This is a genomic window from Streptococcus sp. HMSC074F05, from assembly GCF_001808725.1.
GTDB classification, from domain to species: Bacteria; Bacillota; Bacilli; order Lactobacillales; family Streptococcaceae; genus Streptococcus; species Streptococcus parasanguinis_I.
The window spans coordinates 228,400-286,070 of the sequence record NZ_KV794411.1 but is presented as its reverse complement, the minus strand read 5'-3'; the positions used below and the strand labels follow the sequence as shown (position 1 = coordinate 286,070).

Annotated in this window: 53 protein-coding genes, 1 tRNA gene and 1 other RNA gene (1 of these 55 running past the window's edge); 7 read left to right on the top strand and 48 right to left on the bottom strand. The window is 41.1% G+C overall.

What is annotated here, in order from left to right:
• The 14 genes from HMPREF2685_RS05100 to HMPREF2685_RS05030 form a co-directional block, all read right to left on the bottom strand.
• Positions 1 to 1,155, bottom strand: partial view of a rhamnan synthesis F family protein gene (locus HMPREF2685_RS05100; RefSeq protein ID WP_070465700.1) — the 5' portion only. Its footprint begins 594 nt before the window's first position; 1,155 of the gene's 1,749 nt are visible here — the first part of the coding sequence; its start codon is at positions 1,153 to 1,155; the stop codon falls past the left edge of the window.
• Between the two features lies 1 nt (position 1,156).
• Positions 1,157 to 2,158, bottom strand: a complete 1,002-nt coding sequence (locus HMPREF2685_RS05095; protein WP_070465697.1) for a glycosyltransferase — start codon at positions 2,156 to 2,158, stop codon at positions 1,157 to 1,159.
• A 9-nt stretch (positions 2,159 to 2,167) separates the two neighbouring features.
• Positions 2,168 to 3,379, bottom strand: coding sequence for an ABC transporter ATP-binding protein (locus HMPREF2685_RS05090; protein WP_070465694.1), 1,212 nt, complete (start codon positions 3,377 to 3,379; stop codon positions 2,168 to 2,170).
• A complete protein-coding gene (locus tag HMPREF2685_RS05085; protein ID WP_003003247.1) occupies positions 3,379 to 4,185 on the bottom strand; it encodes an ABC transporter permease in 807 nt (268 codons plus the stop codon). Before HMPREF2685_RS05085 ends, HMPREF2685_RS05090 begins: the two co-directional genes overlap by 1 nt.
• Complete coding sequence (locus tag HMPREF2685_RS05080; protein ID WP_070465692.1) at positions 4,185 to 5,126, bottom strand: glycosyltransferase family 2 protein; 942 nt, start codon at positions 5,124 to 5,126, stop codon at positions 4,185 to 4,187. Before HMPREF2685_RS05080 ends, HMPREF2685_RS05085 begins: the two co-directional genes overlap by 1 nt.
• Positions 5,123 to 6,271 (bottom strand): beta 1-4 rhamnosyltransferase Cps2T, encoded by a 1,149-nt coding sequence (gene cps2T / locus HMPREF2685_RS05075; protein ID WP_070465689.1) that lies wholly within the window; start codon positions 6,269 to 6,271, stop codon positions 5,123 to 5,125. Before cps2T ends, HMPREF2685_RS05080 begins: the two co-directional genes overlap by 4 nt.
• A 107-nt stretch (positions 6,272 to 6,378) precedes the next feature.
• Positions 6,379 to 7,230 carry a dTDP-4-dehydrorhamnose reductase gene (rfbD, locus tag HMPREF2685_RS05070; protein WP_070465686.1) on the bottom strand — a complete coding sequence of 284 codons (852 nt, stop codon included), beginning with the start codon at positions 7,228 to 7,230 and terminating at the stop codon, positions 6,379 to 6,381.
• Between the two features lie 64 nt (positions 7,231 to 7,294).
• Positions 7,295 to 8,221 carry a glycosyltransferase family 2 protein gene (locus HMPREF2685_RS05065; protein ID WP_070465683.1) on the bottom strand — a complete coding sequence of 309 codons (927 nt, stop codon included), beginning with the start codon at positions 8,219 to 8,221 and terminating at the stop codon, positions 7,295 to 7,297.
• Positions 8,222 to 8,301: 80 nt separating this feature from the next.
• Complete coding sequence (locus tag HMPREF2685_RS05060; protein WP_148130446.1) at positions 8,302 to 10,425, bottom strand: DUF7657 domain-containing protein; 2,124 nt, start codon at positions 10,423 to 10,425, stop codon at positions 8,302 to 8,304.
• Between the two features lie 74 nt (positions 10,426 to 10,499).
• Complete coding sequence (locus HMPREF2685_RS05050) at positions 10,500 to 11,492, bottom strand: glycosyltransferase family 2 protein (protein WP_261710249.1); 993 nt, start codon at positions 11,490 to 11,492, stop codon at positions 10,500 to 10,502.
• A 98-nt stretch (positions 11,493 to 11,590) separates the two neighbouring features.
• The gene (locus HMPREF2685_RS05045) at positions 11,591 to 12,373 is read right to left on the bottom strand and encodes a glycosyltransferase family 2 protein (RefSeq protein WP_049482506.1); all 783 of its coding nucleotides are present in this window, start codon (positions 12,371 to 12,373) and stop codon (positions 11,591 to 11,593) included.
• Complete coding sequence (locus tag HMPREF2685_RS05040; RefSeq protein ID WP_065426856.1) at positions 12,357 to 13,634, bottom strand: lipopolysaccharide biosynthesis protein; 1,278 nt, start codon at positions 13,632 to 13,634, stop codon at positions 12,357 to 12,359. Before HMPREF2685_RS05040 ends, HMPREF2685_RS05045 begins: the two co-directional genes overlap by 17 nt.
• Positions 13,624 to 13,959 carry a DUF2304 domain-containing protein gene (locus HMPREF2685_RS05035; RefSeq protein ID WP_049472006.1) on the bottom strand — a complete coding sequence of 112 codons (336 nt, stop codon included), beginning with the start codon at positions 13,957 to 13,959 and terminating at the stop codon, positions 13,624 to 13,626. Before HMPREF2685_RS05035 ends, HMPREF2685_RS05040 begins: the two co-directional genes overlap by 11 nt.
• A 1-nt stretch (position 13,960) precedes the next feature.
• Positions 13,961 to 14,671: a glycosyltransferase family 2 protein gene (locus HMPREF2685_RS05030; protein ID WP_049472007.1), complete on the bottom strand. Its 711-nt coding sequence runs from the start codon at positions 14,669 to 14,671 to the stop codon at positions 13,961 to 13,963.
• Between the two features lie 127 nt (positions 14,672 to 14,798).
• On the opposite strand from HMPREF2685_RS05030, the gene HMPREF2685_RS05025 reads away from it, so the two are divergent.
• Positions 14,799 to 15,779, top strand: a complete 981-nt coding sequence (locus tag HMPREF2685_RS05025) for a Gfo/Idh/MocA family protein (RefSeq protein WP_070465673.1) — start codon at positions 14,799 to 14,801, stop codon at positions 15,777 to 15,779.
• Positions 15,776 to 16,861 (top strand): DEAD/DEAH box helicase, encoded by a 1,086-nt coding sequence (locus tag HMPREF2685_RS05020; RefSeq protein WP_070465670.1) that lies wholly within the window; start codon positions 15,776 to 15,778, stop codon positions 16,859 to 16,861. The genes HMPREF2685_RS05025 and HMPREF2685_RS05020 overlap by 4 nt, the downstream gene beginning before the upstream one ends.
• Positions 16,862 to 16,903: 42 nt before the next feature.
• Here the strand turns inward: HMPREF2685_RS05020 and HMPREF2685_RS05015 are convergent, their stop codons facing one another.
• The 5 genes from HMPREF2685_RS05015 to HMPREF2685_RS04995 form a co-directional block, all read right to left on the bottom strand.
• Complete coding sequence (locus HMPREF2685_RS05015; protein ID WP_070465667.1) at positions 16,904 to 18,286, bottom strand: polysaccharide deacetylase family protein; 1,383 nt, start codon at positions 18,284 to 18,286, stop codon at positions 16,904 to 16,906.
• Between the two features lie 258 nt (positions 18,287 to 18,544).
• A complete protein-coding gene (locus HMPREF2685_RS05010; RefSeq protein ID WP_070465663.1) occupies positions 18,545 to 18,925 on the bottom strand; it encodes a lactoylglutathione lyase in 381 nt (126 codons plus the stop codon).
• Between the two features lie 29 nt (positions 18,926 to 18,954).
• Positions 18,955 to 20,316: a sensor histidine kinase gene (locus tag HMPREF2685_RS05005; protein WP_049490912.1), complete on the bottom strand. Its 1,362-nt coding sequence runs from the start codon at positions 20,314 to 20,316 to the stop codon at positions 18,955 to 18,957.
• A complete protein-coding gene (locus tag HMPREF2685_RS05000; protein ID WP_037607818.1) occupies positions 20,300 to 20,980 on the bottom strand; it encodes a response regulator transcription factor in 681 nt (226 codons plus the stop codon). The genes HMPREF2685_RS05005 and HMPREF2685_RS05000 overlap by 17 nt, the downstream gene beginning before the upstream one ends.
• 135 nt (positions 20,981 to 21,115) lie before the next feature.
• Positions 21,116 to 21,610, bottom strand: coding sequence for a hypothetical protein (locus HMPREF2685_RS04995; protein WP_070465659.1), 495 nt, complete (start codon positions 21,608 to 21,610; stop codon positions 21,116 to 21,118).
• Positions 21,611 to 21,816: 206 nt separating this feature from the next.
• Between HMPREF2685_RS04995 and HMPREF2685_RS04990 the strand changes: the two genes are divergently transcribed.
• Entirely contained in the window at positions 21,817 to 22,350 is a 534-nt protein-coding gene (locus tag HMPREF2685_RS04990; RefSeq protein ID WP_003006609.1) for a biotin transporter BioY, read from the top strand.
• A gap of 56 nt (positions 22,351 to 22,406) precedes the next feature.
• Here the strand turns inward: HMPREF2685_RS04990 and HMPREF2685_RS04985 are convergent, their stop codons facing one another.
• The 13 genes from HMPREF2685_RS04985 to truB all read right to left on the bottom strand — a co-directional run bounded on the left by HMPREF2685_RS04985 (position 22,407) and on the right by truB (position 35,027).
• Complete coding sequence (locus tag HMPREF2685_RS04985; protein WP_070465656.1) at positions 22,407 to 24,950, bottom strand: M1 family metallopeptidase; 2,544 nt, start codon at positions 24,948 to 24,950, stop codon at positions 22,407 to 22,409.
• A 130-nt stretch (positions 24,951 to 25,080) separates the two neighbouring features.
• Entirely contained in the window at positions 25,081 to 25,734 is a 654-nt protein-coding gene (gene phoU, locus HMPREF2685_RS04980) for a phosphate signaling complex protein PhoU (protein WP_031577047.1), read from the bottom strand.
• Positions 25,735 to 25,746: 12 nt separating this feature from the next.
• A complete protein-coding gene (gene pstB / locus HMPREF2685_RS04975; RefSeq protein WP_003003393.1) occupies positions 25,747 to 26,505 on the bottom strand; it encodes a phosphate ABC transporter ATP-binding protein PstB in 759 nt (252 codons plus the stop codon).
• Between the two features lie 29 nt (positions 26,506 to 26,534).
• On the bottom strand, positions 26,535 to 27,338 hold the full coding sequence (gene pstB, locus HMPREF2685_RS04970) for a phosphate ABC transporter ATP-binding protein PstB (RefSeq protein WP_003011874.1): 804 nt from the start codon (positions 27,336 to 27,338) through the stop codon (positions 26,535 to 26,537).
• Between the two features lie 10 nt (positions 27,339 to 27,348).
• Positions 27,349 to 28,233 carry a phosphate ABC transporter permease PstA gene (gene pstA, locus HMPREF2685_RS04965; protein WP_003006597.1) on the bottom strand — a complete coding sequence of 295 codons (885 nt, stop codon included), beginning with the start codon at positions 28,231 to 28,233 and terminating at the stop codon, positions 27,349 to 27,351.
• Positions 28,223 to 29,134, bottom strand: coding sequence for a phosphate ABC transporter permease subunit PstC (gene pstC / locus HMPREF2685_RS04960; RefSeq protein WP_003003307.1), 912 nt, complete (start codon positions 29,132 to 29,134; stop codon positions 28,223 to 28,225). The genes pstA and pstC overlap by 11 nt, the downstream gene beginning before the upstream one ends.
• A 16-nt stretch (positions 29,135 to 29,150) precedes the next feature.
• Entirely contained in the window at positions 29,151 to 30,017 is an 867-nt protein-coding gene (locus HMPREF2685_RS04955) for a phosphate ABC transporter substrate-binding protein PstS family protein (protein WP_049474794.1), read from the bottom strand.
• A gap of 106 nt (positions 30,018 to 30,123) precedes the next feature.
• On the bottom strand, positions 30,124 to 31,428 hold the full coding sequence (locus HMPREF2685_RS04950) for an RsmF rRNA methyltransferase first C-terminal domain-containing protein (RefSeq protein WP_049474795.1): 1,305 nt from the start codon (positions 31,426 to 31,428) through the stop codon (positions 30,124 to 30,126).
• Positions 31,429 to 32,199 (bottom strand): inositol monophosphatase family protein, encoded by a 771-nt coding sequence (locus tag HMPREF2685_RS04945; protein WP_049474796.1) that lies wholly within the window; start codon positions 32,197 to 32,199, stop codon positions 31,429 to 31,431.
• Positions 32,189 to 32,467, bottom strand: a complete 279-nt coding sequence (locus tag HMPREF2685_RS04940; protein ID WP_003003480.1) for a UPF0223 family protein — start codon at positions 32,465 to 32,467, stop codon at positions 32,189 to 32,191. Before HMPREF2685_RS04940 ends, HMPREF2685_RS04945 begins: the two co-directional genes overlap by 11 nt.
• A 12-nt stretch (positions 32,468 to 32,479) precedes the next feature.
• On the bottom strand, positions 32,480 to 32,881 hold the full coding sequence (locus HMPREF2685_RS04935; protein WP_009732658.1) for a Spx/MgsR family RNA polymerase-binding regulatory protein: 402 nt from the start codon (positions 32,879 to 32,881) through the stop codon (positions 32,480 to 32,482).
• Between the two features lie 300 nt (positions 32,882 to 33,181).
• Positions 33,182 to 34,126, bottom strand: a complete 945-nt coding sequence (locus HMPREF2685_RS04930; RefSeq protein WP_049522695.1) for a bifunctional riboflavin kinase/FAD synthetase — start codon at positions 34,124 to 34,126, stop codon at positions 33,182 to 33,184.
• A 4-nt stretch (positions 34,127 to 34,130) separates the two neighbouring features.
• Positions 34,131 to 35,027: a tRNA pseudouridine(55) synthase TruB gene (gene truB / locus HMPREF2685_RS04925; RefSeq protein WP_049472264.1), complete on the bottom strand. Its 897-nt coding sequence runs from the start codon at positions 35,025 to 35,027 to the stop codon at positions 34,131 to 34,133.
• Between the two features lie 181 nt (positions 35,028 to 35,208).
• Between truB and HMPREF2685_RS04920 the strand changes: the two genes are divergently transcribed.
• Positions 35,209 to 36,525, top strand: coding sequence for an FAD-containing oxidoreductase (locus HMPREF2685_RS04920; protein WP_070465654.1), 1,317 nt, complete (start codon positions 35,209 to 35,211; stop codon positions 36,523 to 36,525).
• Positions 36,526 to 36,560: 35 nt separating this feature from the next.
• On the opposite strand, the gene HMPREF2685_RS04915 is transcribed toward HMPREF2685_RS04920, so the two are convergent.
• The 4 genes from HMPREF2685_RS04915 to pcrA all read right to left on the bottom strand — a co-directional run bounded on the left by HMPREF2685_RS04915 (position 36,561) and on the right by pcrA (position 41,774).
• Positions 36,561 to 37,361, bottom strand: a complete 801-nt coding sequence (locus HMPREF2685_RS04915; protein ID WP_049474798.1) for an alpha/beta fold hydrolase — start codon at positions 37,359 to 37,361, stop codon at positions 36,561 to 36,563.
• Positions 37,362 to 37,391: 30 nt separating this feature from the next.
• Positions 37,392 to 37,835 carry a GNAT family N-acetyltransferase gene (locus HMPREF2685_RS04910; protein ID WP_049482313.1) on the bottom strand — a complete coding sequence of 148 codons (444 nt, stop codon included), beginning with the start codon at positions 37,833 to 37,835 and terminating at the stop codon, positions 37,392 to 37,394.
• A gap of 9 nt (positions 37,836 to 37,844) precedes the next feature.
• Positions 37,845 to 39,119 carry a DUF2130 domain-containing protein gene (locus HMPREF2685_RS04905; RefSeq protein ID WP_049474800.1) on the bottom strand — a complete coding sequence of 425 codons (1,275 nt, stop codon included), beginning with the start codon at positions 39,117 to 39,119 and terminating at the stop codon, positions 37,845 to 37,847.
• A 369-nt stretch (positions 39,120 to 39,488) separates the two neighbouring features.
• Positions 39,489 to 41,774, bottom strand: a complete 2,286-nt coding sequence (pcrA, locus tag HMPREF2685_RS04900) for a DNA helicase PcrA (RefSeq protein ID WP_049474801.1) — start codon at positions 41,772 to 41,774, stop codon at positions 39,489 to 39,491.
• Positions 41,775 to 41,972: 198 nt separating this feature from the next.
• Here pcrA and HMPREF2685_RS04895 point away from each other — a divergent pair, with 198 nt between their 5' ends.
• Positions 41,973 to 43,166 (top strand): cation diffusion facilitator family transporter, encoded by a 1,194-nt coding sequence (locus tag HMPREF2685_RS04895; RefSeq protein ID WP_070465651.1) that lies wholly within the window; start codon positions 41,973 to 41,975, stop codon positions 43,164 to 43,166.
• A gap of 87 nt (positions 43,167 to 43,253) precedes the next feature.
• Here the strand turns inward: HMPREF2685_RS04895 and lepB are convergent, their stop codons facing one another.
• From lepB to dnaG, 11 genes are all read right to left on the bottom strand, one after another.
• Positions 43,254 to 43,814 carry a signal peptidase I gene (gene lepB / locus HMPREF2685_RS04890; RefSeq protein WP_003006560.1) on the bottom strand — a complete coding sequence of 187 codons (561 nt, stop codon included), beginning with the start codon at positions 43,812 to 43,814 and terminating at the stop codon, positions 43,254 to 43,256.
• Between the two features lie 165 nt (positions 43,815 to 43,979).
• On the bottom strand, positions 43,980 to 45,485 hold the full coding sequence (gene pyk, locus HMPREF2685_RS04885; RefSeq protein WP_013903352.1) for a pyruvate kinase: 1,506 nt from the start codon (positions 45,483 to 45,485) through the stop codon (positions 43,980 to 43,982).
• 69 nt (positions 45,486 to 45,554) lie between these two features.
• A complete protein-coding gene (pfkA, locus tag HMPREF2685_RS04880; protein WP_021152956.1) occupies positions 45,555 to 46,568 on the bottom strand; it encodes a 6-phosphofructokinase in 1,014 nt (337 codons plus the stop codon).
• A gap of 84 nt (positions 46,569 to 46,652) precedes the next feature.
• Complete coding sequence (locus HMPREF2685_RS04875; RefSeq protein WP_070465648.1) at positions 46,653 to 49,754, bottom strand: DNA polymerase III subunit alpha; 3,102 nt, start codon at positions 49,752 to 49,754, stop codon at positions 46,653 to 46,655.
• An 83-nt stretch (positions 49,755 to 49,837) separates the two neighbouring features.
• Positions 49,838 to 49,925 (bottom strand) — tRNA-Ser (locus HMPREF2685_RS04870).
• A gap of 10 nt (positions 49,926 to 49,935) precedes the next feature.
• Positions 49,936 to 50,284: a transfer-messenger RNA gene (gene ssrA, locus HMPREF2685_RS04865) on the bottom strand.
• 103 nt (positions 50,285 to 50,387) lie between these two features.
• The gene (locus HMPREF2685_RS04860; protein ID WP_024054675.1) at positions 50,388 to 51,182 is read right to left on the bottom strand and encodes a hypothetical protein; all 795 of its coding nucleotides are present in this window, start codon (positions 51,180 to 51,182) and stop codon (positions 50,388 to 50,390) included.
• 9 nt (positions 51,183 to 51,191) lie between these two features.
• Entirely contained in the window at positions 51,192 to 51,899 is a 708-nt protein-coding gene (locus HMPREF2685_RS04855) for an ABC transporter ATP-binding protein (protein WP_024054676.1), read from the bottom strand.
• 171 nt (positions 51,900 to 52,070) lie between these two features.
• Complete coding sequence (locus HMPREF2685_RS04850; RefSeq protein ID WP_004220168.1) at positions 52,071 to 52,400, bottom strand: metal-sulfur cluster assembly factor; 330 nt, start codon at positions 52,398 to 52,400, stop codon at positions 52,071 to 52,073.
• Between the two features lie 220 nt (positions 52,401 to 52,620).
• Positions 52,621 to 53,730, bottom strand: a complete 1,110-nt coding sequence (gene rpoD / locus HMPREF2685_RS04845; RefSeq protein ID WP_021152924.1) for an RNA polymerase sigma factor RpoD — start codon at positions 53,728 to 53,730, stop codon at positions 52,621 to 52,623.
• A gap of 2 nt (positions 53,731 to 53,732) precedes the next feature.
• Entirely contained in the window at positions 53,733 to 55,511 is a 1,779-nt protein-coding gene (dnaG, locus tag HMPREF2685_RS04840; RefSeq protein ID WP_049483886.1) for a DNA primase, read from the bottom strand.
• 215 nt (positions 55,512 to 55,726) lie between these two features.
• On the opposite strand from dnaG, the gene mscL reads away from it, so the two are divergent.
• The gene (gene mscL / locus HMPREF2685_RS04835; RefSeq protein ID WP_049483887.1) at positions 55,727 to 56,107 is read left to right on the top strand and encodes a large conductance mechanosensitive channel protein MscL; all 381 of its coding nucleotides are present in this window, start codon (positions 55,727 to 55,729) and stop codon (positions 56,105 to 56,107) included.
• A 100-nt stretch (positions 56,108 to 56,207) separates the two neighbouring features.
• Here the strand turns inward: mscL and rpsU are convergent, their stop codons facing one another.
• A complete protein-coding gene (rpsU, locus tag HMPREF2685_RS04830) occupies positions 56,208 to 56,384 on the bottom strand; it encodes a 30S ribosomal protein S21 (RefSeq protein WP_000048054.1) in 177 nt (58 codons plus the stop codon).
• Between the two features lie 178 nt (positions 56,385 to 56,562).
• Between rpsU and HMPREF2685_RS04825 the strand changes: the two genes are divergently transcribed.
• On the top strand, positions 56,563 to 57,531 hold the full coding sequence (locus HMPREF2685_RS04825) for an NAD(P)/FAD-dependent oxidoreductase (RefSeq protein WP_070465645.1): 969 nt from the start codon (positions 56,563 to 56,565) through the stop codon (positions 57,529 to 57,531).
• Positions 57,532 to 57,671: the final 140 nt, after the last annotated feature.

Here is a 57,671-nt window from a genome sequence, read left to right as displayed (position 1 = left end):
CCAAGATTCACCTGCCCAGAAATCTGCTTCTTTGGATTTCTTGGTATGGAAATGACCAACATAATCGTATTTTGAGAGTTGCTCTTTTAAGAGCAGCATTGGCAACACATCTCGTCCAATGTTTCCAGTCACCACAACCGTCGCTTCTTGCGCCCGATTAGAAAGAATTTGCTCAATAGCCTGCTTCTTCTCTTCTACATCTGTCGTGATCCATAAGTCATAAGCGAAATGAAAGTCTTGAAAAGCATTTAGAAATTCTTCCAAGAGGTCCACATAAAAGACATGAAGATGAACTGCAACTTTTTTACCGAACTCTCCAGCTAATTCCTGATTTTTCAAGTACTTACGAGACAAGAGATAAGGATAGTCCGGACGATCAATCATAGACATGTGGTTGAGAATCAAGTCTAATGGGTAGTTCGATACACGCTCCAACTCGTCGAAAATATAAGGCATAATTCCTTCATTGTTTGCAATGGTTTTGACTTTGATGAAAGGAACCTTATGATTGAGAATCGCTGTAGGATTGTAGTAAGAAAAGTCCGGATAGAGCATCCCTGTGGTGTCTTCATGAATGGTATCAAAGACCGTCTTATAGTGAAAACCTGCATCCAAGAAATTCGTTGTGACCTTGGTTTCATAGTTATCAATCACATCTTGAACATTGGTGAAGTCCTGAACACCTTGCCAAAATTCATGGAAGGCACTAGATGTCAGCACCTGTTTTTTAAAACTAAGATAATAACTCTGAATATGCTCGTTAAAATCCTTGTCTTTCCGGTAATTGGTCATTCCCCAGAAATCCACTTCATTATCCTGTTCGAACTGCTGATAAATTGGTTCTAGATCCCAAAGAGGTCCAAAGCAGGTATCATTCATGAGGGTAACCGAATCAAAATGAGCCAGTTGATCAAAGCCGACTGTCTTCATTCCATCCCGCCAAGCCGCAAAGTCAAAGCCACTATTTTGGCGCTCTAGAATATCGTCTACCAGATGCTGTGCTAATAAATTAGACTGCACATCTTCTGGTAGTTGACTATTGGAGATAAAGACCACCCGTGAATACAAGGGGCGAATCTTTTCTAATTGATAGAGTACATGTCCACTAATAAAATTGAACTTATTGTAGTGAACATATAAAAGTAAACGTTGCATATTATTTCCTTATTCTTAAGAATTTCAAAATCTTTGTTGGAATGGTCCAACGGCGAGAATGGATGACGGAATTGTATTCATGAGATAATTTTTCATTTTTTTGAGTCAATTCTTGTACGTTTTGAGACAATTCATCCAGTTTATTTATTGAAATCTCTAAATCTTTTTGAAGATGATTGATTAAGTTTCCCATTTCAAAAATCCGCCATTCTTGTTTTGCATCATGCTCGGCTTGTATTTTTGCAATGTCTAGAATGCTCTGTTCAGGGTACTTATTTAGATACTCTAATTGTGTTTTTAACAAACCATCAATCCTATATTTCATTTTGACAGGATCTACCGGTCTTGAATCTGAATTACTTGACATTCTATACGCAACAGTTGCATCTTCAATAAAAGTAAGTTCTGTCAAATGAAAGAATTCCAACTGCATCGGAAAACCATCATCAACAGAATCCGGTGCTATCATGTGATTTACTTTTTGCATCAATTCAGTTTCAATCATCCATGACGAAGGTAACGTCATACCTTTCGTGGCTAACATCTTACTATAAGTATTTGCATATGCAATAGGACCATTTTTAAAAACATTTTCGTAGATAGTCTTATTTTCTTCATCTACAATATTAAATTCTGTATTACACCACTTAGAGTTTTCACTTGATTCTAATAAATCAAATTGTTTTTGTAATTTTTTTGAATCAATCCAAAAATCGTCTGCGTCACATCTTGCAATATACTTCGCTGTTACCTGATCACAAATATCAATCCAAGTTCTAGTTAATCCTTTGTTCCGATCATTAAATACAAGAGAAATTTTATCTGGGTATCGATCCCTGTAATCTAATAATATCTCCCTTGAATTATCTGTTGAGCAATCATCAACAACTAGAATATCATATGGAAAATCTGTTTCTTGGCACAAAAAACTATCTAGAGCCATTGAAATATATTGACTATAATTGTAACTTGTACAAACTATTGTTACCACTGAATCCTTCATAATAATCACCTATTCAATAATATCCCACTTCCCATTTCTCTGAATTAATCCAGAAGAAGAGTCCATAGCTGAAAAATCATCATTTGTTATATCCGTTCGATTCATTACAATTAGAGGTGCGTTAGCTTCTGTTGCAAAAGCTAACATTTCACGTGATTCTCCTAAAATAGTGACCTGTAATTTTAATTTTAAATTATTTATTGCATTTAAACTACATTTATATCGAAAAATCTTGTGTCCCTTTGATGTTGTTGGAAAATCATAAGTATTGTCATTATAAATCCAAATATTTCTATCAATATCTGTCATAGAGAAAACTAAGTAAGTAACTATATCTTCTTCTAAATCATAAGAAACTTCAAATTCTACCATATCGTTCTGATGGATAACTTGATCCGAAATCATTTTGACTTTTAGATTTTTTACTACACTAATATGATCCTTAATATCGTCAGTTTTCTCAGGATGTTTACTTGTAGTCGCATTATCAACACTATACTGATTTGCTACGTCTTCCGGGGCTCCTAAAGCCTTCACCAAGCCATTTTCAATCAAAACAGCCTTGTTACAATATTTCTTGACGGCTCCCATATCATGGGTAACCAGAATCGTGGTTTTCCCTGATTTCTTGCGTTCTTGGAAGTAATCGTTACACTTTCGCTGGAAGGCCTCATCTCCTACTGCTAGGACCTCGTCCAAAATCAAGATATCGCCTTGGGCCTTAATGGCAACCGAAAAGGCTAGACGAACCTGCATGCCTGATGAGTAGTTCTTAAGCTTTTGGTTCATGAATTCATGCAACTCAGCAAAGTCTACGATATCATCATACATGGCATCAATTTCAGCTGTTGAGAAGCCTAGCATAGCCCCGTTCATATAGACATTTTCTCGACCTGTCAGTTCTGGGTTAAAGCCCACTCCAAGCTCAATAAAGGACACCAGTTTCCCATCAATAGTGACGGTTCCTTTTTCTGGCACATAGATTTCAGAAATAATTTTCAAGAGAGTCGATTTTCCAGAACCATTTCTTCCGAGGATCCCGAAAAAGTCTCCTTTTTCTACTTCAAAAGAAATATCCTTAAGAACATGTTGTTCTTTGTATCCTTTGATTCCTTTGAAGCGATTGACCAGGGCAGTTCGAAGGCTATTGGTTGCCTCTGTTGGCAACTTAAAGTACTTGCTGACATGGTCTACTTTTACTGCAATTTGTTTATCTGTCATTAGAGAATCTCCGCAAATTTCTTAGCATGTTTGTTAAAGTAAGCAAAGCCAGCAACAAAAATAAGAATTGGCAAGACATAAGGAATCAGAACCAAGAACTTATTTTCCACCAAAAGCCAGACAGGGGTGTTGGCCTTATCAATCAAGAAATAACGCATGTCTTGAATAATTTGAGCCAAAGGATTCATCATGACCAACTTAGCCGCCCATGGATTGCGGTCTGCAATAAAGGTAATCGGATAGATAATTGGCGTCGCATATAGGCCTGCTTGCAGGAGTACTTCCCATACTTGACCTAAGTCACGGAAACGAACAAAAAATGTCGCTAAGATCAGTGCGCATCCTGTCGCCATCAAGAATAACTCAAAGAATAGCGGAATGACCATCAAGGCTGTCCAAGAGAATGTCACCCCATTGAAGAATGAAAAAATCAAGACCACTACAAGGTTGATAACAAAGTTGATGGCTGCTCCTGAAATCGCAGACAAGACAATGATGTGTTTGGAGAAGTTCAATTTTCGCAACAAGTCGCCTCGACTAACGATCGACACCATCCCCATAGATGTGGCTTCTGAAAAGAAGCCCCAGATTACATTGGCCAACAAGAGGGCAACTGGGAAATGGGGCACATCTCCACCCAAGCGTAAGAATCGGATGAAGACAATATACATGATCGTAAAAGTCATCAGGGGCTTTAAAATCGACCAAAGATAACCGATTGCTGATCCCTGGTAGCGTAATTTAAAGTCTGTTTTGATTAACTCTCGTAATAAAATTCGATTTTTCTGACTAAAAACGTCAAACATTATTTTTTACCTCGATATGCAAACTTTGTCAGAATCAAGCTGGTAAACACAACCGTATGAAAGGCTCGGTTCTTCCGGTAACCATACTGACGAATCCGTCTCAGACGTTCTTTTAGTGGAACATCCATAATGGTGACAAAGTTTTCAATAATTTCTTTAGTTTGGGAACTGACAGGCAGATCCAATAGATTTTTTGCTTGTTCTTGACTAGACTCTATGAGATTCCAATACTTGGCAAACAGCACATGGGGTCGGATCCAATTTTTAACCCGTTTTCTGAGGGTTCGAGCACCCAGAACATTGCTACTGTGCTGACGGTACAATTCTGTTGGTTGATCGATATAGATGAGCTTCCCAAAGGCAGTTGCCAACAAGGCCAAATACCAATCATGCATAAGGAGCGCATGTTTTTCTTGACCTGTCCATAAGTCAGCCAGAGCGTGGTTAATCATGGCAACTCCGCCAGTTACCGTATTTTCCGTCAACTCTTGAATCAGTTCGGTATTGGCATAATCAGACTGGGTGCGAATCATACTCTCATGCTGCACATTCAAGTTTTCATCGACCACTTTTAAATCTGTGTAGACCAGCAAAGGCACTTCTTGAGGATGCTTCTCGGCTTCTGCTACTTGAAGAGCAATTTTTTCAGGAAGCCAGACATCATCTTGGTCACTGAAGCAATAAAGATCTGCTTTCTCATACTTCAAGAGGGCATGGAAGCTCTTGATAACACCGAGATTTTCGATAGCTCCTTGGTTGATAAAGCGAATGCGCTCATCCTGGGCCACCAACTCTTGAATGATCTCCACCGTACCATCTGTCGATCCATCATCTCGGATCAAGAGTTGCCAGTCTTGATAGGTCTGGTCTTGGATACTTTTGACCTGCTCTTTTAGATACTGTTCACCATTATAGGTGGACAACAAGATATTTACTTTCATGATAAGAATAATTCCTCGTACTCACCTACAATTTTTTCCCAGGTAAAGTTTTGTTTCATATTGGCCTTGGCACGTTGACCCCATTCAGATACATCTTCTAAAGAATCTACCTGGTCAATCAAATGCGCTAAATTCCCAGTTTCTTTAGTCCAATATTGAGCCGAATCCTTAGCGACCGTTTGGTTAAAGGAGACTCCTAAAACTAAATTCAGATCCGTCTGGGCAAGAGCCTCTAGGAGACCAGGATTGGTTCCGCCCACTTCATGACCATGGATATAGGCAAAGGCTTCTTTACGGATATATTTCAATAGGTCTTGATCATAGACCGTTCCTACAAACTTGACGCGTGGATCCTGATCAAATCCAGTTCGAGCTCGGAGCTCCTCAAAATAAGGATTGCCTTCCTGGTTACAAATGATCACCAAATCCCGCTTGGTAGAAGAGGCCATAAATTCACGAATGGCGGTCTCGTAATTGTTTTCTGGGACAAAACGACCCAAGATCAAGTAATAGTTCTTCTCCTGTGTCTGCCACTTGTGATAGAATTCTCGGGCCTTATTATCCTGACTATTTAGGCTAGTAGGAGATAAGTCCGTTCCGTAGGCAATATAGGTCGTCTTGGACCAAGGATAGGCTTCCTTGATATAGGACTCAATACCTGGGTTGTCAGAAATCACCAAGTCAGCGTGGCGTGTCATGATTTTTTCAGAATACTTGAGATAGGCTTGAATTGGTTTAGCCCACTTGGCCCGCTTCCACTCCAGTCCATCTGGATTGATATAGAATCGTCCACCCATCTTATGGATCTTACGCGCAAAAGGCGCCACAAAGGCTCCGATTGTATTGCCCAAGACGTAAAAAATCGGCTGTTCAATTCCTTGTTTCTTAATAAGCTTCAAGGCATAGTTGATGGCCATCATATCATAGGCGATGACACGCGCAGGCCCAAGCTTGGGAGCTTTAATCGTAAAACAATCGACACCCTTATAGTCAAAATGATAATAAGCTTGATCATTAGAAAGGCAGGCAACATGATACTGGATATCTGAAGACACTTGATGCGAAACCAATTGGTCCACAAAAGTCTCAAAACCGCCATATTGAGCCGGAAGCCCACGACTTCCGATAAAAAAAACATGTTGCATAGAGTTCCCTTTCAAATCATTCACAGTCTATTCAATTATACCATTTTCTAGGCTTTTTGCCTAATCCAAACAGAAAAGCGACCCTTGAGGGCCGCTTCTATTTGTTCTTATTTCACTTCTTGTTTATAAAATTCTTTCAAAGCATCTTTCCAAGTTGGAATAACGAATCCTGTAGCCTTAGCCTTAGCCAAGCTCATCGTTGAGTTGAGAGGACGTTTTGCCTTAGCTGGAAATTGGCTGGAATCCACTGGCTTCACTTCTACATCCGTATCTTTGAGGATTTCAACTGCAAAGTCATACCAAGTTGTATCTTCTGCTGCATCATTTGACAAGTGGTAATAACCATATTCCTTACGGTTTTCAGCCAAATAAGTCATAAACTCTGCAAGAGTACGGGTCCAGGTTGGACGACCATGTTGGTCGTTGACGACTGTAAGTGTTTTGTGAGTCTTCGCAAGATTTTGCATGGTGAAGACAAAGTTCTTACCGTAGTTCCCGAAGACCCAAGCTGTACGGATGATATAGAAGTTAGAAACATGCTTCTCAACCAATTCTTCCCCCATACGTTTGGTACGACCGTACTCAGTTTGAGGATCTGGTTGATCATCTACTTCCCATTCTTGTCCCACCGGTTTATTCCCATCAAAAACGTAATCCGTTGAGATATAAACTAAGGTTGCACCGTGTTTTTCAGACGCTTTTGCTACATTTTCCGTACCAGTCACATTGATCGCATAGTCCAACTCTTTTCCTTCATCTTCTGCCGCATCAACAGCTGTATAGGCAGCACAGTGGTAGACTAGGGTTGGTTTCACTTCTGCGAATACCTCGTCTACTTTCTCTGCATTTGTGATGTCCATTTCAGCTACATCAACAGCTACATATTCTTCATTTCGTTCATCTAACAAATGGCGAAGTTCTGTTCCAAGTTGCCCATTTGCACCTGTAATTAAAATCATGTTAAGTTCCTTTCGAATGCTTTTTCCCTATCATTATAGCAAAAAAAGCAGAAAAATTCTGCTTTTACTTGCTTTTCTCTTTGATGACATAGATTGGACGTTTCTTGGTTTCCATGAATATCTTACCGATATATTTCCCTAAAATCCCAATGGTTAGTAATTGGAACCCTCCTAGGAAAAGAATCACTGTCATAAGGGATGGCCAACCTGAAGTAGGATCCCCAAAGACTAAGGTACGGATCACAATCAGAATCACCATGATAAAGGCCAAGATCCAAGATAAAAGTCCACCAATAAAGGCAATGTTTAATGGGGCATCCGAAAAATTGACAATCCCTTCAATCGAATACTTAAAGAGGGACCAAAAATTCCAAGACGTCTCTCCTGCTACGCGCTCTACATTTTTATATTCGAGGTATTCTGTCTCAAATCCTACCCAAGCAAAAATTCCTTTTGAGAAACGATTGTACTCCGATAACTCCATAATGGCATCGACCATGGGACGGCGCATCAAACGGAAATCACGCGCCCCGTCAACCATTTCCACTTGGCTAATATGATTGATCAATTTATAAAACATTCGCGAAAAGAAAGAGCGGATCGGTGGTTCCCCATCACGGGTTACGCGTCTCGTTCCGACACAGTCTAAATCCGGCTGTTCCTCCAACTTCTGCTTCATTTCGATCAATAACTCAGGAGGGTCCTGCAGATCTACATCCATGACGGTCACGTATTCACCACTAGCACGCTCAAGTCCAGCGTACAGCGCCGCCTCTTTCCCGAAATTTCGAGAAAAAGAAAGGTAGTGCACATTTGAATCTGTAACATGTAGCTTTTGAAGAACAGATAGCGTACCATCTGAAGAGCCATCATTTATAAAAATATATTCAAACTTTTCTCCCATCTCCATCCGAACACGTTCCATCGCTTGATAAAATAATGGAATCGATTCTTCTTCGTTAAAACATGGGACTACAACTGATATGGTCATCTCTTACTCCTTGGCTTATTCACTTTCTATTGTAACAAAAAACTAGGGTTTCCCCTAGTTTTTTGTTATATACTATAAAATTAATACTTAACCGTATATATTTTAATTCCATTCACATCAGCTATCTGTTCAAAATTTATCATGCCATTAGAAAGATCTTCAAGATTCCGATCAGTCATAATATACTTAATTTTCAGTGTTTTCAATTCAGTGATTGGTAGTGAAACAGTATAAGAATCTGGGCTATTCAATTTAAATTTTGCTTCAGAATTTTCATCTATTAGATTAAAACTAATATGTGCATAACGATTGTATACTTTCGAATCATCATTTTCTTTATCAATTTTCTTCCATAATTTGATATTCGGATATGCATTTGTAGAATTTAAAACAGAAGCTCCTCCTAATAATGGTACATTATTGTATGGTAATGCAGGAAGTCCTCCTTCGACGATCCATAATCCTGGATCAGAACTATTTATAGATTTAATACGTTCTACTAAAGGACTTTTTGTTACTACATCACTTCCAACACGAACTGGGTTCGCAAGTACACCAGCTAAGAAACTAATGGAAATTCCCATAACTAAGATTCCATTTAAATTTCTACGAAATACAAAATAAAGGATAGCAAACAATACAAAAATTGCAACTAAAGTAAATAATCTAAAGTAAGTCTGTTGATCAACTCCACCTATTGTTGTCAATAAGTACTCTCTAATCTCCCCTTTAGAAATAAAAACGATTCCTACTGATAACAGGATAGCAGTGATAAAAGAGCCAATCCTTGATAAACATCTTTTTGTTGAAATCGTTAGAAAACGAACTAATATTATTAAATTCAAAATTCCAAAGACACTCAGTAATCTTGCAGGGGTTGTAAAAGACAATAACGTAATTCTTGCAAAAATTTTGGGAATAGAAAATGAGATATATAACAAGAATAGGGCATCAATCATCATTAGCATACTTAACAATTTATCTTTTGTTTTAATAATTGCTAAAATTGCTAAAACCTGTGTGACTGGAAACAGATCATAAACTGAATCCATTGCACGCTCATCAATAATATCAGTTATAGGATAGAAAATCTGATAAACATAGTCAAATATCCATTTAAAGGCTCCACCTCCAAAAGAAACCCTATTACCTGGATAGACAGTATTCATTGTTGTTTGAACAGTAGGCCATGCCTTACTTAATACTATATATGAGGAAGTAATGATAAGGACTATCATTAAAGTAAGCAGTGATAAATCAAGTTTATAATTGAAATTAAAAGTCTTGTAATTTTCAATGATAATATAAACTAATAATACAAAGAAAATATAAGCCAATGGTACTTGCCAGGCCGGATAGAAGGTAAGAATATATACACTTCCCGCCCATGACATAATTACTGTATAAATTAATTTTAGAAAAGGCCTATTTTCTTTCAAATATTCATCAAATAAGACAATAAAAATACTACCTGCCGCAATCATTTCGATCATGCCATACCACCATTGAACGACGGCACTAAATGTTATCATAAATGATAGAAACAATGATAACTTTCTATTATCATTCGTCACAACCCGGCCCATTTCAAACACAGACATGAATAGAAATAGTATTTTGAAGGTCCATAAAAATGAAAGGCCACGCTCAAAACCTAAAAATAGGAATCCTAAGTTCGCTGGTCTAAATAAGGTAGCAAAATCCCATGATGCTAAACCACTCAAAATAAAAGTATCTGTACCTCCACCCCTTATCAAAGATGAGTAATAAGCATAATGATTAAATGATTGAGATAATTGAAATGGAAGACTTACCGACCACTCATCCGATCGTAAAGTCCTACTTACACCAAGTAATATATGATCTTTATCAGTATTATTTAAAAAGATACCTAAAATTCCCATGGATGACCCATTAATTTTAAATAAAACAGCAATAAATAATACTACTAAAGCTAAGATATACCTATATTTAAATAATAACTCTCTAATTTTTTTGGAAGAACTTATCAAAAAAACAACAGATAATAAAGCGACGAATAACATTAAAATCAACAAGATGTTTTCATATTTTGTTATCCAATGTATAATTTTAATAGACGCATCTGGGGCACCTATTTTTTTTACAGTAGTTAATAATAACCAAATTGAAATCAAAGAAGTAAATAAACCTGCGATTCCAATATTTCTAAATATTTTATTCAAGATAACCTCACTATAGATATAAATTAGATTCTACAATAGCCAAAGGAATGGTAATTTAATAGCAATAATAGATATCACTTTTTATTCTTAATATGACCTTTACAATATACTTTTGAAAACAATTTCATTAATTTAAATCTATTCAACAAATCAGTAAATACAATGGCTACTTTCACGATTAATCTTTCACTTTTGATTTTTGGATTTAAAACTGAAATCTTACTTTTCATATCATGATTTATCACCCACTCATTTATTTTTTTATATTGTGATAAAAATTCATCACTACTCGAGTTTCTTCCGCCATCTAATAACCAATATAGTGTGAATTTTTTAATAAAGAATTTGATTAGATCTAGTTCGTAATAGTCTTTCGGAATAATTTTAGAAATTTCAGTCAATAGATCAATAATATTTACATCTGGGTTAAAACCTTTATTAAGTGTATTAGATGCACTATTTTCATTATAAAACCAAAAATAACCACAATAACTAATCGTATTTATATTTTTTGACTTTGAATACACTTTTAAACTAAATAATAAATCCTCACCCAAAGGAAATTCCGGAAAATGAAGATTGTTATCTTGTAAGAATTTTTTTCTATAGATGCGAGCACATGGTGAAATCGATCTATATTTCGACCATTTATCTTTACCCAATTGGATAGAAAATAGTTGTTTACCATCTTGGTTTACTCTCTGAAGACCACCAATAACTGCATCATCTATCCCACTTGATATTTCATCATAAAACACCTGCAAGTAATCTGGGTTTATATAATCATCACTATCGATAAACATGATGAATTCACCTTTTGCAAGCTGGATACCTTCATTTCTAGTATAGGCTGCACCTTTATTTTCTCGACTCAAAGTTCTAATATTTGGAGAAAATTGTTGGTATTCATTCAATATTTTAAACGAATTATCCTTTGAACCATCATCAATTGCAATAATTTCAAATGATTTAAAACTTTGATTCAAAACGGAATCTATACATCTTTTGAGATATAATTCTGCATTATATACTGGAATAATGACACTAATCTTAGGCGCTTCTTTCACAATCTTATCCTTTATATATTTTAATAGAACCCATAGTTTTGCAAATAATTAAGATATTCAAACTTTTATATTTTTATCAAACCTCGAGCACGCAATCTTTAACCATTCGTATCCTGACTCTTTTTATAAAAACGATTTAAACATTTCGCTAATACGTTTGGCCAAAAGAGTTTAAACATCATGTAATCTTCCTTTGTTCGAGTATTGTCACTAATGGTATTACTCGTTTCAGAGTCTTCATGAATACGATGACACATTAATTTCTTTGGAACATATACAAATCTGCCATCAAATTTAGCCAAATGGTACCAGGCAAGCCAATCTAGACTAACTCTCCATTCCTCATCAAATCTAAAGCCCTTAACCAATTCTAAATTATAAGTTACAGCAGGGCAACAAATTGGATTTCCAAAAGCAAGAATCCGATTTCTCCACCACTTAGTTTTAGGGAATAATGAGATTGTTTTTAACATTAATGATTTGATTTTTAGATTTGAAGTCGGTTTAATGACCTCTCCATTTTTTTCTTCAAAATAATCAGAATAAAGAATGATAGCATCTTGATGCTTCTTTATCCTCTCTTGAATTTCCATTAAATAGGTTGGCTCATAATAATCATCTTGATGGGCTATTGTAGCATATTGGGTAGTAACAAAAGATAAAGCATTATTCCAATCTTTCCCAATCCCGCCACCTACAGTTGTATTAAACGGAATGGCATATTTTTGGCAAATACTTTCGATAAATACACTTGGAGTAGAAGTATACAAAATGATATTACTTTTTACGGTTTGGCTTAATAACGAGTTTATACAATCCTCTAAAAAAGGACTATCCCCATAAGCACAGATTACAAATGTATGATCATTCCACTGATTCATATTTTTGAATCTCCTTCCTTCTCATAATTACAAAGACAATCCAACTAGCAATGGTGTAAAACAACATAACAATAACAAAACTAAGCCCTGCTCCAAACAAGCCAAACTCCCTCATCGCTATAGGCGTAAGAATATTCGTCAATAACGCCATTGCGACATAAACATAGAGTAGATAGACTTGTTTCCTCAATATAATTAAAAAATCACCTATGACAGAAGCTATAGAATATAAAAAGCCGGAAAGCACTAAAATAGTAAGTAATAAACTATAATTTGATAAATCAATACCACTTATAATATTCAAAATAGGAATCCCTATCAAATAAGCCAGTATTGATACTACTAGTCCCAAAATCATAAGCAATAATAAAATCTTACGAATCATAGCATTAAATGTATAAAATCTTTTTTCTGACCATTGTTTTGCCAAATCGGTTATTAACGGTCTTAGTGCTAATACAAATAAACTCATAAAGAAAACAGGCATGAATAGAATACTGAAATCCCTTTGAGCACCTTCACGTAATACGCCCTCTACTAGCAATTTATCAATCACTTGTTTTGGATAATTCAATACATATACCAATAAAAAGCCGTTGACAAACAATGGAAGGCAAGTTTTCATGATGCTAATTGATCGCTTAAATGTAGCAGATGAAATCTGATTAAAAGGTATCGTTCTTATTTGTTTGGATTGGATGTAATCACCCCCAAAAACAAAAAGAACATTAAAAAAACATAAACAAATTAAAGAAAAAATTAAAGAATTTGAAAGTAACAAACTAATTAGGAGAATGATTGTGCTTAAACTATAACGAAGCACCATTAATTTCCCTGCAATATCTAAACGTTCATGTTGTTGAAATAATCCTTGGAATAAATCAGAAAAAGCATCACATGAACGATAAATAACTGTTAGGATGATAATTAAAAATAAATCCCCTTTTCCAACATTATTTCCACTAAAAAATAAATACGGAAATAGTGAAACTAACATTAAACAAACTGTAATAACCCTAGTTAGCCAATATTCCAAATACGAGTACGTTTCTTTCAAATCAGTCGCCTGATAATTTCTAACTTGAAAAATACCAATGACAACCCATAGGTTTCCAATTGCATAAGCCAAACTAAAATTATCAGCATCACTTGCGGAAGTATAACGAGAGACAATAATCAAATACAATATTGAGACTGCAGCTGCTGCTATATTTCCTGCAAAATTCCAAAAATAAATACTCCTATTTACTTTATTGTTCATTTTCATTCTCACTTCTTAATAAAGCAATTGTTTGTGACAATTTCTTAATCTGTACTGATTGTTTTGATACAGTACGAGTTAATGAAAAAATTAAAAATATTAATAAAAATGTACTTAATAAAAAAATAAAGTTACTTAGCGTTTGAATACCAAGAAATAAAGATATTGCTCCAATCAAATTAGGAAACCAAATGACTGGAAGCGAAAGCAAACAAAGAATGAGCCAAGAAATGACATTTCTCAGTTCAACGACTTTCTTTGCAACTAGGCGTAGAATATAAACGATAAAAATAATTACAATAAGGGTTAACCAAATATTTAACATGTTATTTCTTATATCCTCCACCAATTCTAGCCAATAGCATTGCCATTGTCACTTTGATCATATAGTAAACAGACTTACTGAATGTAATCGATGATTCTCCGTGTTCTCGCTCATTCATTAATACAGGCACTTCTGCAACGGAATAGCCTGAGGTTAAGAGGGACACAATCGTCTCTGGTTCTGGATAATCACTTGGATATTGTTTAGCAAATTCTTCAATCACCTTTCGATCAGCCACTCGCAATCCTGAGGTTGGATCTGTTACCTTTTGACCGGTTAAAATCTTAATTAATTTTTCAAAAAATGAAATTCCAATCCGTCGCGCGAAGGAGGATTGGAAACCTTGATTTTCAATGAAACGAGAGCCAATCACCATATTCACATTCTTCTCTTGAAGGACTTGAAGCATCTTTCTGATAAATTCAGGATTATGCTGACCATCTCCATCCACTTGAACAGCATATTGATAGCCATTTTTAACTGCATATTGATAACCAGTCTGGACAGCACCACCAATTCCTAAATTAATCGGTAAATCGATAACGTTAAAGTTGTTATTGCGACAAATTTCAAGTGTATGATCTGTAGAACAATCATTGATAATGACATAATCAAATTCAGGTGTATGTTCTTCAATCATCTTGATTGTTTTTTCAATATTTCCACTCTCATTATAAGCAGGAATAATGATCAGTAATTCTGAATTTCTCAATCCTATTGTTTTCCCTTCTAAGCATATCACTTCATTATACAATAATCAGTGCATATTTTCTACTTTATACTGTCCCCTCCCCCTTTTCATGGTATAATAGAGTGAATCGATTACGGAAGGACACCTTATGTTAAAGCTGGGAATTATTGGTACGAGTTGGATTTCACATGAATTTATTACAGCTGCTCATCAGACAGGCCACTATCACTTGCATGCTGTGTATTCGAGAAAGATGAAGACAGCTCAAGAGTTTTGTGAGCCTTATGGGGCGGTCTCTTGCTACACGGATTTCATCGACTTCTTAGACAGTGAGCTGGATGTGATTTACATTGCTAGCCCCAATTCTCTTCATTTCGCTCAGGCCAAGCTTGCTATTCTGGCCAAGAAGCATGTCATCATTGAAAAACCGGCTGTGACCAAGCCTTCTGAATGGAAGGAACTGGTCAAGCTCGCTAAGGAGCACCAGGTCTATCTCTTTGAAGCTGCCAGAAATTACCAAGAAGCAGCATTTCAAGTAGTTAAAGACTTCCTCTCTAATCAGGAAATACTGGGCGCCAACTTCACCTTTGCCAAATATTCTTCCAAATTGCCAGCCCTTCTTGCAGGTGAGATTCCCAATATTTTCTCAGATGTCTATGCAGGTGGAGCTTTGATGGATCTGGGTGTCTACTGCCTCTACTTGGCGATTGGCTTCTTTGGAGAACCGATCTCCAGTCACTACACCGCTCAGCAATTACCCAATTCGGTTGATCTCTATGGTCAAGGTGTCTTGATTTATCCAGAGTTTCAGGTTGCCATTCAGGCAGGGAAAAATATCACCAGCCATCTACCTGCTGAAATCTACACCAAGACTGGAACGCTGACTCTCAATGCTGTAGCAGCCATCAACCAGGCTCGCTTCGTCAGCCATTCTGGGGAAGTTATCGACCTTCCGATCCAGTCCTGCCCGCACCAAATGCAAGAAGAGGCGGAAGCCTTTGCCCTTGCCATCGCTCATCAAAAGCCAGCTGCTTATCTTGAATGGTTACAAACAGCTGAGCAGGTCCATGAAACCCTCTACCAGATGCGTCAAAGCGCTGGAATACAATTTAAGGATGAAAAAGAATGAAAGAACAATTTCCACAAAGCTGGAAAGATCAGCTAGAAACACTCGGATTTGATACATTCACTGAAATTCAAGAGCAAATCTTCACCCCTATCTATGAAGGAGAAAATGTCCTTGGGATCAGTCCTACCGGTACTGGTAAGACACTTGCCTACCTCTTTCCAAGCTTGCTCAAACTCAAACCGAAGAAAGCCCAACAACTCTTGATTCTAGCTCCTAATACAGAGTTAGCAGGACAAATTTTTGATGTCACCAAGCAATGGGCAGAGCCTCTTGGGCTCCAGACCCAACTCTTCCTGTCAGGATCCAGTCAAAAACGACAAATCGAACGCCTCAAAAAAGGACCCGAAATCCTGGTTGGGACGCCTGGCCGGATCTTTGAACTGATCAAACTGAAAAAGATCAAGATGATGAATGTGGAAGCCATCATTTTAGATGAATTTGACCAACTACTGAGTGATTCTCAGTACCACTTCGTCGACAAGATCAGCCACTATGCTCCCCGCGACCACCAACATATCTACATGAGCGCTACAGCCAAGGTCGATCTAGATCAGCTAGAGGAAAATACTCTTCGCATTACGGTTGATGGAGTTTCTTTGGACAATATTCAACATTTTTATATGCAAGTGGATCGGCGTGACAAGGTTGAATTGCTCCGCAAACTCGCCTACGTCGAAGATTTTCGTGCTCTGGCTTTTTTCAACAGCCTATCTGATCTGGGTAGTGCTGAAGAAAAACTACAATACCGGGGTGTTGAAGCCGTGTCGCTCGCAAGCGATGTCAATGTCAAATACCGCAAGGTCATTCTGGAACGCTTCAAAGACCATCAGCTGACCCTCTTGCTGGCCACCGATTTGGTCGCTCGTGGAATCGATATTGAACATCTTGAGTGTGTGATTAACTACGATATTCCTCGTGATGTAGAGACCTATACCCACCGTGCCGGTCGTACAGGACGAATGGGGCGTGATGGCTATGTGATTACCTTTATCACCCACCCAGAAGAACTCAAATCCTTAAAAAAATACGCTTCTGTACGTGAACTGGTTTTAAAAAATTCCGAACTCTTTTTAAATGAATAAGAAAATCCTCTGCTAGTGAATGAACTGCAGAGGATTTTTACGTTAATTTCCATTGTAATAGATGCGATGGCTTTCAAGTTGATAATCCAACAATTCATCCACCGTTACAAAAGTATAGCCTTGTGATTTGAGGTAGTCAAGGACGGTCGGTAGAGCGTCAATCGTGGTTTGATGGATATCATGCATGAGGATAATCGAACCCGGTTTGACTTCTTTTTTCACTTCATTGAGAATAGCCGTCGTATTATGTGTCTTCCAATCTAGGCTATCCACATCCCACATGATGAAAGACTGGTCGACACTGTATTGGATGGCGTTATTGATGGCTCCATACGGAGGGCGCGTGATCTTAGTTTGAACGCCTGTCGCTTTTTGAATAGCTTCTTGAGTATCCAAGATCTCTTTTTTAGCATTATCCAAGCTCAATTTTGGCAATTGAGGGTGATCCCAGGTATGGTTCCCGATTTGATGACCTTCTTTGCGGACTTGCTTAGCAATATCAGGATTCGCACTGACATTTTTTCCGACCATAAAGAAGGTAGCTTTGGCATTGTATTTCTTTAAGATGGCTAGTGCCTGAGGAGTCGTGGTTGGATCTGGTCCATCATCAAAGGTCAGAGCAATCATCTTACGGTGGCGTTCTTCAATATAGGATTGATAAGAAGCTAGATCATCAGGAAGCAAGCGCTCTGTATCAATCACGTCATAGAATTTAGACAAGGGAACAGTGAAGGTATCATCTCCCTTAACCTTAGTTGGAAATAGAATGGTGAAATTTCCTTTTTCATATTGGAATTCCCATTGGCTCAAATCCAACTCTGAGAAGTGGGCAACCATTTGATCAATGCTTTCCTCATCCAACTGACGAAAGGCTAGATTCCCTCGTAATTCCTCCAAAAAGATCTGTTTGGCTCCATCTGGATCCGCAAAAACTTGGCTCAGGGTCAGAGGATTGTTCTCATCATCCAAGTAAAAGAGGGGCAACTTCACCGTCTCATCTTTGATGAATTTCCCTTTTTTGTACTGGTATTCAGACCGCTTAATCTGGATCGGGTGATAGCCGACAAAAGGCGCTTCTGCTTCTTCACTATGGTAGAAGGTCAAATGCTTTGGCTCTTTGGTTTTCTCATCGGATCCTAGACGCTGAAGGTCTTCTTGGATCTTCTCTTTAATAATTTCAACAGCTTGTCCATCCTTAGTAGGATAATAAGCCGTCACATAAGAAGTTCCTAAAATTCCTTCCTGAACCTGGGCATCTTTTCCTTTTTCAGAGCTTTTCTCTAATTGGGTGACCTTGGCAAACTGATCCTGATAGGCTTTTTGTTCACGAAGCCTTTGAATCTTTTGATACCCGATATACAAAAGACTCAGAAAAAGGAGATTTATAATGATTAATAAAATAGTTTTCGTGTGTTTGAATCTCATAACTTTATTATAGCAAATTTCTCTCGAAAAAACATTCCTTTTTTGTAAATGGTTTCATAAAAAAGAGAGAGTGGGACAGAAATCGGTAATTCGTTAGAATTCGATTTCGTCGTCCCACCTCCGCACAGTTGAGTAGGACTGTAAAAGCTGATGAAAGCAGCGTAGTAGAGCCCACTCAACCACTGCGTCTTGCTCGACAATCCAAAAATAATTGAGAGGCTAGGACTTTTGTCCCAGCCCCCTAATTTTTAATCCCTCTTATTTTTCGCGAATGACTTCTACTTTATACCCATCCGGATCTACAACGAAATAGTAATTCGGTTGCGTTCCTGGAAGACCTTTTGGTTCCGTCACTTCATAGCCTTTAGCCTTGTGTTCAGCATTCAAACTTTCTAGATCAGGAGTACTCAAGGCAACGTGAGCATAGCCATCTCCGATGACATATGGACCATGATCATAATTGTAAGTCAATTCCAGCTCATAGTCATCTCCAGGCAAGGCCAAATAAACAATCGTGAACTTGTAGTCTGGGAAATCTTTCCGACGTTTTTCTTCAAAACCAAAAGCATCTTGGTAAAAAGCGATTGATTTTTCTAAGTTTTCCACACGAAGGCAAGTGTGCAACATTTTTGAACTCATAGGTTTTCCTCTTTTCTATCTTTTAAAGATTATGAACGATTTTTTTTACGACTTTCCGTCTTAATGGATAATTTCACTTCAAAGATAGTCCCTTTTGGTTTATTATCTTTGACTTGAATAGTCCCTTTAAAGGCTTCTACGATCTGCTTAGCGAGGGATAATCCCAAGCCAAATCCACCTTTTTGACGAGTTCTGGCCTTGTCGACCCGGTAAAAACGATCAAAGATCCGTTTCTTATCCTCATCTCGAATCCCTGGACCATTATCCAGCACTCTCAAAAGAAGATTTTTATCCTTCAATTGAACTTCAAACTGGATCTCACCATCTTCATCGGTATACTTCAAGGCATTGTCATAGAGAATGGTCATCAATTGCTTGAGGAGCGTTCGATCAGAACAAATGACTTTGTCCACCTGATTGTCTCCTCGGAAGATTTTGCCATTTTCTTCTGCAATGATCTCAAAATTCGAGAAGGTCTGATCGAAAAAGCTTGGTTCGATATCTTCCATCTCTGGCTTCAAGCCGTCATCTCTTCGGGCAATATTGAGAAGGTTGGTAGTCAAAAGCTTCATATTTCGAACTTCATCCAAGCTGGATGCAATATTCTCACTCGATTCCATAATGGTCGCTTCAGGCTTTCTAAAAAGCGTTTCGAGGCGATTTTGCAGAACTGCTAAAGGCGTCCGCAACTCATGGGAAGCATTTTCCACGAAAGCCTTTTGCTTTTGCATACTCTCAAGAAGGGGCTTGACGCTGAGACGTGCTAAGAAGAGGCTAGCGAATAAGGAGATTCCCCAGAAGCAGATCATGATGAGGGCGATTTGACTTTCGTGCTCTTCACTGGTCTGCTCTAGCTGACTGATATTGGTCATGACAACCGCATACTTGATATCACTATCACTTTCATCATCAGATAAACTCAACTCTGCCATATAGGCCCGGTAACTTTCTTTTTTCCCATAGCTATTTGTAATTTGAAGCTGGGAAACCTTGTTGAGGAGCTTTCGACCAAACGTCACCGTTTTGAAGTTTAAAAACCCATTACCGGTTGTCAAGTTTTCATATTTTTTATTGAGCAAAACAACAGTGGTATTGGATGTGACATCCCCTTTAGGTTCTGATTTATCATGATCTGGGATCATCATCTCATGATCATTATCATCTCCTTTGGTATTTGACTGTCGCTGGTCTCGATAAGCAATCGCTACAAGCGAGTAGGGATCCTGACTGAGAGTCTTGAGGTTCTCATCAACAGTTGTATAAAGACTCGAGCGCATGACCTGAATGATAATCAAGGTCATGGCCGAGAATATCAAGGTAAAGAGCCCAAAATATCGGATGAAGTAGGAAAAATCATCTTCTCCGACGGTTTTCTTAATTCTGGTTAGCATCTTTTAAGATATACCCCACACTGCGCAATGTTTGCAAGCTCTCAACGAAATCGGTACCTTTTAATTTTTTACGGATTTTTGAAACATAGACCTCAACAACAGAGATGGTCGTATCACTGTCAAAGCCCCAAAGGCGATCGAAAATCTGTGTTTTTGGAAGGATGACATTTTGGTTTTGAAGGAAGTAGACCAGAAGATCAAATTCCTTCCCAAGAAGTTCCACTTCTTTCCCATCCACATAAGTCGAATTGGTAGATAAATTGACCTTCAAATTGCCATAATTAAGGGTGTTTTCATTGACCTTTCCTGAGCGCTTCAAGAGAGCTTGAATCCGCATCTTAAGCTCTTCTAGGTAGAAAGGCTTGGTGAGGTAATCGTCTGCTCCCAGCTCAAAGCCGTGCCCCTTGTCATCCAGACTTTCTTTAGCTGTCATGATCAAAACAGGGGTTGTCACGCCTTTTTCACGCAATTCTTTCAAGACATGGAAACCGTCCTTTTCAGGAAGCATGAGGTCCAGTAAAATCAAATCATAGATCCCGCTTTCTGCTTCATAAAGACCTTCTTCTCCGTCAAAGACCTGCATGACGTCCGCAAAATCATCTAAAAAATCAAATACTGAATTTGATAAACCAAGGTCATCTTCGACCAATAGAATTTTAATCATTGTCGTATCCTCTTCTCTTTCGTGAGCGAGTCTTTCTAATCTATTCTTAACCATTATAACACGACTTGCCTTCATTTCCTATACTTTAGAACCTGGTTTTATGATCAAATTCAGCCTGCCTGAGGAAGGCTTATTCTATGAATTTGTCGTGTTTTCTTTGTTACTTTGACTATCACTCGTCTTGTTTTTATTTTTTGAATTCTTCTTGTTGGACTTTTTAGAGGAACCCTGGTTCCCTTCTTGTCCGCCAGATTGGTTCATGCCGTTATCTGGACCATTCCCTTGTGGGCCACCATTGCCTTCCTGTGGCATCTGACCAGGTCCGCCACCTTGTGGGCCGCCTTGTCCTTGGCCACCATTTTGCTGGTTTCCTTGTGAAGCATGGCCATTTTGGCTATTTTGTTGCTGATTAGATCCTTGGTTCTGACCCGTTTGGACTGGTTGAGAAAATTGTTGGTTATTGGAGGATTGAGAGGCGATGACACCGACACCAAAGCCGCTTCCAGCACCAACTAACAATCCACCAACTGCTGCCATGCCAATCCACCACTTAGGACTTCGTTTTAGGACAACCATTTTTTCTTTGGATTCTTGCGTTTCGACTACTTGTTTTGTTTCTTTTTGATTCATCTTTTTACCTTTTATCTTTTTGTACAAGCACTTGTCTTTTAAAAATTTAAAGGGAGCTCGATCCTTTAGTAAAGCGATTATACTTCAGGAGTCTTAAGCCTGCCTAAATTTTTACTTAAAAAATCCTAAAACAAGTGTGGGCTATTGACAGGTTGAGCCCCTTATTGTAGAATAGTTACCATAAAATAAATACGAGGTTAACTGTTATGAAGAAAATCTTTCCCTTAGTTCTCATCTCCATTGGAGTGGCCATGATCTCCGTCCTATCTCAATTCACCATTCCCTTTGGTCCAATTCCTTTGACCCTGCAGACACTCATGATCGGGATCATCGGGACCATCTATAAACCCAGCCATGCCTTTGTCACAGTCTGTCTCTACCTACTTTTAGGCTTCTTAGGTTTTCCAGTATTTGCCGGCGGTGCTGGTGGCGCTTCGCATTTCCTTGGTCCTACTGCTGGTTTCCTCCTCTTCTTCCCATTCCGAGCATGGATCACGTCTCTGTTCACGAGTGCTAAATCCAGCCTTGTCACTATCTTTTTGGCCAATCTCCTCAGTAGTGCTCTCCTCTTTGTGTCAGGAGCTATCGGCTTTATGCTGGTCACGCATACCGATCTCCAAAAAGCATTTACTTTGGTCGTTGCTCCCTTTATCCTTGCTGACCTCATCAAACTGGTCATCATCACGATCACCAGCAAGGCAATTTTTGCCAGCCTCAAACACCACTGGTATTTCAAATAAGATACAAAGTCCACTAAAAAATCGATACAGAAATTTCTGTATCGATTTTTTTAAATCTATTTTGTCGCAAGGATAGCGGCTTCTACTGCTGCTTTCTCCCGCTCGATAAGATCAATACGAGCTGCAATTTCTTTAATTCCCATGCTGATGTTTCGGCTGATAGCCATATCAGACAATTGTGGTTCAAAGAAGGCTTTGAATTCTGCTAAGCGCTCTGCTGTTTTGAAGGTATTGGCTGGGTAGATGACAAACTTGTCAAAGCTCATGTCTCCGCCAAGGGCTGCTTTGACCCATTCCCAATTTTCACGCGCCCAAGTCCAGGCAGATTCTTGAGTGAACTCATGATGTAAGAAGGTGAAATACCAACTCATTGCTAAGTCTTGTGGTTTCACAACATCCTTGTTCTTCCACTCTGTCAAAATCTTTTCAACTGTGTCTGCATCGGTTGTATAAGCCAGAGCTGTAGACAATTGACGCTTGAAGTTACCATCTGTCGCTTGAGCATAAGTGTTCAAGTACAAATCAGTCAATTCTTTGCTTTCATGGTGTTTGATTTGGTTAATCAAGATTTGCAAACGAATAGCGGCTGGAAGCTTGCTGATATCCTCTGCATGGGCTGCATAGATTTCACTTGCTTTAGCGCTTGCTTTGGCATCGTCTCCCTTGATCATATTTGAAATAACCAATTGACGGACCATTTCATCTTCATCGGCTTCTCCGGCTTTTGGTTCAAAACCAAGGCGTTCAAAGTTGAATTGGTTGAAGGTTACGAGCAATTTCTTATAAGCTGCTTCTACTTCAGTTCCTTCATCCACAAAGAGGCTGAGACCTTGAAGGATTGATGAAACTGCTGATACAACCAAATAAGAACTTTCTTGGGTCAATTTCTCGATAACTGGTAAGAGGCTTGCATAAGAGATGACACCACTTTCTGCCAAGAGACGGCGTTCTTGAAGGATTTGTTGCTTGCTCAAGTTATCCAAGGAAGCCATGTTGTCTACAATCGCATCCAAGAGTTCTCCTTGGTAATCGGTAATGTAGTGGGCTGTATTTTCCGTATTGAAACGAAGCGGTTCACTATTTGCAGCAGCAAGGGCAGCATAACCTGGAATTTCAAGCGTTTCTGTTTCAAGTGTATCTGGAATACCAGACCAGTTGCTGTTCAATGGCACAACCCATTGACGGCCTTGGTCTTCATGTTCCCCAATGAAGAATTGTTTTTGAGTGATCTTCAAGGTATCATTTTCCACCACTGCTGTAAGGACTGGATAACCAGGTTGTTCCAACCAAGAATCCATGAAGGCTGCTACATCACGGCCAGATGCATCACCTAGAGCATTCCAAAGGTCACGACCGATGGTATTGCCGTATTGGTGCTTTTCAAAGTAAGCTTTGAGTCCTTTACGGAAAGCATCATCCCCTAACCAGCGGCGAAGCATATGCATGAGACGGCTACCTTTAGCGTAGACGATGGCTGGGTCAAAAAGAGTATTGATTTCATCAGGGTGTTTGACTTCCACATGGACAGATTGAACCCCATCAGTTGCATCGCGTTTCAAGGCCAATGGAACACCTGTTGTTTGGAAGTCTTCAAAGATATTCCAGCTTGGTTCGATGGCATTGACAGATACATATTCCATCATGTTGGCAAAACTTTCGTTCAACCAGAGGTCATCCCACCACTTCATGGTTACCAGGTTACCAAACCATTGGTGAGCCAATTCGTGAGCAACTACAAGAGCAACTTGTTGACGGCTAACTGCAGTTGAGTTTTCATCTACGAGGAGATAGACTTCACGGTAAGTCACCAAGCCCCAGTTTTCCATGGCTCCAGCTGAGAAGTCAGGAAGCGCTACATGAAGGGATTGAGGAATTGGATACTTCACGCCATAATAGTCTTCATAAAATTCGATGACTCGTACAGCGACATCAAGAGAAAATTCTAAGTTTTTCAACGGATGGGCCTTGGTTGAATAGATACCTACGAGAGTGCCATTTTTTGTGTTGGCCGTGATCCCTTGAAGATCTCCAGCAGCAAAGGCAAGGAGGTAAGAAGACATCCGTGGAGTCGTAGCAAATTTCCAAATGCCTGTTTCTTTGCGGTTCTCCACATCGATTTCAGGCATATTTGAAAGGGCAATTTCACCTTCTTCTTGGTCAAATTTCAAAGAAAGATCAAACGTTGCTTTGGCTTCAGGCTCGTCCACACTTGGAAAGGCTTCACGCGCAAAATGGCTCTCAAACTGAGTTGAGAGGACTTCCTTCTTCACACCATCAATACTGTAGTAAGATGGGTAAATCCCTGTCATATTGTCTGTGATCTTACCAGAATAGGTCAGGGTAACTGTCACTTGACCTGTGCTTTCCAATTCAACATAAACTGCTTCATTGGCATCATCAACCGTAAATGGACGAGCTTGACCTGCTACCTCTACTGTTTCAATGGTCAAATCCTTTTGGTGAAGCGAGATCTTGTCCGCCTTGGCTTGACCTGTGATCACCACACGACCGCTAAAGGTCTTAGTTTTACGACTTAAATCCAAAAACACTTCATAATGTTCTGGAACGAATGTTTCTACAAAATGTGCAACTGCTTGCATAATTTCCTCCTTTAAATGTTTCACGCTTTTCCAATCAAAAGCCCTAATAAAACTATTTTATCACAAAGTTAAGATAAAAGAAAAGACAAGCATTAGAATGCCCGTCTGATATCGAAAAGACTCCATGATCTTACATTTCGATAATTTTACCTGTTTCGAAGTAAACCACCCATTCACAGATGTTTTTTGCATAATCTCCGATGCGTTCCAAGAAGTTGATCACTTGGAAATAATCCCGTCCGGTCACGATGGACTCTGGATTTTTCCGAATTTCTTCTGTTGCTAATTCTTGGATGCTATCGAAGTAATGGTTGATGACTTCGTCTCGTGAAGCAACTTCATAGGCCAAATCCACATCGCCTTTGAGGTAAACATCTAGTGTCGCTTCGACAAAATCTTTGACTTCACGGCCCATCTTGCTGATCTCTTCCTCAACAGATTGAATACGGACTTCCCCTTTCATGCGAATGGTTGCCTTGGCAATTGATACTGCGTGGTCACCCATCCGCTCTAAGTCAGAGACCGCTTTTAAGACAGTCATCACGACACGAAGGTCTTGTGAAACGGGCTGTTGAAGGGCAATAATCTCAAAGGATTTACGCTCTAATTTCACTTCGTAGTCGTTGATCTCCGCATCATCTTCGATGACCTGGCGGGCCAATTCACGGTCATGGGTCACGAAAGCACGGACCGTACGGTTGATCTGACTCAACACTTCATTTCCCATTGCATAAAACTGGTTATGCAACTTCTCTAAATCTTCTTCAAATTGAACTCGTAACATTTTATTTTCTTCCTATCCAAATTTACCAGAGACATAGTCTTCTGTTTCTTTCTTAGCTGGGTTCAAGAACATTTCATTGGTGTCATTGTACTCAATCAAATCCCCATCCAAGAAAAAGGCTGTTTTATCGGAAATCCGACTTGCTTGTTGCATGGAACGTGTCACCAAGAGCATGGTGTAGCGGTCTTTTAGTCCATACAAGGTTTCTTCAATCTTGCCAGCTGAAATTGGATCCAGCGCTGAAGTTGGCTCATCCAAAAGAATAATCTTTGGACTGGTCGCAAGGACCCGCGCCACACAGACCCGCTGTTGCTGACCACCAGAAAGTCCGATAGCTGAATCATGCAAGCGATCCTTGACTTCATCCCAGATGGATGCGCGTTTCAAAGAGGTTTCAACTGCTTCGTCCAAGACAGCCTTGTCCTTGACACCATTAATCATCAAGCCATAGGTCACATTATCATAAATGGACATTGGGAAAGGATTGGGCTGTTGGAAGACCATTCCGATTTCCTTACGCAATTCGACCGTATCGGTCCGTGGTCCGTAGATATTATGTCCATTGTAGAGGATGGTTCCTGTAGTGGTGACCTCATGGTTGAGGTCGCCCATGCGGTTAATGGCTTTTAAAAGGGTAGATTTCCCTGATCCTGAAGGACCAATCAAGGCTGTGATCTCCTTTGGAGCAAAGTCCAAGGAGACGCTATTTAGCGCCTTCTTTTTATTGTAATAAACCGACAAGTCCTTGACTTGCAAAATTGGTTCTGTCATTCTATTTTCCTTTTTGTTGTCATTTTACTTTATCCAAAGTGACCCGATACATAATCGTTGGTCGATTGCAATTTCGCATTTTGGAAAATATTCGAAGTCTTATCGTACTCGATGAGGTTTCCTAGGTAGAAGAAACCGGTATAATCGCTAGCACGGGCTGCTTGTTGCATGCTGTGGGTCACGATGACAATGGTATAATTCTTCTTCAACTCAAGCATGGTTTCTTCTAATTGCGCTGTTGCGATCGGATCAAGCGCTGAAGCTGGCTCATCCATGAGTAAGATATCTGGCTTCACAGAGATGGCCCGCGCGATACAGAGCCGTTGCTGTTGGCCACCTGAAAGTGTCAAGGCTGATTTATGAAGATCATCCTTGACCTGATCCCATAGAGCTGCCTGTTTCAAAGAAGTTTCGACCAATTCGTCCAAGATCTTCTTGTCTTTCACCCCAGCGCGTTCATGCGGGAAGGTGATGTTTTTATAAATCGATTTGGCAAAAGGATTGGGCCGTTGGAAAACCATCCCAATGTGCTTGCGCATTTCATAAACATTGATATCTGGACGATTAACATCGATTCCTTCATACCAAATTTCACCCGTTACACGCGCAATATCGATGGTATCATTCATCCGGTTCAAACTACGGAGGTAGGTTGATTTCCCAGATCCTGAAGGACCGATCAAGGCTGTAATCTTATTCTTTTCAAACTGCATGTCGACGCCTTTAATGGACTCGTTCGTTCCATAATAGACATGCAAATCTTTGGTCGATAGAACCACCTTTTCTTCAGGAAAAGTAATGATGTGTCTCTCATCCCAATTGTATTTTGACATTTCTTCTCCTTTAAGCAGATGTTAGTTTTTTATGGAGGTAACTTCCGAGTTTGCGAGCTCCAAAGTTAAAGATCAAGATAAAGATCAAAAGAACTGCGGCAGAACCAGCTGAGACTTCGATCGAGTCTGGAATAGTCCCTTCACTGTTGACCTTCCAGATATGGACAGCCAAGGTTTCAGCCTGACGGAAGATCGAAATCGGGCTGGTCACACTAAAGATATTCCAGTTTGACCAATCAAGGGCTGGAGCCGATTGACCTGCAGTATAGATCAAGGCAGCAGCTTCCCCAAAGATCCGTCCTGAGGCCAAGACGACCCCGGTGATAATACTTGGAAGAGCTTCTGGTACCACAACATGAATCACAGTTTCCCAGCGAGACAAGCCCAGTGCTAGACCTGCTTCGCGCTGCGTATGGTGAACGTGCTGCAAGCTATCTTCGATATTGCGGGTCATCTGTGGCAGGTTAAAGACGGTCAAGGCCAAGGCCCCTGAAATGATCGAAAATCCGTATTTGAACTGGACAACGAAGACCAGGTAACCAAAGAGACCTACAACGACAGATGGCAAAGAAGACAAGATCTCAATACAGGTACGAACCAAATTGGTCAAGCGACCTTTTTTAGCGTACTCAGAGAGGTAAATCCCAGCTCCAAGAGAAAGTGGGAAGGAAATCACCAAGGTAATGACCAAGAGGAAGAAGGAATTATACAATTGAATTCCGATCCCTCCTCCTGCTTGGTAAGAAGAAGATTTCCCAGTCAAGAAGTGCCAAGATACATGGGGCAAGCCACGGACCAAGATATAAAGGATCAATGAGGCAAGAATCGCAACGATGATCCCGGAAATAGCATACAGCACTCCTGTCGCAATTTTATCCATTCGTTTAGCGTGCATAGTTCTTCTTACCTCTTTCTTTCGTAATCAGTTTAATCACACTGTTAAAGGCAAGACTCATGAGGAGCAATACCAAGGCGAGTGACCAAAGAACATTGTTATTGACCGTACCCATGACGGTATTTCCGATTCCCATGGTCAAAATAGAGGTGAGGGTGGAAGCTGGTGTAGTGAGCGAGGTTGGTACCACTGCCGAGTTTCCGACCACCATCTGGATAGCCAAGGCTTCCCCGAAGGCACGCGCCATACCAAAGACAACCGCTGTAAAGATTCCTGAGCGGGCTGCCTTGAGCGTGACATGCCAAATGGTTTGCCAGCGTGTCGCACCCATAGCCATACTAGCTTCCCGGTAATGACGGGGCACAGCTCGGAGGCTATCGGTCGTCATAAAGGTAACAGTTGGCAGGATCATAACAAAGAGGACAAAGACCCCTGAGAGGATCCCAAAACCAGTCCCTCCAAAGAGACTACGCGTAAATGGGACGACCACTTGAAGGCCAATGAATCCGTAAACAACTGAAGGAATCCCCACTAAGAGCTCAATGGCTGGTTGCAAGAAACGAGCTCCTTTGGGGGAGACTTCTGTCATGAAAACTGCTGCACCAATGGCAAACGGCGTTGCCAAGAGGGCAGAAAGCAAGGTTACAATAAAGGAACCTAGAATCATTGGTAGGGCTCCGAATTCCTTTGCAGCAGGATTCCAAGTACTCCCAAATAGAAAACTAAAGATATTGACTTTATTGACAAAGAAAGTCGATAAACCTTTTTGGGCCACGAAAATCAAAATCATGGCAACGACGACAACAATCAAACTCATACATAAAAAAGTAATGGTTTTCCCAAATTTTTCTAGGCGGGAGTTTTTTGATTTCGTCAGCATTTTTTTTGCTACTTCGTTCATTTTTTACCTAATTCTTTTATTTTTTTGACACATTCCCTTTTAAATCACGGGTGACTTTCATGTCATTGATCGGGATATAACCCATCTTACCAACAACCTTTTGCTGAACCTCATCGGTCATCATGTAGTCAATGAATTTTTTAGACAACTCATTGGGTTTTCCTTTGGTATACATGTGTTCGTAGGACCAGATTGGCCAGTTATTGTTGACAACATTGGCTTTGGTTGGTTGATAGCCATTAAGCTTCATGGTTTTGACACTGCTATCCAAATAGGTAAAGGCTAGATAAGAGATGGCTCCTGGCGTTTGAGAAACGATGTTTTTCACCATTCCATTAGAGTCTTGCTCTTGAGCCTGCTTGGGTTGTTTGCCATCCATGATAATGGCATCAAAGACAGCTCGGCTACCAGAACCAACCGCCCGGTTCACAATCGTGATTTCAAGATCTGGACCTCCCAATTGCTTCCAGTTGGTATATTCACCCGTAAAGATCTTTCGCAATTGCTCCGTTGTCAAATTGTCGATTGAGATATTTTTATTGGCAATGATGGCTGTTCCTGCTACGGCTACCTGATGGTCGACCAGACTAGAGGCATCGATCCCAGATTTTTCCTCTGCAAAGAGGTCACTATTTCCGATGTCCACAGCGCCTGATTGAACTTGTGAAAGTCCTGTACCAGAACCTCCTCCTTGTACATTTACAATCTTACCAGGATGTTCTTCAATGTAGCGATCTACTACTCCTTCAACCAAGGGTTGTAAGGCAGTCGATCCGACAGCAGTGATGGATTCTCCGCGATTGATCCAAGAAGCACAAGCAGATAAACTTCCTGCTAATGCGATCGTCGCTAGTCCTAGGATCAGCTTTTTAGACTTTTTCAAATCATGTCTCCTTGATATTTCACTATTTCACTTATGATTTTGACAAGTTTTTTCAAAAAAACCTGTACTCCCACTATATCATAGAACGAGTTCTTTGCCCAGCATTTTACCTAAAACGAAGCCCCTTTGGATAGAAATTTTTCAGGGTCTGTCCGGTCACTTTGGCAAAGCCCAAACCATTGCCTTCGACAAGGACCTGGTACCATCCATTTGGATGCGTTTCCTTCAATTGAACCGTCTCTCCCGCCACATAATGAACAAAGTCTTCAGGCGTGATCGAAACGGTCTCTTTTACCTCACTCGGTTTCAGAGCAAGGCCCAAGGCAAAACTAGGTTCAAATCGATTTTTCTTGAAGGTCCCTAGGTGCAAACCATTTCGGGCGATTTTTACTTTTCGCAAATCTGGTAAATCAAGCGGAACCAAGTAGAGTTCGTCACCAAAGGTTTCGAGGACACCTTCTAGAGTGATCTTCAAGTGTTTCTTAGAAAACTCCTGCCACCATTTCTTTTGCTCCGCAGATAATTGGTCCTTTTTGGAAGGGATTTTGGCAGGACGATTCTCTCCTAGATAACGGAACTTAGCAACAAATTGTCCCTCCCCTTTAAAGAGATGAGGATACATGCGCGCCGTTTCTGGATGGTCAATGCCTTCTGCCATACCATTGATCTTCTCGATCGTTTCCAATTCTAGATCAAAATTATCTAAGAGCCAGGATACGATCTCTTCATTTTCCTCAGGAGCCCAGGTACAGGTTGAATAAACCAAGGAACCACCTGGAACCAACATCTTGAGAGCATCCTCTAGAATTTCTCTTTGAAGAAGACTACACTCTCGAGGATAATCGATGGACCAATAGTCCATGGCATCTGGTTGCTTACGGAACATCCCCTCACCTGAACACGGGGCGTCTAGTACAATCAGATCAAAAAAGCCTGAGAAAACTTTGGCCAGACGATCGGCAGACTCATTGGTCACCAATACATTTCGGGCACCGAAACGTTCGACATTCTCTACGAGAATTTTCGAGCGTCCCTTGTGGATTTCATTGGAGACCAAGAGTCCTTGATTGTCCAAATAAGACAAGAGTTGCGTCGTCTTACCACCAGGTGCTGCGGCCAAGTCTAGGACCTTCATCCCTGGCTTCGGCTGGGCGACTTGGGCCACTATCTGAGCTGCTGGTTCTTGTGAATAGACCAAGCCCGTTGCGTGTTCGATGGATTTCCCTGAGACCTTTCCATAATGACCCCAAGGAGTATTGGGAATCGGATCATCAAATACTTTTTGTGCTTCTTTCAAAGGATTGGTGCGAAAGGCTGCTACTGCTTCTTGATCAAAGGTCGCAAAAAAAGCAGCAGCATCCTCACCTAGAAGATGCTGGTATTTTTCTTTAAAACCATGGGGAAAATTCATTTAACTTCTCCCTTTCTTAAGATAGGTTTGAATCTCTGTTAACTTCACCTTTGGAACCATCATAATGGGTTCGACTGTCTGGTAATTAGGTTTATCCCCATTTAGATTTAGGACGGTATAGCCTAACCGTTCGCCCATGATCGCTGCGGCTGCATAGTCCCATGGCCAGATATAGCTAAAGTAAGCTAAAATCCCACCTGAGAGAATTTTTGAAAAACTAATACCGGCACTGCCATAGACCCGGATTCCTAGTGAATCCATGCCAAGATCGGCCATTCCCCAGTCATTTTTCTCAAGCATACCGACATTTGACGCAATCAAAAGGTTTTCCAGAGGCTGATCTACAAAGGGCGTCAATTCAACCTCATTGCGATAAACTGGGAATTCTCCACCCCCGAAAAAAAGGTGATCCCGCATCACATCGTAGATCAGGCCAAACCGACCGATTCCGTCTTCGAAATAGGCCACCATGACCGCAAAATCTTCCTTTTGGGTCACAAAATTATTGGTCCCATCAATGGGATCAATCACCCAAACGGATCCTTCTGAAATCGGTGAACGAAGGCCATCTTCCTCCGCAAAAATCCGATCTTCTGGGTAGCGATTTGTGATTTTTTCAACCAAATCCTTTTGAACCTGTTGGTCCATCTGGGTCACCAAATCTGTCGGCCCAGTCTTTTTTGAGATCATCAAGTCATCATGGAGATGAAGACGCAAGTAGTCTCCAGCCTCTAAAACGATTTGTTTGGCAAACTCTAATTTATTCTTCAAGAGAAAACCATCCTTCCTCTTTTTGCTTTGCAGCCTGGGTCGCACGATAGAGAGAATAACCGCTCACTTCTTCGAACTCCCGTCCGAGACGTTTTTCTTCTCCGATACTAGGCACGACCTTCTTAAAAGCGCGGTAGGCTTCCATGTATTCTTTGGCCTCTACCTTACTTTCATAGGCTTCTTCAACTTTATTGAAAAAAGAAAGCACTGAAGCAAGCTCTTCAGTGCTCCACGATAAGTCCAGTGGGTAACTATAATTTTTTTGCATTCGACATACTTCTTAGTTTATTTCTGCTCTTAGAGTGGCAGAGCGTAACTCTTGTTTTCGATAACTCCGCGGCAAGAAGGCCCGAATTTCGTCTTCGTTAAAGCCGATTTGCATGCGCTTGTTATCTAAAATAATCGGTCTCCTTAAGAGACTTGGATTTTCCTCAATCAGATGAATCAAGGCTGAGATCGATAAATCTTCAACATCAACATCCAATTTTTGAAAAATTTTTGAACGAGTTGAAATAATGTCGTCTGTTCCGTTTTCGGTCAAGGCCAATATACTTGTCAACTCCTGTTTGCTCAAAGGACTTGTCATTATATTGTGTTCTTTAAATGGAACATCGTGCTTTTTTAACCAAGCCCGAGCTTTTCGACATGATGTACAACTCGGTGATAAAAATAATGTAATCATGTGGTTCACTTCTTTTTTTATATATAACTATCTAACTCTATTATACAAAAAAATTAGGTGCTTGAAAAGCGCTTTTTTGATTTCTAGACGATTTTTCTGAATTTCAGTGGAAAAAAGAAATCCCTTTCATTTTTCCCAAGAAGAGGCCCGAAAAAAGAGGCTGGGACAAAAGTCCTAGCCTCTCTATTATTTTTGGATTGTCGAGCAAGACGCAGTGGTTGAGTGGGCTCTACTACGCTGATTTCATCAGCTTTTACAGCCCTACTCAACTGTGCGGAGGTGGGACGACGAAATCGAATTCTAACGAATTACCGATTTCTGTCCCACTCTCTTGGTCCAGTTTCGTGAAACTGCTTCATCTTCTTCTAGTTGCGCCACTAGTTGATCGATTCCATCGAATTTGACCATTTCTCGTATCTTATCCAACCAATGAATAGTCAAAGTATGACCGTAGATATCTCCTGTAAAATCAAAGAGATTGACTTCGAAACGAAGCTCTTTCCCATCAAAGGTAATATTTTTCCCGACAGAAGCCATGCCACGGTAGGTCTGCCCTTTAAAATCGACATCAACTACATAAACGCCATCTGATGGGAGATAGGTCCGGTCAATCGGCGCTAAATTGGCGGTAGGATAGCCAATGGTGCGACCACGCGCATCCCCATGCACGACGATTCCTCGACTAGATAAAGGGTGACCAAGTAGACGGGCAGCTTCTTGGACGCGTCCTTCTAGGATAGCTTGACGAATGCGGGTTGAACTAATCTTTTCCCCCTGATCCAATACAGGAGAAATGACTTCCACTTGACCATCAAAATAATCAGCTAAGTCAGAGGCCGTTTTCTTATCAGAGCCAAAACTATAATCAAATCCAGCAATTAAAACTCGGGCCCTCAAGGCTTTGACAAATTGATCAACAAATTCTTTGGCGGTTTTAGAAGCAAAATCGGTCGTAAAATCAATGAGGAAGAGCTCATCCACTCCTAGTTCGTTTAATTTTTGGAACCGATCCTCAGGACTCTGCAAATGAAGCAGTAATTCTGGTTGGTAGCGAACAAAGGCTAACTTAGGAGATTCAGGAAAGGTTAACAAAGCGACCTTCAAGCCTTTTTCATCCGCGATCTGACGCGCCTTTTTAAAGAGTTCTTGATGCCCCAGATGCAGGCCATCAAAGTAGCCCAGAACCAAAACTGTCTCATTCTCCAAATGGATCTGGTTAGCAGTAGTAATCGTACGAATATTCATGAATTTATTGTAACACACTTTCTGTTAGAAAGACTTTTCGAGGTTTGTAAAGTTCTTCTCTTTTTTCTAAAATGGCTACCAATTTTCCTTGGTAAAAAGCAGCTAACTCTTTGGAGTCACTCTCAACTGGAATAAAGCGTCCCACTTGAACTTCGCCAACCTCTTCTACTGTCAGCTCTACTTTTTCCAGATCCCCGGTGCCAATTTCAAGTGGGTGAAGGAAGCTCAAATCTCCTTGTGCTACTTTTTCAGCCACTTCTTCTAAGGTCAGGGAATCTTCCAGTGACAAACCGGCAGCACTGGTCCGTGTCAGATGAGACATATGGGCTGCATAACCCAGTTTTTGACCCAAATCCACCGACAAGGTCCGGATATAGGTGCCCTTGCTGCATTTAACCCGGAAGCGAAAACGGGCTAGTCCTTCCTCGTAGCCAATCTCACTGGTACGCGTGAATTCATAAATCGTCACCTGTCGGACAGGGCGTTCCACTTCTTCTCCTGCCCGTGCATACTCATAGAGCTTACGCCCATTGACCTTAACCGCGGAGTACATAGGCGGTACCTGCTCGATCTCTCCCACCATTTGGGCAATCATACGATCGACCTCTTCTGCATCTAAAGGCACTTCCACTGGGGTCCGCTCCACGACATCCCCGCTGGCATCCTCCGTTGTGGTAGAAAATCCCAGAGTGATTTCTCCTTCATAGACCTTGCCTTCATCTTGCATGAATTCGACCATCCGGGTCGCCTTGCCAACTGCTATTGGAAGCACTCCCACCACATCCGGATCCAGCGTTCCCCCATGGCCGATCTTCTTAGTTCCTAAGATTTTTCGCAGTTTAAATACCACATCATGTGAGGTCATGCCTGCTTCCTTTTTTACATTGATAATTCCGTCCATCTGATTTGCTCTTTCTAACTGATTGTGTGACCATCCGGTCCACCGACCCTTTATTATACCATGAAACAAGACTTCTTGTCCCTCTTTCCCCCTTCTCATGAGCTCCTAAAAAATCCCGTAGCAGATTTCAGACTTTTTAAAATGGATTTGATACAATAGAAAGCGAAAGAAGGTGTAACATATGTTAATGTATGATGTTATTGTGATTGGATTTGGTAAAGCTGGTAAAACACTCGCAGCGAAATTATCAAGCCAAGGAAAAAAAGTCGCTCTGATTGAAAAGAGCAAATCTATGTACGGTGGTACTTGTATCAATATCGCTTGTATTCCCACCAAGACCTTGATTGTTGCAGCAGAAAAAGGCTTGGATTTTGAGCAAGCCATGAATGAGAAAAATGCAGTCACTACTCGTCTCAATGGTAAGAACTACGCAACGATTGCTGGAACTGGTGTAGACATTATCGATGCGACGGCTCGTTTCGTTTCTAACAAGGTCATCGAAATTCAAGCTGGTGAGGAAAAGGAAGAATTGACAGCTGAAACCATTATTATTAATACTGGTGCTGTGCCAAATGTCCTTCCGATCCCAGGATTAGCTGAAAGTAAATTTGCCGTGGATTCAACCGGTATTCAACGTTTGGAAAACCTACCTAAACGCCTCGGTGTCCTTGGTGGTGGACCAATCGGATTGGAATTTGCCCACCTTTACAATACCTTGGGCAGCCAAGTAACGGTACTAGACGCTTCTGAAGCATTCTTGCCACGGATCGATCCAAGCATTGCAGCTCTTGCAAAAGGCTACCTTGAAGAAGATGGCATTCAATTCTTGCAAGGCGTTCATACCCAAGAAATTAAGGATGGCGAAAACAGCTTAACCCTTGTAACCGATAAAGGAAACTTCGAGTTCGATATCCTCCTCTACGCAACAGGACGTAAGCCAAATACAGCTGGTCTTGGTCTTGAGAACACAGACATCCAAGTCACTGATCGTGGAGCGATTCAAGTCAACCGTCATTTGGAAACCAGCGTCCCTGGTGTCTTTGCAGTTGGGGATGTCAATGGTGGTCCTCAATTCACCTATATGTCCCTCGATGACTTCCGCATCGTCTTCAACTACCTCACAGGCGATGGTAGCTACAATCTCGAAACACGCGGAAACTATGCGACAACACTCTTCATTGCTCCTCCTTTGGCCCAAGTCGGCTTGACCGAGCAAGAAGCACGCGACAAAGGGCTTCCAGTTGCTGTTAAAGAATTGTCAGTTGCTGCTATGCCACGCGGACACGTCAATGCAGACCTTCGAGGTGCCTTCAAAGCCGTGGTCAACCCAGAAACTAAAGAAATTCTTGGAGTGACGCTCTTTGGAGAAGCTGCAGGCGAAATCATCAACCTGATCACCATGGCGATGGACAACAAGATCCCTTATACTTACATCGCAAAACAAATCTTTACCCACCCAACCATGGCAGAAAACCTAAACGATCTCTTTGCGATTTAACTAGAATAAAAACGCTGGAATTTTTCCAGCGTTTTTTAGTTTAAGAATCCACAGACAGCCTCTTGAAATGCTTTATTTTCTTCATAAAGAGCATGCCCAGAATGCTTAAGAATGAGGAGTTGACAATCCGAAATCGCTTTTGCTAGTTCCTTGGATCCGTCCACACCAATCACATCATCTTCAAGCGCACCAAGGACAAAGGTTGGACACTGAATTTCCTTTAAGACCTCAATGCTATCGTGAGTAAGGCAAGACTGAGACTGAATGGCAATTCTATTTTCATCTTTGATTCGCCCCAAGCGACCCATGATATTATAAAGGAACCGCCACTTTTGATAGCTCTTTTGCGTATAGGAGTGCTTTGCGATATCCAGCATGAGATGCTTAAAAGTTCCAGATTGACTAAGCTTTTGCCAATGCTCAATTCGCTCTCTAGCAAGTTGACTAGGTTTTGCAGTAGTCACGGCTAAGATGAGCTTTTGAACCTTTTCAGGGAAATCCACCACCAACCATTGGGCAATCATTCCACCTTGCGAAATCCCCATAACATAAGATGTATCTAAGTTCAGCGCCTCCATTGCTTCTGCTACATCTGCTGCCATATCCCGCGTTGTATAGCCCTGTCTCAGCTCATTGATTCGAGAAAAAACATAGATTTTGTAACGTTTGGCAAGTATACGGTATGTGATTGAAAAAGGCATAGCCATACCTTTAACCGTCTGCAATCCATCCCCCAATCCTGGTATGATCACTAATGGCTGTTTACCTTTTCCAAATGTTACATAGTCCATGCTCTTTTTGTTCAAATATAAGGTTTTCCCTTTTGTTGAAGACATTACTTCGTTTTCTCTCCTATTTTATCATGTTTATTCATGTTGAGTTTTTAAATACAGAGCAAAGCCGGCAGTTACTTTTTCAAATCCAACTGCCTGATAAAACTGATGTGCAGCATTTCGTTCAGCGGTTAATCCACTATTTAGAGCCAGCGCCTTAACCCCTTCTTTTACCGCTTGTTTTTTCAATTCATCGATTAGCCTACTAGCAATTCCTTGTCGTCTTGTTTCTTTTGCAACTGACAAAGCTAAAATTCGATAGTAAGACCCATCTGCTTCAAAAAAGAAGAGCTTTGCATAACCTAAGAAACCTAAAATTACTCCGTTTCTTTCAGCTAGAAGACAGCCATAATGTGGCTGAGAAAGTATCATTTCTAAACGTCGAGACAGCTTAGAAGCGGTTGTTGGATAGCCCAAGTCTTCGTATAAAGACAGTAGGGCTTCAGCATCTTTTATGGTTGCTTTTCGTATCTGCATAGGAGCCTCCTAGTCTTCCTTCAAGGCATCAAACTTAGCCTTCATGGTTGGATTCTTCCGAGTCAATTTTTTAACGGAAACATCATCCAACTTGTTGTTAGCGAGGCGGAGTTGGTTTTCTGACGTAGTCAAGAATTTCTTGACTTCTTCCATCCGTTTGATGGCCTTGTCGATTTCATCGATAGCCTTGCCAAAGTTGACAGAAGCCGAATTGTAGTTCTTAGCAAAGGCAACTTTAAATGCATCCAGGTCTTCTTCAAAGTGGGTGATGTCAATATTTTGCTCACGGATAAGTGCTAGTTCTTGCTTGTATTTTAGAGAGTTAAGAGCCGCATTGCGTAAGAGACCAATCAACTGGATAAAGAACTGAGGACGAACGACGTACATCTTCTCATACTCGTGGCTAACATCGACAATCCCTGTGTTGAAGTAGTCATTATCTGCTTCAAGCATACTTACCAAAACAGCATACTCACAGTTCTTTTCCCGACGGTCTTTGTCTAATTCTTTGTAAAAATCAGCGTTCTTATGCTTCTTCTCAGTTCCATCTGCTTCATTTTTCATCTCAAACATGATGGAAATGAATTCCAGCCCATTTTCATCAAAGTCACGGAAGATAAAGTCCCCTTTAGACCCACGTGCAGAGACCTTGTTGTCCTTTTCAAAATAGGCATTAGGGAAGGCAAAGCTACGAACCTTGTTAAACTCACTCTCCGCATACTGCTCCAGACTTTCCCCAATGGCCTTGGTTGATTGTTGGGCCTTGAAATTCTTGTAAAACTCAACTTGCTCATTGGCCGCTTTAAGCTGGGCTTCATAGTTTTGTTTCACCGAAGTCAGAGAAAGCTCGTTTTCTTTTTCTTGTAAAAGGAGCTGATTTTTGATCTGGTCTCTTTCTTTCTCTAGGTCAGAAAGCGTCTTTTGCAGTTTGTTTTCATGCTCCAAGCGCAAGGTCGCCAGCTGATTCTCAAGTTGTTGAACTTCTTTTTCTTTCTCTAGCAGACTTTGGCTAGCGGTTTGCTCCACCTCTTTTTTGGCCAATTCTTTTTCGGTATCAAACTGTTGAATCTGGTTCTGTAACTGGGCAATTTCTTGGTCCTTCTTAGCTAACCTCTCTTGCTGCTCATTTAGGGCCTTTTGCTCTGCCAAAGCCAATTCTTGCCGAATCCGCTCATGAATTTCCTTGTCAAACTCAGCTGTCCGTACCTGTGACAAGAGCTCGCTGTATTGACTTTCATTAACTGTAAAAACTTCCCCACAGTTGGGGCACTTGATTTCGTTCATAGCCTGCCTCTTTCTCTATTCTTAGTATATTATATCATGTCACCTGTAAAATCAAAACCAGCAAACGAGGCTTGCTGGTTTTAACTGAATATTCATTTCTCTATAGAGACTTTCCTTAAGTGAGGACGGACGGTAGCGACTCCCGTTGGGATTCCATACCTTAGATTTGAGCCTTACGTCTCAAATCTACCGAGCACCAGAAACTAATGTGTTTCTGGTGCTTTTCCTCACGGCGAAAAGTCTCAATCTATTTTGCACTAGTTACAAAATATCTTTTTCAATAGTCTCATTCAGTAATAACTTAAGATTGCTGGATAGAGGTTGATTGTTTATAATCTGAAACAGTGAACTTAGCTTCCTGATCTCCACTTATTTCTTCTCAATCGGCGCGACACTGGCCAAGAGTTTCTTGAGACCCACTTCTGGGAAGTTAATCTTAAGCTCTTGGGTATTGCCACTGCCTGATACTTCAAGCACGGTTCCTTCTCCCCACTTCTTGTGAATAGCAATATCGCCAATAGACCAAGCGACGCTCTCTTTGTCACTAGAACGGTTGCTATTGCCAAAGGGGAGGCTTGATGATGTGAGGGCACTTGGAGCTGCTTGTCTCTTGCGCTCTTGAAGGGCTTGTGACAGACTCATGCCTTTTCCAAAGGTCGTTCCGCCACCATTGCTATAAGAAGCCTTAAAGCTAGTGTTGGCCGGACGCGCTAATCCTTGGTAGGTTAACAAATCTGAGCTAATTTCATTGATAAAGCGCGTCGGACGGTTGTAGCTGGTCCGCCCAAAGAGCAAACGAGAATTGGCATTGGTCAAGAAGAGAACCTTCTCTGCCCGCGTGATCCCCACGTAAGCCAAACGACGTTCTTCTTCCAACTCATCCGGATCCTCTGCCGCTCGACTAAGAGGAAAGACGTTTTCTTCCATCCCAATCAAGAAGACCACTGGGAATTCCAAACCTTTGGCCGCGTGAAGGGTCATCAAGGTGACTTCTGAGGTCTCTTGCGCTCCATCGTCTGTATCGGCAATCAAGGCTAAGTCGTTCAAGAAACGACTCAAGGTGTCCACACCTGATTCGTCTTCAACAGAATCGCCATTTTCATCAAAATTCTTGGTAACAGATAGGAACTCTTGGATATTCTCGATGCGGGCCTGACTTTCCAGATTTCCCTGATTGGTTAGGGCCGTCATATAACCTGTATTGTCAAGGACTTCTTCGACCAACTCTGTAATGGTCAGCTGGTCCAATTTTTCTCTCAAATCAAGAATGAGATTGGCAAAGTCCCAGATAGACTGAGCTGCTTTTCCTTTAATGCCAGAGAGCATGATATTGGCTGAAGCATCCAGAAGTGAGGTCCCTTGCATTTGGGCAAAATCACGAATCTTATCCACTGTACCTGGCCCGATTCCACGCTTGGGTTCATTGATAATCCGCTCAAAACTGATATTGTCACTGAGATTAGCAATCAAGTTTAAATAAGCAATAACATCTCGAATTTCCTTCCGGCTGTAGAACTTGGTGCCCCCTACCATGGTATAGGGAATATTGGACTTGAGCAGTGCTTCTTCAATGGTCCGTGACTGGGCATTGGTCCGGTAGAGAACCGCAAAATCACGATGCTTATAGCCAGCTTCGCGACTCAGCTCTTCAATGGTTTTGGCAACAAAGACCGCTTCATCCTGCTCATCATTGGCCCGGTAATAAACAATCTCTTCCCCGTCTTCATTTTGGGTCCAAAGATTCTTCGGACGGCGGTTCCGATTGTTTTTGATCACATCGTTAGCTGCTTGGAGGATGGTTTTAGTGGAGCGATAATTTTCCTCTAACAAGACGACCTTGGCATCAGGATAATCCTTCTCAAAGTCCAGGATATTCTGCATATCCGCTCCCCGCCAGCCATAAATAGACTGGTCCGCATCCCCAACAACACAGATATTTTTAAAGCGAGAAGCCAAGAGTTTGACCAATTGGTATTGGGCATGGTTGGTATCTTGGTACTCATCTACATGGATGTATTGGAACTTCTGCTGGTAATAAGTCAGTACATCTGGATGCTGATCAAAAAGACGCAAGGTCAACATGATCAAATCATCAAAGTCCACCGCTTCTGACTGACGGAGTTCCTTTTGGTAAGCCTCATAACACTTGGCGACGATCTGGGTATACATATCTCCCGCTTGGGCAGCATAGGCCACTTCATCGATCAAGTCATTTTTGGCATTGGAAATAGTTCCCAAAATGGTTCGTTCATTCCATTTCTTAGGATCTAAATTCAAGGACTTCAAGATCCGCTTCATCAAGGTCCGTTGCTCACCTGGATCGACAATGGTAAAATTGCGATTGTAGCCAATATGATCCGCATCTCGACGGAGGATACGCACACACATGGAGTGGAAGGTGGCAATCAAGCAATCTTGAGTCGCTGGGTTTAACTGATAGGCCCTCTCCTTCATCTCCCGAGCGGCTTTATTGGTAAAGGTAATGGCCAAAATATTCCAAGGATTGACCATTTTTTCATCGATCAAGTAAGCGATCCGGTGGGTCAGGACACGTGTCTTACCAGAACCAGCTCCCGCCATGATCAAAAGGGGACCTTCTGTCGTTTGGACCGCCTCTGCCTGGCGATCATTCATACCATTCAATAAAGGATTCATCTCATACTCCTCATTCATTCAATCGTTCTATTATACCACATTTTCGCCCTTTCTCCTTTTGGAAACAGTTGGCATCATTTGAATTTTGCACTCAAAAAGGCTATAATAAAGGCTTAAGAAGAACTAATATTTCCTCATTAACAACGATCCAAGTTTTTCGCTTAGGAGGAAATCTACAGAAGCCTGGAGGAGTTATCAGTGAATCAATCACAAAGTAATTTAAAACTAGCCGAACGTGGAGCCCTGATCAGTATTGTCGCCTACCTGATTCTTTCCGCAGCTAAATTAGCAACAGGACATCTCCTTCACTCCTCCAGTTTGGTCGCGGATGGTTTTAATAACTTATCCGATATTATCAGTAACGTCGCCCTTCTCATCGGCATTCGCATGGCCCGCCAGCCAGCTGACCGCGACCACCGATTTGGTCATTGGAAGATTGAAGATCTAGCTAGCCTGGTAACTTCCATCATCATGTTTTATGTGGGCTTCGATGTCCTACGAGATACCGTTCAGAAAATCCTCAGTAGGGAAACCACTGTCATTGATCCTTTAGGGGCCATTGTCGGAGTTGGATCAGCCCTTGTCATGTTTGCGGTCTATCTTTATAACCGGACTTTAGCTAAGAAAGCTCAATCCAAGGCCCTCAAGGCAGCTGCCAAAGACAACCTGTCTGACGTGGTCACTTCTTTAGGAACCTCTGTTGCGATTGGAGCTAGTACTCTTAACTATCCGATTGTGGACCAATTAGTGGCCATCGTTATTACCTTCTTTATCCTAAAAACTGCCTACGACATTTTCATTGAATCCTCCTTCAGCCTCTCCGATGGTTTTGATGAAAGTCTCCTGGATAAATACAAGGCGGCTATTCTGGAATTGCCAAAGGTCAGCCGGGTCAAATCCCAACGGGGACGGACTTACGGAAGCAACATTTACCTAGATGTCGTCATCGAAATGAATCCAGACCTCTCTGTTTATGAGAGCCATGCTATTACCGAAGAGGTCGAGCGCCTTCTCAAGGAACAGTTTGGCGTCTTTGATATCGATGTCCATGTGGAGCCAAGTTCTATCCCTGAAGATGAGATTCTGGACAATGTCCTTCTCAAATTAAAGACCTATGAGGAACGCTTGCAGGCTCAGCAGGAATACCAAACCCTCCTAGCAGACAACTTCACCCTCATCAATGAGTATGGCCAAGAAAGCCACAAAGAGGACCTGGTCCGTTTGCAGGAAGAACATCAAATTCCCTTTAAGAATTTCGAAATTGAATCTATCAGTCAAAAGACCAAATTGATTCGCTATGAGTTAAATGACCAGATCCATACCAGTCTCTGGCGGCGTCATGAACACTGGCAAAAGGTCTTTCACCAAATTACCAGTAAACAGAAAAAATAGAACCCTCTACCTCAATCTAACCAGAATAAAAAGCTACTGCAATTCTTTTTTGCAGTAGTTTTTTTGTAAGAAAAAATAGCCTTTCGGCTATTCTTCTACTTTTATAAATCCAAATTTATTGAGGGGATAGAGACGCAGATTCACGACTCCTTCGATCTGATTTTTATGGATATAACCAAACTCACGGCTATCTTCTGTATCTCCACGGTTATCATTTAAGACTAGATAAGTATCGGATGGTACACGACCAGCCTTGGTCCCTTTTAACTCTGATAAGAAGAAATCATCCGTATAATACCCATTACTCGTTGGAGCCGCCAAGTGTTTATTCAGCATTTTATTTAGGTAAGGTTCTGGTGTTGCCTGTCCATTCAAATAGAGGACGTCATCTACGTAGCTGACTTCATCGTTTTCTTTGGCAATGACACGTCCAAGGTATTCTTTTCCACCGACCTTATATAAGACCAAGTCACTGCGATCTACCTGAGCATTTCTAGTCGCTACCACAAGATCTCCAGTTTTCACAGAAGCATTGGCCATTTTATCATTGATACTAAATGGATGAAATACAAAAATTCGAAGCAAAATCAGTGCCAAAACCAGTACACCGACAATGATGACATTTCTAATTAAATCTCTTCTTGGCATGTATGTCTCCCTTCCTTTTTATTTATTATACCATGTTTTTGATCTTTAAAAAAGAGAAAGTAAGCATTAGTGAGAATTCTTGTCAACACACACCAGAAGAAAAAGAAAAACCTCGCGGTCGATCCTTTCGGACCAACCAGCAAGGCTTTAAGATCAAATTGTCTATTAACGTACTGTACGGATACGCATTGTGTTTGTACGAACAGCTTCTCCAACTGGTACACCAGCAACGATAACGATATCATCACCAGATTTAACAAGACCAGCTTCAACTGCTTTACGTTCAGCAATTTCGAACATATCATCAGTTGATGAAGGAGCATCTGTCAACATTGGGATAACACCCCAGTTCAACATCAATCCACGTTCAGTCAATTCGTCAAATGTCAATGCCAAGATATCAGCATCTGGACGGTATTTAGAGATCAAACGTGCAGTGTGACCTGTCTTAGTCAATGTTACAACCAATTTGATATCCATTGAGTTTGTAGCATCTTTAACAGCTGAAGCCATAACTTCTGTCTTAGAGTTACGTTCGAATGAAGCTGGGTTCAAACGACCATATTCTTTCAAAAGTGTTTGAGCGTTCATGTCGATTTTCGCCATTGTAGCTACAGATTCAAGTGGGTATTTACCGTTTGCAGATTCACCTGAAAGCATTGTAGCATCAGTACCATCGATAACAGCATTGAAGACGTCAGATACTTCAGAACGAGTTGCACGTGGTTTTTCAGTCATTGTTTCAAGCATGTTTGTTGCAGTGATAACAACTTTACCAGCAGCATTTACTTTAGAAGTAATCATTTTTTGGTAAACTGGAACCATTTCGAATGGTACTTCGATACCCATGTCACCACGAGCGATCATGATACCATCAGTAACTTCGATGATTTCATCCAAGTTTTCGATACCTTGTTGGTTTTCGATTTTCGCAAACAATTGAACGTGGCTGTTACCAGTTTCTTCACAGATAGCACGAACTTCTTGAACGTCTTTTGCAGTACGTACGAATGAGATCGCGATGAAGTTGATACCTTGTTCCAAACCGAAGCGGATATCGTCGTTATCGCGTTCAGCAAGTGCTGGGAAAGGAATCTTAGTGTTAGGGATGTTTACACCTTTTTGTTTAGCGATGATACCATCGTTTTCAACTTCAACAACAAATTCACGTTTTGCAGCGTCTTTTTCTACAACGCGAAGACCCAATTTACCATCATCAACCAATACTTGGTGTCCAACTTCAACGTCATCAAAGATGTCAAGCGCACCAGCAACGTTCAAAGCAATCACTTCACGAGTTGATTTGATACCTTGTTTTGTAGCAACGCGGATACGTTCACCAGTCTTGTATGAATATTCTTTAGCTTCGCCTTCGAACAATTCAGTACGGATTTCAGGACCTTTTGTATCAAGAAGGTAACCAACTTTTTTACCAGCGATTTCTTCTGCACGTTTAACAGTCGCCATACGTTCACCTTGTTCTTGGTGGTCACCGTGTGAGAAGTTGAAACGGAAAGTGTTAGCACCAGCTTCGATCAATTTAGCAATGTTTTGTGCTGAAGCTTCAACGTCAAGTTTTTCAGCCCAGTATCCATCTTCACCGAATTTTTTACCACCACGGATTTCTACCGCAGGACCTAAAGTTGCAACGATTTTTACACGTTTGTTCATGATATATATGACTCCTTTTTAAATATATCTGTCTTTTTAAGACAAGGTTAACGAATTTATGAAATAAAATTAGATTGAAGACAAGCTACGGTTCAACTCGGCAAGACCAAGATCAGCTTTATGTGGATTGTTTACCACAATCTTACCATCTTCTGTCAAGCTAAAGAGGGCTCCTTCTTCTGCTTTACCAAGGATTGGGTTTTCAACCATTTTTTCATTACGGATACCAACGGCTACACCACCGATTCCTTGTTTCAACAATTTAACAGCGTGTGCTCCCATACGTGAAGCAAGAACACGGTCACGCGCAGTAGGTGAACCACCACGTTGGATGTGGCCAAGCTCAGTCACACGAAGGTCACTTTCATCACCAGCTTCTTTCAACGCTTTACCAAATTCATCTGCAGACATCACACCTTCAGCCAAGATGATGATGTTGTGGGTACGACCTTTTGCGTAACCTTCTTTGATGCTCTCAACAACATCTTCGATCTTGAATCCTTCTTCAGGGATGATGATTTCATCTGCACCAGATGCAATCCCTGCCCAAAGAGCGATATCTCCAGCGTTACGTCCCATCACTTCGATAACGAAAGTACGGTGGTGACTAGATGAAGTATCACGGATCTTATCGATCGCGTCCATTGCAGTTGTGACTGCCGTATCAAAACCAATTGTAAAGTCAGTTCCTACGATATCGTTATCGATCGTACCAGGAAGACCCACAGCTGGGAATCCAAGCTCAGTCAAGCGCATCGCACCATGGTAAGAACCATCTCCACCAATAACGACAACACCTTCGATCCCGTGTTTCTTCAATTGCTCGATCCCTTTTAATTGACCTTCGCGTTGTGCGAATTCAGGGTAACGAGCTGAATGAAGGAAGGTACCACCACGGGAAATAATATCTCCAACAGATGAGGCGTCAAGGGGCTGAATTTTACCAGCAACCATTCCCGCATATCCATCATAGATACCGAAAACTTCCATTCCTTCTGAAATTGCTTGACGAACAACTGCACGGATGGCAGCATTCATACCAGGGGCATCTCCACCACTAGTTAAAACAGCAATACGTTTCATTTCGTTGTTTGCTCCTTTTTTTCTTTTACATTCTACGTAATTATAACACAAAGAAGACTAAAATTCTCGTATTTTTCGCAGTTTTTACCGATAAATCGTTTTCATAACGAGATTCTTTAATTCATCTTCCAATTCTTTGTTTTTCTGGACGGTATAGCCCTTCAATTGAAGAGTTTTTTTCTCGTCTTCATAGCGTAATATCACAGGATATGGGCCCGGATATTTTTTCAAGATAGAAAGAATCGTTTTATCCTGACGATGATCGAGCAACTGGATCCAGAACTTTTCATTGGTTGCCAGTTGCGCCTCTGCTAGAATCATCTGCAAGCGCCCATCACGCTCTTGTATCTTCCCTGTCAAGTAATAAAAGCCACCTTCTTTTATCAAGGAGGAAAATCGATTGTAGGTTTCAGGGAAAAGGGTCACATCCAATTTTTTCTTGGTATCACTGACTTGTAAGAAAGCCATGAGATCACCTGACTTGGTTCGAATGGTTCGAATGCTTTGTACCTCAATGAGAATGCGTGCCTGCTCTCCTTGTATGAGTTGAGAAATTGGTTGGATCTCATAGGGACTCGTTTGCCCAATCGCAACCAATGGGTGGGTACTGAGACCGACGCCAATAATGGCCTCTTCCTTCTCATATTTTTCAGCCTGGCTAAAGTCTTCCGCTTCTGTCCAGGAATAGTTAGAATCTGCAAATAAACTACCTAACTCATCGGCAAAGACAAACAAATTCGGCAAATTGTGAAGTACCTTGCGTCTATTCTTCTCAAAGATATCAAACAACCCTAGTTCTACTAAAGGCGTTAACAGAGGTAATTTATGATACTGATTGGGGAGTCGTAAAATAAAATCTTCGACACTTTCAAAGGGACGATTATCAATGATCCAATACGCTAAATCTCTCGGGAGTCCCTTGATATTTTTCATTCCCAAGTAGATTTTTCGATCCTGGAACTTATCTCTGTAAGGGATGGTATTGATGGATAATGGCGCGACTTTAAAATCAAACTGGAGAGCATCTGTCAGATAATCGCTGCTCGAATAATTGAGCATGACATCAAAGAAAACATCTGGATAATGGACCTTGAAATAGGCCATCTGAAAGGCCAAGGCAGAATAGGCATAGGCATGGGAACGGTTAAACCCATAGCCTGCGAATTTTTCCATGATCGCAAAGACCTCTTTGGCTTTTTCTTCCGTATGCCCAAGTTTAAGAGCACCTGAGACAAAATCGTCTTCCATCTGATGCATTTCAGCTGCATTTTTTTTGCCCATAGCCCGACGTAAAATATCGGCTTTCCCTAGACTAAAGCCTGCAAAACGCTGGGCAACCTGCATCACCTGCTCTTGGTAGAGCATGATCCCATAAGTGGGCCTTAAGATTTCTTCAATCGCTGGATCTAAAATCTCAACTTTTTCTCGACCGTGCTTTCTTTTGACGAAATTATCAATGTAATCACTAGCTCCTGGACGATTGAGAGAGGTGGTCGCTACCACTTCTTCGAAATGATTGGGTCTCACTCGTCTCAAGAGGCGAATGGCTCCAGCCTGTTCAAATTGGAAAATCCCCTTGGTATCCCCAGCAGCAAACAAGGCCAAGGTTTCTGGATCTTCTAAATCAATGGCTTCAATCACGATCTCTTCTTGGTACTTTTCATAGACCGCTTCCTTCATTTTCTGAACGAAGGTTAAATTTCGCAGACCCAAAAAGTCCATCTTCAACAGACCATTGGCTTCAACCGCATGGGCATCATACTGGGTGACAAACATGTCTTCTCCATACTTGAGAGGAATGTGATCCGTCAAATCCTGGTCACTCATCACAACCCCAGCCGCGTGGATAGAGGTCTGTCTTGGTTGGCCTTCAATTCTTTTAGCAATTTCAAAGCCACGCTCAAATTCTGCTCGGCTATGAATCACTTGTCGAAAAGCTAGATTCTGTTCATAAGCTGTCGTCAGTGTATCCCTAAACCCAATCCGCTTGGTAATGGAGGTCAATTCGTACTCTGGTACCCCAAAACGTTTGAAGACATCGCGAATGGCTTGTTTGGCCCCAAAGGTTGAAAAGGTCACGATCTGAGCCGCATGGTAACTCCCATAACGGTCTCTCACATAACGGATAAATTCTGGACGATAGATATCAGGAATATCAATATCAATATCCGGCATGGTATAGCGCTCCACATTTAAAAAGCGCTCAAACAGGAGGTTCTTCTCCACTGGATCAATCCCTGTAATCTCCAGGGCATAAGCTACCAGTGAGCCGACAGCAGACCCACGCCCCATTCCCATATAATATCCCTGACTCCGTCCGAAACGAAGAAGGTCCCAGACAATCAAGAAATAATCATCAAAGCCCATTTGGTGAATAATGTCTAATTCATGCTCCAGACGTTCTTGATAGACCGGACTGGTCAGGTTCTTTCGAAGAAGACCCGCTTGAGATAATTCTCTCAGTTCCTCAACAGCTGGTTTCTGGGGATTGAAGCGAGGCAATTTCAACTGAGTATCAATCTCGTATTGAATCCCTTGGACAAGGTTTTCCAGATTTGTGATGGCTTGCGGAAATCGCTCTGCAAAATCATTCTTTAAATCCTGAGGAGTTTTTAGGACTGTTGTAGGATCAATTGGCCCTGTTTCTGTCAAGCTTTGATTGTCCTTGATGGCTGCCAGCATCTGCATGGCTTCCACATCCCCAGCCTCAAAAAATCGAACAGTATGTAGAGGAATCACAGGGTGACTAAACTCTTGGACCGGCGTATCCGCAAAAACTCCGATGAAGTAATCTAGACCAAGTGGCAAGTCTCCACTAGCAAAAGGTGCTGGGACAATGACTGCTACTCCTTCTGTTAGGTGCTTCGCATCCTGCCAACTGCTCTTCCCCATCATTTTGACGGTCGACATCTTCATCAGATTCTGGTAGCCCTTCGTTGACAGAGCGATCATCCGAAACGGAATTGTTTCATTGTCTACCTCTAGTCCAATTTCTAAACCGACCAAGGGGCTGAGCTTGTGGGCCTGACAGGCTTCGATAAATTCATAAGCACCATATAAATTATCTATATCCATGATTCCCAATGCGCCATACCCCATGCTTTTAGCCACTTGAACATAGTCTTTTATAGTCACAAGGCTTTCCATAAAGGTATAGACTGATTTGGTATCTAGCTGTGCAATCACTTTTTCTCCTCCCTCACTTGTCTATTTTTGGGACTCTTTATTGTACAAAAAAACACCACTGCTACACAATGATGTCTCAACAACGGAAGACATGGGATTCGAACCCACGCACGCTTTTACACGCCTACCGCGTTTCCAACACGGCCTCTTAAGCCTCTTGAGTAATCTTCCATGAATAAAAATATGGAGCCGGTGGGAGTCGAACCCACGTCCAAACACCTGCCAGCATATTTGTCTACAACCATAGGTTATGTCTTCTTTTAACAGCTACATGACACATAACTCAAGCCCTGTACCTGCGAGTCTATCAATCTCTTATCTAACTCCTAGACCAAGCTAGATCGTATCTCGCTATAATTAAGACCTGTCATCAAACACGAGCGATTCGAATCGGGTCACGCCTGCTGGTGTTTAGGCAGCTAAAGCGTAAGAATTATTATTTTTTGCAGTTATATTTAACTGGCGTTTTACATCCGCTAGATGAGTTGCAAAATATGCCTCATAATGCCTGTCGAATCCGTAACGACCCCAAAACGAATACAATTAGTATATCAAAATGTAGCCAAAAATGCAAAAGAAAAAAATTGAACAAGAAGGCTTCCACCGGGAAGCTCCTTGTTCAATTAACTGTTCTTATTGAAGATTCAACTTGTACTTGCTGATATAGTGAATCGTGAAGTACATAGAAACAATCTTGATGACTTCATAGATAAGACCTGGGATGAAGTTAGGTCCAAATTCATCAATATTTCCATAAACCAATGCAGACCCAACAGCATATGAATCTTTTAATGGATTGACTGCTGTACCGATGATACTTAAAACAATGCACAAGAGAAAGAAAAACAGAATAGCCTTCAATCCACGACGATTTTGGAAGAGTTGGCCAAGTGCGATCGATACATAAAATAGGAAGATCCCTGAAGCTGTGGTAAAAATCCACCAAACGATAATCCAATAAGCAATTGAATGACTAAAAGCCTCAGCGATAATACTAAATACAGGAGAGAGGTCTTGTCCAATGACAGCGCCCATCACAAGTATTGTGATAAAACCACTCAAAAATAGAAGGAATAGGCAGTAAAGACTCGCTACTAAAGCTCCCACAAATTTAGATAAAATGATCGCATGCGGGCTAGCTGGAAGGGTCCAGGTCAAGTAACCTTCGCGTCCGTATAAGTTGGAATAGAAACGACGGATAATAATATAGTAGTTACTAAGATAAAGACCAATGACTCCTCCAAAAATGAGAATCCCAAGAGTCCCCGTTATGATTTGCATACTATTGGTTTCCATATTCACAAAACCGTTTGTAGCACTTCCACCAATAACACCTGTAATCACTGACAAACCTAGTGCGATCAGGGTGATCAATAAATACCACTTAGCTGTCGATTTAAATTCATATTTTAATAATTTACCAAACATGGGTTCCTCCTAATAAACACGGAATTGATCACGGAAGATCTCATCGATTGATTTTCCGTGTTGATTGCGCATAACAGTCGTATTTTCATGCAAGAGGATTCTTCCTTGGTTGATGAAAATGGCCTCATCCAAAACTTGCTCAATATCCGCAATCAAGTGAGTAGAAATCAAGACAGAAGAGTTTGGACGTCTGTTTTGAATAATGGTCCGCAAAATATAATCACGCGCTGCTGGGTCAACCCCACCGATTGGTTCATCAAGAACATACAAGTCAGCTTCACGGCTCATCACCAAAATCAATTGCACTTTTTCCTTGTTCCCTTTTGAAAGGCTGTTCAATTTTTGATTTGGCTGCAAATGCAAATCGTTGAGCAATTGGTAAGCTCGTTGGACATTAAAATCTGCATAAAAATCTTGGAAATAGTTAATAGCATCAATAATTTTCATATTTTCATTCAGATAAGTTGTATCTGGCAAATAGGAAACCACTTTTTTAGAAGCTGGGGATGGTAATTGCCCATGAATATAGATATTTCCAAGGCTTGGTTGCAACAAACCATTAATCAATTTAATGATGGTTGTTTTCCCACTACCATTGGGACCCAAAAGGCCAATAATACGGCCAGGTTGGATGTTCAAACTAACATCCATGAGAGCAACTTCATGCCCATAATTCTTTGTCACATGGTCCAAGTAGACCAAAGGATACTGATTCATGTAAATCTCCTTTATTTTCTATTTATGCTATTATACCCTGTCCCCTTGATGATTGCAACTTTATCTGAAAATTTGCTAAGAATTTGTAAATACTTGTTCAAAAAAATAGGGATAAATAAATCAGAGGTTAGGGAAACCCCAACCTCTGATTTATTTTGATGCATAGAATGTTTAACTAATTCCAAGTGCGATCCGTGCATAACGGCTCATCTTTTCAACCGTCCAAGCAGGGTACCAGACCAACTTCACATCCACAGATGTCACTTCTTCTACTTCTGCTAAAACATCATGAATCTGATCTGTCAGAAGGTCCGCTAATGGACATCCCATGGTCGTTAGAGTCATATCAATGATGGTTGCTCCAGTTTCACCGTCAAAATGGATCTCGTAGACAAGACCTAAATTGACAATATCAATCCCAAGCTCCGGATCGATTACCTCTTCCAAAGCATTTAAAATTTTATTTTTAATTTCTTCAATTTGCTCAGTTGTATATGCCATATGACTTCCTTTTTCTGCTATTTACTCTCGATAGAATTTCTTGGCTCGGGTTAAAAAGGTCCCCCGGACCTGGGTCGCTTTTACATTTCTAGGCGACCGTTAAAAAGGTCCCCCGGACCTTCCTCGCTTCCGAATTTCTTGGCTCGGGTTAAAAAGATCCGCAGGATCTGGGTCGCTTCTTCATTTCTAGGCGACCGTTAAAAATGTCCCCCGGACATTTTTAATCCTCAATAAAATCACGCAATGGTTTGCTTCTGCTTGGGTGGCGGAGTTTGCGGAGGGCTTTGGCTTCGATCTGACGGATCCGTTCACGGGTCACGTTGAAGACTTTACCCACATCTTCCAAGGTCCGCATTTTTCCATCATCCAAACCGAAACGTAAACGAAGGACGTTTTCTTCACGGTCTGTCAGGGTATCGAGGACTTCATCTAATTGTTCACGTAGAACCACACGAGTGGTGTAGTCTACTGGATTTTCAATCACTTCATCTTCGATGAAATCTCCCAAATGGCTATCGTCTTCTTCCCCAATTGGCGTTTCCAAAGAAACAGGCTCTTGGGCAATCTTCAAGATTTCGCGCACCTTATCAGGCGTCATATCCATGCGTTCAGCGATTTGTTCAGGCGTTGGGTCTTGTCCCAATTCTTGCAAGAGATTGCGTTGTTCACGAACCAACTTGTTAATGGTTTCCACCATGTGAACAGGGATCCGAATGGTCCGTGCTTGGTCTGCAATGGCACGAGTGATAGCCTGACGAATCCACCAAGTCGCATAAGTAGAGAATTTAAATCCCTTGGTATAGTCAAACTTATCAACGGCCTTCATCAAGCCCATATTTCCTTCTTGGATCAAATCCAAAAATTGCATTCCACGACCAACGTAACGTTTCGCAATGGATACAACCAAACGAAGGTTGGCTTCTGCAAGACGTTGCTTAGCTTCCAAATCACCTTGTTCCACTAGTATAGCCAATTCTTGTTCTTCTTCATTGGTCAAAAGAGGAACAACCCCAATTTCTTTCAAGTACATCCGTACTGGGTCGTTGACCTTGGCAGAGTTGCTTCCAAGCAATTCCTCATCTGACAATTCTGGCTCTTCTTCATTGTTCAACACACGCGCACTTGGGTTACCATCTTTATCCGTGATCGAAATTCCTGCATCTTGAATGCGTTGCAAAAGATCTTCAATCCCATCTGCATCTAGTGTGAATGGAATAACCAACTTGTCATTAATTTCATCATCTGTTGCAGTTCCACTTTTCTTGTGGCTGCGAATAAACTCTGCAATTTGAACGTCCAATGTTGTAATATCTTTTTGTTCTTTAGCCATTCCTACTCCATTCTTCTTTTTTGAGCGATCAAACGCTCGAGTTCCAATAAAGCTTTTTCCGCATCCCCTGTCGAGGAAGCTTCCTTCACTTTATTTCCAATTTGTTGACTTTCTTTGCGAAGAAGCTCACGATTTCGCGTTTCTTCCACTTCTTCTAATTCACCATCCGCTATCTCTTCTGGCAAATCTTCTTCTAACATCCGGTACCAGGCGTGCTGGACCCCTTCAGGTTGCTCGGACAAATCCTGAGATGTGACTTCTCCATTTTGACAGAGTAATTGGTACAAGATCTGTAACTCCGGTGTGTCAAAGACAAAATCAGGTCGCAAACGGTAATCATTGAGCACCATTGGAAAATCTTTCATCCTACTTAATAAATGATTTTCCGCCTTGATCAAGCGAGTCATCCCACGGTTAGGTAGGAGATCGACTGAAAAATTCGACGTTCTTGATCGTCCACCACTTTGATCCTCCTGCCGTTGATGCAAGCGACTATTATTGACAATCTGCTCAATCTGCAAATAATCAAAGTCTGGCAATAAATCTGCCAACTTATAAATATAGGTGTTTTGCGCTGTGATGGAGCGCGTCTGGGCGATCATCGGTGCCAGCTTCTCGACAAACTCAATCTGTGCCTGCAAGTTCTCAATATACTGGGGTTTCCAGTAGTGCATCAAGAATTCAACCTTACTGATCCGCGAATTCTTCAAGAGGGAAGCTAGATCTTCTGGGGAGGTCTTTTTGAGGTACTCATCGGGATCCATCTGATCAGGGATACGGACGATCTCCAACTCCAGATCCTGCAAGACATCCAAGGCCTTAGCGGTTGCTTCAAGTCCCGCCTTATCCCCATCATAGGTCAAAATGACCTTTTTGGTAAAATGAGACAGGTGCTGGACGTGCTCTGGTGTCAAGGCTGTCCCCATAGAGGCGACTGCATTTTCAATCCCAGCTCGATAAGCCGCAATGACATCCATAAAGCCTTCCATGATATACATTTCATGTTGCTTTTTGGCGCTCGTCTTAGCTTGATCCAAATGATAAAGTTCATAACTCTTATTAAATAGACGGGTACTTCGACTATTCTTGTACTTGGCTTGATGACTGCCATCATCCGTTAGTTTCCACAGTCTACCAGAAAAAGCAATGACACGTCCACTATCATCCGTCAAAGGAAACATAATCCGATCCTGAAAGGCATCAAAAACTGTTCCAGCATCTGAGATTGTGAATAACCCCGAATCGGTAATCACTTTCTCAGAGAACTTCTCAGAGAGATTTCGATAGAGATAATTCCCTTCTGCTGGGGCTAAGCCCAATTGAAAATGTCGGATGACCTCATCCGTCAATCCACGTTCATGCAGATAATTTCGCGCTTCTTCTCCCATCTTTGTCGTCATCAGAATCGCCTGGTAGAACTTACTGGCTTCCTGATGAATCTCATAAAGTTCTTGGTTGGGATTGATAGACGTTGGTTGAGCCGGCCTTGCTTGGTACTGAAGCGCAATACCCGCTTTTTCTGCTACGATCTGGACCGCATCCATAAAAGCGACTCCACGGTATTCCTCAATAAACTTAAAGACATCTCCCGAGCGACCACATCCGAAACAATGGTAAAACTGCTTGTCTTCAACGACATTAAAAGAAGGAGTCTTTTCACCATGAAAAGGACAGAGCCCTAAAAAATTACGGCCAGCCTTGGTCAAAGAAACAACTTCTCCAATAACTTCAACAATGTTTACACTGTTTTTAATTTCTGCAATCAGCTCTTTATCAACCATAAACAGTGCCTCCATTTTACCATAGATTATCACTTTATATTTTATACTAAAAGTTAGTAAAAGTAAATTTTTTCCTACCGATTTCACACATAAAAGAAAAGATTTTCAACCTTTATCACTAATTTTAAAAAAATGAGGCATATTCCTTGTCAGTCGAATATTTTTCCGTTATACTATCAAAGTAAAAAATTATTATGAAAGGACATATTTAGGATATGTTAAAAGATTTGAAAGCTTTTCTCCTTCGTGGGAATATTGTTGACCTTGCTGTAGCAGTCGTTATCGGAGCTGCATTTGGAGCTATCGTAACATCACTTGTTAACGATATCATCACTCCACTTATTTTGAAACCAGCTATGAAAGCTGCCGGTGTTGATAAGATTGCTAATTTGTCATGGAACGGTGTTGCATACGGTAGCTTCTTGAGCGCTGTGATCAACTTCCTTGTTGTTGGTACTGTTCTTTTCTTCGTAGTGAAAGCTGCTGAAAAAGCTCAAAACCTTGGTAAAAAAGAAGAAGCTGTCGAAGAAGAAGCTCCTGCTCCTACTCAAGAAGAGTTGCTTGCTGAAATCCGCGACTTGCTTGCAAACAAATAATCAGATAAAAAGATCCGATCTTCTAGCTAGAAGATCGGTTTTTTTGTCTTTAACGGATGATAAAAACAAAAAACAGACCGAAGTCTGTTCTTGTATTCAATTAGAATTTTTTACGTTTACGAGCTGCTTCTGATTTACGTTTACGTTTTACAGAAGGTTTTTCATAGAATTCACGTTTGCGTGTTTCTTGAAGAGTACCAGCTTTAGTAACCGCACGTTTGAAACGACGAAGAGCATCGTCAAGAGATTCATTCTTACGTACTACTGTTTTTGACATATTTTTCACTCCCTTCAAGCCTAAAATCTTAATCATTTTATCACACTTTAAGGACGCTGTCAAGATCTTTTGAAACTTTTCTAGCCCTCCTAGCCTTCATATCATTTCTTTTTCCAACTTTTTCATTCTTCCCATTTTATGATACAATGGAAACAAAGAAAACCCTGAAGGAGATACCATGTCAGAAATTTATGATATTACGATTGTTGGGGGCGGACCAGTTGGTCTGTTTGCTGCTTTTTATGGCAATATGCGCCAAGTTAAAGTCAAACTGATTGATTCCTTGCCTCAACTGGGAGGGCAACCAGCCATTCTCTATCCAGAAAAAAATATCCTCGATGTACCCGGATTTACCAATTTAACAGGTGAAGAATTAAGCGACCGCTTGATCGAGCAAGTCAAACGATTCGATACACCGATCTTCCTCAATGAAACTGTAGAGGATATTCGAAAAGAAGGTGACCTCTTCACTATCACTACTTCTCGCCAAGTGCATCAGTCTAAAGCCGTCATCATTGCCATGGGTGGCGGTGCCTTTAAACCACGTGCTCTTGATATCGAGGGGGCTGAAGACTTCGATAATGTCCACTACCATGTTTCAAATATCCAGCAATATGAAGGACAGCAAGTGACCGTCCTTGGTGGTGGGGACTCTGCTGTGGACTGGGCTCTTGCTTTTGACAAGATTGCTCCAACTACAATCGTTCACCGTCGGGACAACTTCCGTGCCTTGGAACATAGCGTAGAAGAACTCAAACAATCTTCTGTCAGCATCAAAACACCATTTGTTCCTAGCCACTTGATTGGAGAAAATGGTCATGCCACACACCTTGAAATCACAAAAGTCAAATCCGATGAAACCGAACTTATCCCGATTGATCACTTATTTGTCAACTATGGCTTTAAATCTTCAATCGGAAACTTGAAAGAATGGGGTGTAGAATTGCAACGCCATAAAATCAAGGTGAACCAAAAACAAGAAACCAGCCTTCCTGGAATTTATGCCTGTGGAGACTGCTGCTTCTACGAAGGAAAGATTGATCTCATCGCTACAGGTCTAGGGGAAGCTCCAACAGCTGTAAACAATGCCATCAACTACATCTATCCAGATAAGAAAGTCCAACCGACGCACTCAACCAGTTTATAATAAAAAAGGCCTTTGGCCTTTTTAAATTGAAGTTAAACTATTTTAAGTTAATCGATTCTGCAAAGAAGTAAAAATGAGCTCCTATTTTTAGTATAAATCAAGAAAAAACAAAAACTTTCCGCTGTGAGAAAAGTGCCTGA

Bases quoted from the DNA above. Each gene is read 5' to 3' on its own strand.
- HMPREF2685_RS05095 (WP_070465697.1), bottom strand. From the start codon at position 2,158: ATGAAGGATTCAGTGGTAACAATAGTTTGTACAAGTTACAATTATAGT.
- HMPREF2685_RS05090 (WP_070465694.1), bottom strand. From the start codon at position 3,379: ATGACAGATAAACAAATTGCAGTAAAAGTAGACCATGTCAGCAAGTAC.
- HMPREF2685_RS05085 (WP_003003247.1), bottom strand. From the start codon at position 4,185: ATGTTTGACGTTTTTAGTCAGAAAAATCGAATTTTATTACGAGAGTTA.
- HMPREF2685_RS05080 (WP_070465692.1), bottom strand. From the start codon at position 5,126: ATGAAAGTAAATATCTTGTTGTCCACCTATAATGGTGAACAGTATCTA.
- cps2T (WP_070465689.1), bottom strand. From the start codon at position 6,271: ATGCAACATGTTTTTTTTATCGGAAGTCGTGGGCTTCCGGCTCAATAT.
- rfbD (WP_070465686.1), bottom strand. From the start codon at position 7,230: ATGATTTTAATTACAGGTGCAAATGGGCAACTTGGAACAGAACTTCGC.
- HMPREF2685_RS05065 (WP_070465683.1), bottom strand. From the start codon at position 8,221: ATGACCATATCAGTTGTAGTCCCATGTTTTAACGAAGAAGAATCGATT.
- HMPREF2685_RS05045 (WP_049482506.1), bottom strand. From the start codon at position 12,373: ATGAATCAGTGGAATGATCATACATTTGTAATCTGTGCTTATGGGGAT.
- HMPREF2685_RS05040 (WP_065426856.1), bottom strand. From the start codon at position 13,634: ATGAACAATAAAGTAAATAGGAGTATTTATTTTTGGAATTTTGCAGGA.
- HMPREF2685_RS05035 (WP_049472006.1), bottom strand. From the start codon at position 13,959: ATGTTAAATATTTGGTTAACCCTTATTGTAATTATTTTTATCGTTTAT.
- HMPREF2685_RS05025 (WP_070465673.1), top strand. From the start codon at position 14,799: ATGTTAAAGCTGGGAATTATTGGTACGAGTTGGATTTCACATGAATTT.
- HMPREF2685_RS05020 (WP_070465670.1), top strand. From the start codon at position 15,776: ATGAAAGAACAATTTCCACAAAGCTGGAAAGATCAGCTAGAAACACTC.
- HMPREF2685_RS05015 (WP_070465667.1), bottom strand. From the start codon at position 18,286: ATGAGATTCAAACACACGAAAACTATTTTATTAATCATTATAAATCTC.
- HMPREF2685_RS05010 (WP_070465663.1), bottom strand. From the start codon at position 18,925: ATGAGTTCAAAAATGTTGCACACTTGCCTTCGTGTGGAAAACTTAGAA.
- HMPREF2685_RS05005 (WP_049490912.1), bottom strand. From the start codon at position 20,316: ATGCTAACCAGAATTAAGAAAACCGTCGGAGAAGATGATTTTTCCTAC.
- HMPREF2685_RS05000 (WP_037607818.1), bottom strand. From the start codon at position 20,980: ATGATTAAAATTCTATTGGTCGAAGATGACCTTGGTTTATCAAATTCA.
- HMPREF2685_RS04995 (WP_070465659.1), bottom strand. From the start codon at position 21,610: ATGAATCAAAAAGAAACAAAACAAGTAGTCGAAACGCAAGAATCCAAA.
- HMPREF2685_RS04990 (WP_003006609.1), top strand. From the start codon at position 21,817: ATGAAGAAAATCTTTCCCTTAGTTCTCATCTCCATTGGAGTGGCCATG.
- HMPREF2685_RS04985 (WP_070465656.1), bottom strand. From the start codon at position 24,950: ATGCAAGCAGTTGCACATTTTGTAGAAACATTCGTTCCAGAACATTAT.
- phoU (WP_031577047.1), bottom strand. From the start codon at position 25,734: ATGTTACGAGTTCAATTTGAAGAAGATTTAGAGAAGTTGCATAACCAG.
- pstB (WP_003003393.1), bottom strand. From the start codon at position 26,505: ATGACAGAACCAATTTTGCAAGTCAAGGACTTGTCGGTTTATTACAAT.
- pstB (WP_003011874.1), bottom strand. From the start codon at position 27,338: ATGTCAAAATACAATTGGGATGAGAGACACATCATTACTTTTCCTGAA.
- pstA (WP_003006597.1), bottom strand. From the start codon at position 28,233: ATGCACGCTAAACGAATGGATAAAATTGCGACAGGAGTGCTGTATGCT.
- pstC (WP_003003307.1), bottom strand. From the start codon at position 29,134: ATGAACGAAGTAGCAAAAAAAATGCTGACGAAATCAAAAAACTCCCGC.
- HMPREF2685_RS04950 (WP_049474795.1), bottom strand. From the start codon at position 31,428: ATGAATTTTCCCCATGGTTTTAAAGAAAAATACCAGCATCTTCTAGGT.
- HMPREF2685_RS04940 (WP_003003480.1), bottom strand. From the start codon at position 32,467: ATGCAAAAAAATTATAGTTACCCACTGGACTTATCGTGGAGCACTGAA.
- HMPREF2685_RS04935 (WP_009732658.1), bottom strand. From the start codon at position 32,881: ATGATTACATTATTTTTATCACCGAGTTGTACATCATGTCGAAAAGCT.
- HMPREF2685_RS04930 (WP_049522695.1), bottom strand. From the start codon at position 34,126: ATGAATATTCGTACGATTACTACTGCTAACCAGATCCATTTGGAGAAT.
- truB (WP_049472264.1), bottom strand. From the start codon at position 35,027: ATGGACGGAATTATCAATGTAAAAAAGGAAGCAGGCATGACCTCACAT.
- HMPREF2685_RS04920 (WP_070465654.1), top strand. From the start codon at position 35,209: ATGTTAATGTATGATGTTATTGTGATTGGATTTGGTAAAGCTGGTAAA.
- HMPREF2685_RS04915 (WP_049474798.1), bottom strand. From the start codon at position 37,361: ATGTCTTCAACAAAAGGGAAAACCTTATATTTGAACAAAAAGAGCATG.
- HMPREF2685_RS04910 (WP_049482313.1), bottom strand. From the start codon at position 37,835: ATGCAGATACGAAAAGCAACCATAAAAGATGCTGAAGCCCTACTGTCT.
- HMPREF2685_RS04905 (WP_049474800.1), bottom strand. From the start codon at position 39,119: ATGAACGAAATCAAGTGCCCCAACTGTGGGGAAGTTTTTACAGTTAAT.
- pcrA (WP_049474801.1), bottom strand. From the start codon at position 41,774: ATGAATCCTTTATTGAATGGTATGAATGATCGCCAGGCAGAGGCGGTC.
- lepB (WP_003006560.1), bottom strand. From the start codon at position 43,814: ATGCCAAGAAGAGATTTAATTAGAAATGTCATCATTGTCGGTGTACTG.
- pyk (WP_013903352.1), bottom strand. From the start codon at position 45,485: ATGAACAAACGTGTAAAAATCGTTGCAACTTTAGGTCCTGCGGTAGAA.
- pfkA (WP_021152956.1), bottom strand. From the start codon at position 46,568: ATGAAACGTATTGCTGTTTTAACTAGTGGTGGAGATGCCCCTGGTATG.
- HMPREF2685_RS04860 (WP_024054675.1), bottom strand. From the start codon at position 51,182: ATGTTTGGTAAATTATTAAAATATGAATTTAAATCGACAGCTAAGTGG.
- HMPREF2685_RS04855 (WP_024054676.1), bottom strand. From the start codon at position 51,899: ATGAATCAGTATCCTTTGGTCTACTTGGACCATGTGACAAAGAATTAT.
- HMPREF2685_RS04850 (WP_004220168.1), bottom strand. From the start codon at position 52,400: ATGGCATATACAACTGAGCAAATTGAAGAAATTAAAAATAAAATTTTA.
- rpoD (WP_021152924.1), bottom strand. From the start codon at position 53,730: ATGGCTAAAGAACAAAAAGATATTACAACATTGGACGTTCAAATTGCA.
- dnaG (WP_049483886.1), bottom strand. From the start codon at position 55,511: ATGGTTGATAAAGAGCTGATTGCAGAAATTAAAAACAGTGTAAACATT.
- mscL (WP_049483887.1), top strand. From the start codon at position 55,727: ATGTTAAAAGATTTGAAAGCTTTTCTCCTTCGTGGGAATATTGTTGAC.
- rpsU (WP_000048054.1), bottom strand. From the start codon at position 56,384: ATGTCAAAAACAGTAGTACGTAAGAATGAATCTCTTGACGATGCTCTT.
- HMPREF2685_RS04825 (WP_070465645.1), top strand. From the start codon at position 56,563: ATGTCAGAAATTTATGATATTACGATTGTTGGGGGCGGACCAGTTGGT.